The organism is Stenotrophomonas sp. 14P6.2.3, from assembly GCF_057799055.1.
Window position 1 is genome coordinate 1 of sequence record NZ_JBYOLA010000003.1, and the last position, 57671, is coordinate 57671.

Below are 57671 nucleotides of genomic sequence, written 5' to 3' on the forward strand. Positions count from 1 at the left end.
CTGAAGGCCGAGGCTGCCCCCGGGCGCACCCTGGCGGTGTACGCCGCGCTGCAGGACAAGGACGCCGTGGGCGTGGTGCAGGCCCTGCAGGACGTGGTGAGCGACTGGACCCTGGCCGGGCTGGATGGCCCGCGTGGGCAGAGCGCGGCGCAACTGCAGGTACGCCTGGCCGATACCGCCGCAGCCACTGCGGCGCTGGCCGATACGGTCGAACAGGCGCTGGCGCAGGTGCTGGCCCGTGCCGAACGCGGCGACCGGGTACTGGTGTTCGGCTCCTTCCATACCGCAGCCGCTGCGCTGCAATGGCTGCAGGCCCCTGCCTGACCGCCGTTCAGCCATTACCGACGCCGCCCGGTCGCGCACCCGTATAATCGACCGCAACGTCCAGCCTGCCGCCTGCCCTACGTGGATACGCCCCTGAAACAGCGTCTGATTGGTGCCATCGTCCTGGTGGCCTTGGCCGTCATCTTCCTGCCGATGCTCGTCAAGGGCCCGGCCCCGGACAGCGGTGTGGCCAATGTGCCGATCGCCGCGCCCGATGCGCCGGCCGATGGCCAGTTCGAAACCCGCGAACTGCCGCTGGTCGCGCCTGCCGGTGGCGCCACCGGGTTGCAGAGCGGCCAGGCTCGTCCCGTCGAGGAGGCCGCCGCGCCGGCTGCGCCGCCGACCGTGGACACCTCGCCAGCAGTCGCCGCCGGCAACTACGCGGTGACCTTCGGCGCCTACGGCAGCCAGGCCGATGCCGATGCGGTGGTCGCCTACCTGAAGCGCTCGCAGCTTCCGGGCTTCATCGAGACCGCATCGATCAACGGTCGCCCGGCCTGGCGCGTGCGCGTAGGACCGTATGCCGATCGTGCGCAGGCCGAAGCGGGCCGGCTGCAGGCGGTGAAGGTCCGTGCCGACGTGAAGGCAGAAGTCATCACCCTCGATGCCAAGCCCTCGACCAGTGCGCCGGTGGCCAGCACGCCTGCACCCGCGCCGAGCGCCAGTACGCCCGTCGCTGCGGCTACGCCGTCGGCGACCGGCAACCCGGTGCGCAGTGAAAGCCTGCCGCCGAGCACGCCGACCGCAGCAACCGCGCCGGCCACCAAGCCGGAACCGGCCAAGCCCGTGGCAAAGCCGGAACCGAAGCCCGAGCCCAAGCCGGAAGCGACTGCCAGCAAGCCGGCCACGCCGCCGACTGCGCCGGCCGCACCGGCTGCCAGCGGAGTGGGTTTTGCCGTGCAGCTTGGCGCATTCGGCCAGGCCAACGATGCCAACGCCCTGCGCGACAAGGTCCGCGCGGCAGGCTTCAGTGCCTTTGTCGAGCAGGTGCGCACCGAAAAGGGCAGCCTGCACCGGGTCCGCGTCGGGCCGGTCGCCAACCGCGCCGATGCCGAACAGTTGAAGGCGCAGGTCGCCGCCAAGGTCGGCGTGGCCGGTATGGTGCGACCGCACCCATGACCTGTACGCAGCCCCGTTGCCAGCGCCGCCGAAGGAGCGGGGCGCCATGATCGACGTGGTGCTGCTGATCGTGATCGCCGCCTCCACCCTGCTCGGGTTGCTGCGCGGCTTCGTCGGCATCGTCATCGGCACCGTATCGTGGCTGGTGGCTGCCTGGGCGGCTTTCGCCTTCGGCAATGACGCCGCACGCTGGTGGGCGGCACCGGCCGCGCCCGGCGGCGAGCATTTCATCGGCGGCTACCTCAGCGTCGGCATCGGCGTGATGGTCGTCGTTGCCGTGATCGGCATGGTCATCAAGGCCATCGTCCACCGCAACATGCTGGGCAGCCTTGACCGGCTGCTGGGTGGGATCCTCGGCGCCGTGCGTGGGGGTCTCATCGCGGCCGTGCTGCTGCTGCTGGCCGGCTTCACCCCGCTCACCGCCGAACCCTCCTGGCGCGGCTCGGCGCTGCGTCCGGTGCTGAACCCGGCCGTGGGCTGGATGAACAGCAAGCTGCCGCACTGGCAGGTGCCGGGGGCCGACCTGCTGCCCAAGGCCTTGCCGATGGACGCACTGTCCCCATCTGCGTTGATGGAGCTGGGCAAAAGCGCCGGCGCCGGAGTGGGCAAGCCGGGGGCGACAGGCGATAATGGCGTACTCGGTCAGATAGTGGCGGGCAGCGGATGGCTGCGGCCTGCGAAGGCGGAACAGGGCGAGGCATATGATCCGGCCGAAGTGCGCCCGGACGCCCCAGCACTACCGGGCAGCATCGAGCCGGGCGACCCGGCCAATGTCGACCGCAGACGCGGCGACAACTCTGGCCAGGTACGGCCACCTTCCTTGTAACTGGGCACAGCCCAGCGGAGACCTCGCATCATGTGTGGCATCGTCGGAATCGTCGGCAACCAGAACGTCGCCGGGCAGTTGTATGACGGCTTGACCGTCCTCCAGCATCGCGGCCAGGACGCGGCGGGCATCGCCACCGTCAACGGCAGCCGCCTGCGGGTGCAGAAGGCCACCGGCCTGGTCCGCGATGTCTTCGATGCACGCACCATGTCCACCCTGGAAGGCAGCGTCGGTATCGCCCATGTGCGCTACCCGACCGCGGGTTCCGAAGGCATGGACGAGGCGCAGCCGTTCTACGTCAATTCGCCGTACGGCATCGCGCTGGCCCACAACGGCAACCTGATCAACACCGAGGACCTGCGCCAGCAGGTGTTCGAGCAGGACCGCCGCAACGTCAATACCGATTCGGACAGCGAAGTGCTGTTGAACGTGTTCGCCTACGAACTGGAACAGCAGCGCCAGCTCAGCCCGGAAGCCGCCATCCGCGCGGTGGCCGGCGTGCACCGTCGCTGCAAGGGCGGCTATGCAGTGGTCAGCGTGGTGCTGGGCCTGGGCCTGGTCGCTTTCCGCGATCCGCATGGCATCCGCCCGCTGGTGCTGGGCAAGCGCAGCCACGCCGAGGGTGACGAGTACATCGTTGCCTCCGAGTCGGCTGCGCTGGACGTGCTGGGCTTCCAGCGCGTGCGTGACGTGCAGCCGGGCGAAGCGCTGGTGATCACCGCGCGCGGTGAACTGTTCTCGGAAATCTGCGCCGAGCCGGCCGAACACACCCCGTGCATCTTCGAGTACGTGTACTTCGCACGCCCCGATTCGATGATCGACAACGTGTCGGTGCACAAGGCGCGCATGCGCATGGGCATCAAGCTGGGCGAGAAGATCCTGCGCCTGCGCCCGGACCACGACATCGACACCATCATCCCGATCCCGGACACCTCGCGCGATGCTGCGCTGGAGATCTCCAACGTGCTCGGGGTGAAGTACCGCGAAGGCTTCATCAAGAACCGTTACATCGGCCGCACGTTCATCATGCCGGGCCAGGGCGAGCGGGTGAAGTCGGTGCGCCGCAAGCTCAACCCGATCCACCTGGAGTTCCGCAACCGCGTGGTGCTGCTGGTGGACGACTCGATCGTGCGCGGCACCACCAGCCAGCAGATCGTGCAGATGGCGCGAGATGCCGGCGCGCGCAAGGTCTACCTGGCCAGCGCCGCACCGCCGGTGCGTTACCCGAACATCTACGGCATCGACATGCCGGCCGCTGAAGAACTGGTCGCGCACAACCGCAGCATCGAGGAAATCGAAGCCCACCTGGGCTGCGACTGGCTGATCTACCAGGACATCGAAGACATGGAAGCGGCGGTGAGCGAAGGCAATCCGGCGCTGCGCAACTTCGATTCGTCGTGCTTCAACGGGCATTACCCGACGGGCATCGAACCGGGCTACTTCGAGCGCATCCAGCAGCTGCGTTCGGACGACGCCAAGCACAAGCGCCGCGCCTGAGGTCCAGGCGGTGATCGACGTGCCTGACGTCGGTGGCAATCTGCTGCGCGCCGCGCAGCAGTGCCTGGCCGAAGCCGATCCCCTGCGCAAGGTCGCACTGACCCAAGCCTACGCCGCTGCGTTCCGCGCCGGCCGGTTGAACGTACCGGCCGATGCGCCGCCAGCCGAACCGATCCGCATGCCGGGCCGACCGCCGCAGCTGCTGATGGTGCATCCGCGTGAAGTGCCCCGGCGCGGCCTGGGCGGTGTGGAGGGGCGCGCGGCGTTCATCCATGCCATCGCCCATATCGAGCTCAATGCGATCGACCTGGCCTGGGACGCGGTATACCGCTTCCGCGGTCTGCCGGCAGCGTTCCATGCCGACTGGGTGAGCTGCGCCGACGACGAATCGCGCCACTTCATGCTGCTGCGCGAGCGCCTGCTGGCACATGGCCATGAGTACGCCGATTTCCCTGCGCACAACGGCCTGTGGGAAATGTGCGAGAAGACTGCACACGATGGCCTGGCACGCATGGCGCTGGTGCCGCGCGTGCTGGAAGCGCGTGGGCTGGACGTGACGCCTGGCATGATCGACAAGCTGCGCAATGTCGGCGACGGTGAAACCGCTGATGTGCTGGAAGTGATCCTGCGCGAGGAGGTTGCACACGTTGCCGCTGGGTCGCGCTGGTTCCGCTGGTGCTGCGAGCGCGCCGGCGTCGAACCGCGCGCACGTTTCAAGGAACTGCTGGTCGAGTATGCCGGTGGCTACCTGCACGGGCCGTTCAATATGGAAGCGCGCCTGCTGGCCGGTTTCGATAGCGACGAGTTGGCCAACCTGGTCGAGCAGGCCGGCTGAAAGAAAAGGGGACGGAGGGGATTAAGTCGTTTGTGCCACAAACGACTTAATCCCCTCCGTCCCCTTTTTGGTTCTCATGCGTTCGGCAACACCACGCGCCTGCCATCCACCGTCGGCCGGTTGATGTAGAACAACCCCGGCCCAGGGCGATACGGCAGCTCGCTGACACCGGCATCGGCGGTGTAGGTCAGGGCGGTATCGCCCAGCGCATCGAAATTCCAGTGTGCGGACTGCATCAGGTAACGGCGGCGCAACAACGCTTCCTGCGTCGGGGTCAGCGACTGGCCGGCGATCAGGCGGCGCGCGATCGGCTGCAGTGCACCAGGCAGCTCCCAACCCGCCACCTCGGCGGCGTCGGCGGTCCAGGTCACACCGGCATCGACAGCGTGCTTCTGCATCACCTGCAGCGCAACCAGCTGATAGCGCCAATCGATGCGCCGGTGCAGCACCACCGCAGCGGTGACGTACAGCACCGGTGACATCAGCACGCTGCGGCTGCCGGCGCGTCGTTGCTGCTGCCACTGGTGCCAGACATCGACCCACACTTCCCTCGGGTTCAACCCCAGCTGCTGCCGCCAGCGCTCGGCGTCGGCCTGTGCTTCCGCGTAGGCGGTCGTCGCCTGCAGCAGGGCCAGTGGCGGTGTCTGGTAGTCCTCCACGCCGGGCCGGCGCAGCTGCTGCCGTCGGGGCCGGCTGAGCAGCTTGGGCCCTTCCTCCACCTGGTCGTAGCCTCCACCGATGTTGGCGTGCACACCGGGCAGTGCGATTTCGGGATGGGTCGGTGCCACCGTGGTCAACGCATAGTGCTGGCGATGCTCATCGCGCGCGCTGAGCTGCAACACAGCCTCGGCGATGCCGGCGGGCAGGGCGATGCGGGGGTGTTCGTCGGCGCGGCCGCCGTTGACGGCGACCACCGTGTCGAACAGGCCGACGAAGCGCAGTGCCGGCCGCGGCAGGGCGAAATCGGCGCTGCACGAAAGCCCCGCGTGCAGCAGAAGCTGCTGCCAGCGCGCGGCATCCCACCCGCGCAGGTGGTTGGCCACATCGCGCGCGGAGGCCGCGCCGCGTGAGTAGCCGAACAGATCAAGCTGCACGCTGTGCAGCGGCGCGCGCCACTGCCCGGCAAGTGACGACAGTGCGGCCGGCAGCAACACCTGCAATGCACGCTGCACCTTCGCCTGCACGCCACTGGCGCCAATCCCGAAGGCCAGGCCGATCAGGTCGTCTTCGGCATCGTCGCGGGTGCCGACACCTTCAACATAGATCGCCAGCGAAGGTGCGCTGCCCGGTGTGCGTCGGCTGTCCGGATACAGCTGGTGCAGGCGCGCGATGTTGGTGGCGCCGTTGTCGTAGCTGCTGGTCAGCCGGCTCTGGTAGGTCGAATCGTCATCGGCGCGGAGCAGGGCAGGGCGCGGTCGCGGCACCTGCCGGTGACCCTGCGCCAGGTTGTGCGCATTGTTGCGGGTGCCGTCGAAGAACAGGCCGATCCGCAGCAGGCCCGGATCAGCCGTCATGTCACTGCTGTGCTGTCCTGGTGCCATGTGCATTTCCCGTCGTGGCCACGTCACGGTAGCGCGAAAGCTTTGTGTTGGCGAAGTGTATTGACGCTTTTGACCTCACTGAACGCAGATGCGGTCGATCACAGATCGCGATTTCCATTCCCGTCATCTATTGAATTCACACGCCCTGCGCAGGCCTGATGGCCGAACCCGGCTCCCCGGGTCGTGCTGCATCAACGCTGTCTACTTCACTCCAAGGAGCGACAAGATGATGTCCAGATCGATAGGTAAAGCGACAGGTGGTCTGTTGTTGGGATTGTCGGTAGCGGCGGCCGCGAGTGCGGCGCCGTTGTTCGAGCCGGTCACCGTGCTCAGCCGTGCATCGGCCAGCAGTGAGCCGGCACTGGGGCGATTGCTGGCCACCCCGTCCACCGCCGCCGTACAGGAAGTGCGAGTCGATGCCGCCGCCACCGCGCAGCCACAGCTGGAATTCGAGCTGCTCGGGCAGAAGGTGCAGGCCGTTCGCAGCAAGGTCGAGGCGCTGCCGGATGGCGGCAGCGTCTGGTACGGCCAGCTGCGCTCGCCGTCCGATCGCCTGCAGGCGGCCACGTCCAATGGCCAGGATGATCCGGGCAACTCGCTGATCCTGGTGCGCTCGGGCAATACCCTCACCGGTTCGATCCGCAAGGACGGCAAACTGTATCGTCTGCGTCCGCTCGGCAACCGCCACGTGCTGGTCGAGGTGGATGAGTCGCGGATGCCCGCCGATCATCCGGCTGACTACAACCAGTTGCCGAAGATCGCCATGCCGGCAAATGATCGCTTAGGCACTGCACAGGCCTCGTCGGGAAGCCCGGCGACCATCCGCGTGCTGGTGGTGGCGACCAACGCTGCAGTGAGCGCCTACGGTGGCAACATGCAGTCGCTGGTGCAGTTGGCCGTTGCCGAATCCAACCAGGGGTATACCAACAGCAACGTGGGCCTGACCCTGCAGCTGGCCGGTTATGAAACCACCAGCTACACCGAGTCCGGCAATTTCACCACCGACCTGTCGCGTTTCCGTGGCACCAGCGACGGCTACATGGACAGCATCCACACCAGTCGCAACAGCACCGCGGCCGACGTAGGCGTTCTGCTGATCAACAACACCAGCTATTGCGGGCTGGCCTCGGGCATCGGTTCCACCGCATCGACCGCGTTTGCCGCGGTGTACTGGGATTGCGCCACGGGCTACTACTCGTTCGCCCATGAAATCGGCCACCTGCAGAGCGCACGGCACGATATCGCCAGTGATCCGAGCACGTCACCGTATGCCTATGGTCATGGCTATCGCTATGAGCCGGCCAGCGGATCGCGCTGGCGCACGATCATGGCCTACGACTGCTCGGCCGGCTGCCCGCGTCTGAACTACTGGTCCAATCCGAACATCAGCTACAACGGCGTGCCGATGGGCATCGCCAGCAGTGCCGACAACCAGCGCGTGCTGGTCAATACCAAGGCCACCATCGCGGCCTTCCGCTGAGGCCAAGCGCCGACCAGGGTCGGCGTCTACCAGGGCGGGTACACCTGCTCTGGTAGATGCCAACCTTGGTTGGCACCCTGCGACCCATCAGACGCGCGCGAGCGTATCCAGGGTCCAGCCGTTGGCATCCACGCGCAGCACCGAGCCCTGTTCGTACCAGTCCCCCAGCACGATGCGGGTGCAGCTGCGTCCGCCGGCCTGCAGGGTGTGGATCGCCGGGCGATGGGTATGGCCATGGATCATCGTGTCCACGCCGTGGCGCGCGTAAGTGGCTTCCACTTCGGCCGGGGCCACGTCGGTGACGGTTTCGAACTGCGCACGGTCGCCCTGCTTCATTTCCGACTGGCGCGCCTGGCTGGCATCACGCGCTTTCTGCGCGAAGGCGATGCGCGCCTCCAGCGGCTGTGACAGGAACTGCGCCTGGAAGACGGGGTCGCGGGTCTGGGCGCGGAACTGCTGGTAGGGAATGTCATCGGTGCACAGCAGGTCGCCGTGCTGCAGCAGCACCGGGCGGCCGTACAGCTCGATCATGCACGGGTCCGGCAGGATGCGCAGGCCGGCGCGGCGGGCGTAGTCTTCGCCGAGCAGGAAATCACGGTTGCCGCGGATGAAGAACACCGGCACGCCGCTGTCGGACAGTACCTTCAGTGCATCGGCTACCGCATCGGCTGCGGCCGAGGGGGTGTCATCGCCGATCCAGGCTTCGAACAGATCGCCGAGGATGTACAGCGCGTCGGCGCCGGGCGCCTCCTCGCGCAGGAAGCGCAGGAACAGGTCGGTGATGGCCGGACGGCTGGGGTCCAGATGCAGATCGGAGATGAACAGCGTGGTCATGCGGATATTCTAGGGCATCGCTTCGCCGGTAGCGCAGGGCCCTGCGCAGTCGCCGGGCATCACACCGGCAACGGCAGCCAGGCCAGGCTGGCCGAGGCCAGCAGTGCAGCGATGCCGGTGGCCGCCAGAACGTCGCTCGGGTAGTGCAGGCCCAGTACTACGCGCGACAGGCCCACGCCGAAGGTGAACGGCACCAGCAGCGGTGCCAGCCAGGGGTAGTAGGCCAGCGCGACGATGGTGAACGACACCGCGTGCAGGGTATGCCCGGACGGGAAACTGAACTCATCCAGCGGCGCCACCCAGGCACGGATACGCAGGTCGGCCGCGTACGGTCGTGGTCGCCGGGTCCAGCGTTTCAGCCCCTTGTACAGCAACAGTGCGGCCAGGCCGGTGGCGGCCATGTGCACCGATGCACGCAGGCCATCGAAGCCATCAATGAGCACCAGCGCGCCCATCAACATGTACCAGAACACGCCATCGCCGAGCCGGCTGATGATCGAGAACACGCGCCGCACGCGGCGACGTCGGCAGTAGTGGTTGGCGCGGCGACACAAGCGAGCTTCGCGACCGGCCAGCAGCTCAAGCGGCGTGGTGCGCATGTCCGCTCCTCCGCGCGCTGGCCAGTTCCGCCAACAGGCTTTCAAACTCCGCCACCACCTGCTGCGGGTGCAGCCGCTTCATCGCCCGTGCCGCGTTGCCACCCAACTCGCGGCGCAGGGCGTCATCGGCAGCCAGTTGAACTGCTGCCTGCACGAACTGCTCGTCGTCATCCACTGCCGCACCGTTCTCGCCGTTGCGCAGGTACTCGCGGGCTGCGCCGTAGTCGAAAGCGACCGTGGCCAGGCCGCTTGCCATGCTTTCCAGGGTCACGTTGCCGAATGTCTCGCTGCGGCTGGGGAACAGGAACAGGTCGCCACTGGCGAAATGGCGGGCGAGGGCATCGCCACGCTGGATGCCGCAGAAGATGAAATCGGGATTCTCATGGGCCAGTTTTTCGCGCGCCGGGCCATCGCCGACCCAGATGAAGCGTGCTTTCGGGCGCACCTGCTGCAGCTTGCGGAAGGCTTTCACCGCCAGGCCGAGATTCTTTTCGGCGGCGATGCGGCCGACGTAGATCGCTGCCAGCCCCGTACCATCGATGCCCCATTCTTCGCGCAGCGCCGGGTCGCGGCGTGCGGGGTCGAACTGCTGGTTGTCGACCGCGCGCGCGAGCAGGCGCACACGCTCGAAACCCTGTTCGGTGAGAAATTCCTGCAGTTCGCGGGTGGGCACCAGGGTCGCATCGGCCTGGTTGTGGAAGCGGCGCATCCAGCGCATTGCCGCCGACTGCAGCCACGCCACGCCGTAGTCGGGCAGGTATTCGTCGAAGCGGGTGTGGAACCCGGTAGCCACCGGAATGCCCAGGCGGCGCGCGGTGCGCAGTGCCGACCAGCCCAATGGGCCCTCGGTCGCCACGTAGATCGCGTCCGGGCGCTGCTGCCGCCAGTGCCGGCCCAGCCGGATCGGTGCGGGCAGGCCGAAGCGCAGGCCGGGATAGCGCGGCAAGGCCGCGCCCGGAACCAGCAGGGTGCCCGGTACCGCCTCCAGCGCTTCACTGGCCTGTCGCGGGCGGATCAGGTCGACCTCGTGGCCGGCGGCGCGCAATCCCTGCTCCAGGCCCTGCACGGTCAGTGCGACGCCGTTGATCTCCGGCGGGTAGGTTTCGGTGACGATGGCATAGCGCATGGCGGGCCTCCGGTTTTACGCATGCTCAGGCTTGGCGATGTAGCGGACATGACCGCTTTGCGACAGCGCGATGACGGCCGGGCAAGGCGATGCCTGCGTAATTCAGGGGCACAAAAAAACCACGGCCCCGAAGGGCCGTGGTCGTGGTGTTGCGCCAGCGTGTGGATCAGAAGCGCTGCTGGTACTTCATGTACATGAAACGACCGATGTCGTAGCCACCGTAGTAGGAGAACGACGAATTCGGCTTGCTGTACATCACCGGGCCTTCCTTGCCGAACACGTTGTTGGCGCCAACCGACACGGTGGCATCCCACGGCAGGTTGTAACGGAACTGCACGTCGTGGAAGGTGACCGCGCCACGCTGGTTGTAATCGCGGGTGCCCTTGATCCACGGTGCCATGAATTCCGGATCGGAGCACTCATCCGCGTAGCGGGTGGCGTTGAGGCAACGCTCCTTCACGCCGGAGTAGTAACGCGCGGTCCAGCTGACGCCGAAGTCACCGATATCCCAACCCAGCACCAGGTTCGAACGCACCCGGAATGCCAGGCTGGTGCTGGTGCCGATGGTGTTGGCCACGCCGTTGATCGGGGTAGGCACCACGCCGGCATCGTTGGTCGAACGGTACACGTTCTTGCTGACGTAGGTGCTGGTCCAGCCAGCGCTCAGCTTGCCGTAGCTGGTATCCACGCGGTAGCTGACGTCCAGGTCGTAGCCTTCGGTCTCTGCGAAGCCTGCGTTACGGTTGCCGAACTTCAGGCCGGTGACGATGCCGGTGGCGGCATCACGGGTGAAGCGGCTGCAACGCGCTTCGATACCCTGCTCGTAGCAGTCGGTGAGGATCTGGTTCGGGCTGTCATCGACAATGGTGTTGTCGATGCGGATCTTCCACCAGTCCAGCGCAACGTTGAGGTTGCTTACGAAGGTCGGGCTCCACACCAGGCCCAGCGTCTTGCTGGTCGAGGTTTCCGGGGTCAGCTGCGGGTTGGAACCGGATACGAACGGCGTCGGCGTTGCGTCCTGTGCGGTGGTCACCGGCGTATTGCCCTGGCGCAGCTGACGGAAGTTGCCGGCATCGGCGATGTCGCGTGCGCAACGTCCGCGGACTTCAGCACTGTTCTTGGAAGCGCCGAACACGGTGTCGCAGGGATCGCTGAACTGCGCGAAGGTTTCCGAACCGCCACCGTACAGGTCACTGATGGTCGGTGCACGGAAACCTTCGGCCCAGGTGCCGCGGACCAGCAGCTGGTCGATCGGCTTCCACTTGAAGCCGAACTTGCTGTTGAGGGTGTTGCCGAAGGTGTTGTACTCGGAGAAACGCGTTGCGGCGCTGAAGCTCAGTTCCTTGGCACCCGGCAGGTCGGCCAGCACCGGCACGTTCAACTCCAGGTACGCTTCCTTCACCGTGTAGCTGCCACCGGTCGGGCCAGCGGCCAGGTTGGTGGTGGCACCGGTCTGGGCCAGCGCGTCAGGCGTGTACTTGCCATCTTCCTTGCGGCTTTCGACGCCGAAGGCAAAGCCCAGGTCGCCAGCCGGCAGGGTCATGATGCTGCCCGACAGATTGGCGAACGCATTCTTGGTGGTGGTGCGGCCGGTGGTTTTTTCTGACGGGAACAGCCAGGACAGCAGCTCTTCGTTGCCGGTCAGGCCGTTCGGGTCGTTCTTGCCAAACGGCACCAGCGGGTTCCACGGCTTGCAGCCATCGATGACCGCGCCCTGGCGGCCGCACATCACCTTGCCGGTGGCCGGGTCGAGGAACGACGGGCCCACGGCATCACGCACGCGCTTCTTGTGCAGGTTGCCGGTGGCGGTGGCGGTCAGCTCGTTGCGGTTGTACTGGTAGCCCACGTCCCAGTCGAAGTAGCGCTCGCCGATCTCGAAGGCACCATCCAGCGACACCACCGCACGATAGGTCTTCAGTTCGCTGGTGCTCACGCGCGGCACTTCCCAGGTGCGGCGGTTCCAGGACACTGCGGTCGGGTTGGCGTAACCGTGCTGGCTGCCGAACGGGTTGAAGTAGCTGTCCCTGGACATCTGGCCAGTGGCGTTCGGGTCATTGGGAATGGACACCGAGCTGGACTGGGTCGGGTAGCCGGCGATCTGGCGCTCGGAAGAACGCTTGTTGTAGCCGAACTCCGTGCGCAGGTTGATGTCATCGGTCAGCTTGAAGCGGCCATCGAAGTACACCGAATCACGCTTGATCGGGTACATGACGTGCATCTGGTCGTTGGCATTGCTGACGTCACCGGTGAACGGCGTCGCATCGGTCAGGTGGTAATTGGCCGGGTTGGTCGGGTCGGCACCACGGTTGAGCGAGTAGCCGCAGCCCAGGCGGGTATCGGTACAGCCCGGGCGGCCCTTCAGGCCGGTGATCTGGCCGTACTGGCTCAGCGTGGTCCAGTTGGAGGGGTCATTGGGGTTGTGGTCGCTGGTACCGTACTTGCTGAACCAACGGTCACGTGCCCACACGCTCTTTTCTTCGGAGTGTTCCAGCGCCAGCGTCAGCGACACGCGGTCGTTGCTCCAGCCACCCACCACGTCGAAGCGGTCGCGCGCGCCGTCACCTTCGCTGTACTGGCCGTGGTAGACGTTGGCGGTCACGCCGTTGACGTTGGAACGGGTGATGATGTTGACCACGCCGGCCATCGCATCGGAACCGTAGATGGCCGAAGCGCCATCCTTCAGCACTTCGATACGCTCCACCGCCGACACCGGCAGCGAGGACACGTCCTGCAGGCCCGAGGTGCTGATGCCCAGGCGCTTGCCGTTGACCAGCACCAGGGTGCGCTGCGCCCCCAGGTTGCGCATGTCGATGTAGGTGCCGCCGGTGTTTTCGCCCGAGCTCAGCGCGTTTGCGCGGCTGATCGCCGGGCTGCCCATCGCCGTCACGTTCTGCAGGATGTCGGCAACGGAGCTGAAGCCCTGGCGTTCGATATCGGTACGGCTCAGGGCCAGCACCGGCTGCGCCGTTTCAACGTCCACCTGGCGGATGCGCGAACCGGTGATCTCGATGCGGTCCAGGTTGGTCGGCGATGCGGTGCTGCTGCTCTGGGCGAACGCCGGCAGCGCAGCCAGCGTCGCAGTGGTTGCCAGGGCGTAGCGGATGGCCTGCCCCAGTGCGGTGGTGCGTGAAGTCATGACGAGCTCTCTCTCTCGGGTCGTGCAAAGGACGCCAAAACGGGCGTCGAAGGAATCGGCAGGTCCAAGACCGAGCCGATGACCCGATAGTAGTCTCGTTGGTTAATGCTCTGTAAAGAGCGCATGTCGGTTTGTGTCGTTACGCATCACCTGTTTTCACCAAACGTGAACAAAAGCAGGGGTTTACGTGAAGGCTCGGCACGCGCAAGCGCCGCCAGCTGCTGCGTTGCAGCAGGAATTGGCGGTCGATTGCGCGAACTGTAACGAAATGTAATCGGGCGCCGACGGGTGATGCGTGGGCGCCCTCGGCGTCCTGCTCAGACCACGAACGGACGGAACTGGATGCCCAGCCCGGCGATGCCTTCGGTCTCGCCGATCAGGTCGGCGCGCAGCAGCGGCCGCGCATCGATGAAGGCCTGCGGCACGATCAGCGACAGGCGGCTGTCGTCGGCGGTCAGCTCCAGCACCGGCAGCGGTGCGTCTTCATGCGCGCGGTTGAGCAGTACCGCCAGGCGCAACAGGGCAACCAGGCGTCGTGCCGTCAGCAGCAGGCGTTCGGGGATGGCATCGAAGGCGGTCTTGCTGATGCCGCGGCGGTGATTGCGCACCAGCGTCGCCAGCATCTGCTGCTCCTGCCGCGAGAAGCCGGCGATGTCCGAGTTCTCCAGCACGTAGCTGCCATGCACGTGGTAACCGCTGTGGGCGATCATCAACCCCAGCTCATGCAGGCGTGCGGCCCAGCCGAGCATGCGTGCATCATCGGCATCCAGCTTCCAGCGTTCCTGCACCTGCTCCAGCAACGACAGTGCGGTGTCCTGCACGCGACCGGCCTGCACCGTATCGATGCCATAGCGATGGGTGAGGGCGGCCACCGATTCATCGCGCGGGTCGTTGTCACCGGCACGGCCGAGGATGTCATAGAGGATGCCCTCGCGCATCGCGGCCTTGCTGACCAGCAGCTTCTGCAGGCCCAGTGCCTGGAAGGCGGCCTCCAGCACCAGGATGCCGCCGGCGATGATCGGGCGGCGATCGCTGGACAGGCCGGGCAGCACGATGTCGTCGATCTTCTTGGCCTTCAGCAGCTCATCGCGGAGCTGCGGCAACGCCTCGGCCGTGATCGCGCCCTTGCTCAGCTTCATCGTCGCGCAGATTTCGCTGATGGCCTTGTGGGTGCCGGACGACCCCAGAGCCTCCTGCCAGCCCAGCGCGCGGTATTTGCTGGCGAAGGGCTGGAACTCCCGGCCGATCTCGGCCAGGGCATCCTTCCAGCGCTTCTTGCTGAGTTTGCCGCCCGGGAAAAAGCGACGGGTGCTGGCGATGCAGCCGGCCTGCAGGCTCTCGCGTTCCAGGGTCTGCATGCCCTTGCCGATGATGAACTCGGTCGAGCCGCCGCCGATGTCGATGACCAGGCGGTGCTGGTCGGGCTTGGGCGGTTGCGCATGGGCCACGCCCAGGTAGATCAGTCGCGCCTCTTCGCGGCCACTGACCACTTCGATGGCATGCCCGAGCGCGGTTTCGGCCGGCATCAGGAAGGCCTGCGGCGAACGCAGCTGGCGCACGGTATTGGTGGCCAGTGCACGCACGCGATGTGGCGGGACGTTGCGGATGCGCTGGCCGAACCGGGCCAGGCACTCCAGCGCGCGCTGCCGCGCTGCTGCGGAGAGTCCGCCCTTGCCGTCCAGGCCGTCGGCCATGCGCACGGTCTCGCGCAGGCGGTCGATCACCCGCAGCTGGCCAAGCGTGTAACGCGCGATGACCATGTGGAAACTATTGGAGCCAAGGTCGATGGCGGCCAGCAGGTCGCCATCCTGCAATGCGGGCGGAGTCGTGGTGGTATGCGGCATGGGCGAATGTTAGCCGAAGGGGCGGTGAACTCGTCACCGCGCGGCCTTCACATTTTGTGGTGGGGGGGCGGCGGCAGGGCTGCACCCTGCACCCGCAGAATCAACGTCAACGTCAAAAGCGGGGTATCCGTGGGATGGCGGGGTGGGTCCGGTTGCGGGGGACGCCGTGAACCCATCCTTTGGGGCTTGGCCGCGGCATCCATGCCGCGGACACCCCCGCAACCGGACCCACCCCGCCTTCGACAGATCTCCGCGATCGGTCGGAATGGCATTGCCTGCTCTTGGTAGGTGTCGACCTTGGTCGACGCGGTAGATCCACGCCATGCGTGGATGCATCCAAACGTGCCGACCAAGGTCAGCATCTACCGGATCAAAGACCCTGCATGTGTCGACCTTCGACAGATCGCCGCGGCTGTTGGTAGGTGTCGACCTTGGGCGACACGGTAGATCCACGCCATGCGTGGATGCATCCAAACGTGCCGACCAAGGTCGGCACCTACCAGGTCAGAGTCCCTGCATCAATGCCATCTGTGCCGAATGCGGGGCTTCGTCGTGGGCCGGGGCGCGCTTGTGGTAGATGCCCTCGGCATCCAGCTCCCAGGCGTTGAGGTTGTCGTCCAGGTAGTTCTGCAGCACTTCGCGATAGACCCGCTTGGCCAGTGCCGGGTCGAGGATCGGGAAGCAGGTTTCCACCCGGCGCAGCAGGTTGCGCTCCAGCCAGTCGGCGCTGGCGCAGTACAGCTCCGGTGCGCCGTCGTTGCCGAACCAGTAGACCCGGCTGTGTTCCAGGAAGCGGCCGACGATCGAGCGCACGCGGATGTTGTCCGACACGCCGGGTACGCCCGGGCGCAGGGTGCAGGCGCCACGGATGATCAGGTCGATCTGCACACCCGCCTGCGAGGCGGCGTACAGCGCACGGATCACCTGCGGCTCATTGAGGGCGTTCATCTTGGCGATGATCCGCGCCGGTCGCCCGGCGGCAGCAACGCGCGTCTCGCGCTCGATCCTCGCCAGGATCCCGGTATGCAGGGTGAAGGGCGACTGCAGCAGGCGCTTGAGCTTCATCTTCGAGGCCAGCCCGGACAGCTGCTGGAACAGCAGGTGCACGTCGTTGCCGATATCGGCATCGGCGGTGATCAGGCTCAGGTCGGTGTACGCGCGTGCGGTACCGCTGTGGTAGTTGCCGGTGCCCAGGTGCACGTAGCGGCGCAGCTTGCGGCCTTCGCGGCGCACGATCAACAGCATCTTGGCGTGGGTCTTGTAGCCGACCACGCCATACACCACCTGCACGCCGGCTTCCTGCAGCCGATCGGCCAGGCCCAGGTTGGCTTCTTCATCGAACCGCGCGCGCAGCTCGACTACCACGGTCACGTCCTTGCCGGCACGTGCGGCCTGGATCAGCGCATCGACGATCAACGAGTCCTTGCCGGTGCGGTACAGGGTCTGCTTGATCGCCAGCACGTTCGGATCGAGCGCGGCCTGGCGGATCAGGTCCAGCACCGCAGCGAACGCGTCAAAGGGGTGGTGCAGCAGCAGGTCCTTGCGTGCGGTGGTCTCGAAGATGCCGTCGCTGTCGCGCAGGGTGCGCGGGGTCATCGGCGGATACTTCAGGTCCGGCTGCGCGATCAGGTCGTACAGCTGGATGATGCGGTTGAGGTTGACCGGTCCATCGATGCGGTACACCGCGTTCTCGGTCAGGCCGAAGTTCTGCAGCAGGGTGCGGACGATGTCGCGCGGCATGTCGTGGGCGATTTCCAGGCGCACCGCAGGACGGTAGCCACGGTCCACCAGCTCGTCACGCAGCGCCAGCGCCAGGTTTTCCACTTCCTCCTCGTCCACCACCAGCTCGGAGTTGCGGGTGACACGGAACTGATAGGCGCCCAGCACTTCCAGGCCCGGGAACAACTCGTCCACGAAAGTGGACAGCACCGAGGACAGGAACACGAAGTTCTGCGGCCCGCCGAGTTTTTCCGGCAGCTGGATGATCCGCGGCAGCGAGCGCGGTGCGCGCACGATGGCCAGGTGGCCGCTGCGGCCGAACGCATCGGTGCCCTTCAGCACCACCACGATGTTCAGCGACTTGTTGAGGATCTTCGGGAACGGATGCACCGGATCCAGGCCCAGCGGCGACAGCACCGGCATGATCTCGTTGCGGAAGTAGGCACGCAGCCAGCGCTTCTGCCGGTGGGTCCAGGAGTTGCGGCCGAGCACGCCGATGCCGGCCTCCATCAGCGCCGGACGCAGCGTCTGGTTCCAGCAGCGGTACTGCTGGTCCACCAGCTCGGCGGCGCGCTCGTGGATGGCATTGAGAATGGCCTGCGGGCTCATGCCATCCGGTGCCGGCGGCAGGCCGAACTCCTGCGCATGACGGACCGCAGCGGCACGGATCTCGAAGAATTCATCCAGGTTGGTGCAGGAAATGCACATGAAGCGCAGGCGCTCCAGCAGCGGCACCTGCGGGTCCATCGCCTGCGCCAGCACGCGGAAGTTGAAATCCAGCTGCGACAGTTCGCGGTTGATGTACAGCGCCGGGTCGCGCAACGGATCGCTGTCCGTGCTCACGGGGAGGGGGAGGGATCCGAGGCTGCTCATGGCGTCATTCTTCGAAGGAGGTCAGGGGGGCGGATTCACGCGGTCGCACGTGGTCGGCATCGAAATGGCAGGCGAACACCGAGCCCTTGCCGACCTCGCTGTCGATTTCCAGGCGTGCGTGGTGCAGACCGAGGATGTGCTTGACGATCGACAAGCCCAGGCCGGTGCCGCCGCTTTCGCGTGAGCGGCTGCTGGAGACACGGTAGAAACGTTCGGTCAGGCGCGGCAGGTGGGTGGCAGGAATGCCGTAGCCGGTGTCACGCACCGCCAGCACCACGCCGTCGCCCTCGCGGCGGAACTCCACCGCGATGCGGCCACCGGCCGGGGTGTAGCGCACCGCGTTGGTGACCAGGTTGGAGAAGGCGCTGTGCAGTTCCTTGGTCGAACCCTGCAGGTCCACGCCGGCCAGGTCGTCGATGCTGATCTGGTGGCGGCCCTGGCTGTGCGCCTCGGCTTCGCGGCGCAGCGTGGCCAGCATGGGCTGCATGGCCACCGTCTCGGCTTCGCTGTGTTCCTGCGATTCCAGCCGCGACAGGGTCAACAGGTCCTCCACCAGCTGGGCCATGCGCTGGCTTTGCTTGCGCATCTCTTCCAGCATCGGTCCGGTTCCCGGGAAATCCTCCGGGTCCATCATGTCCAGGTAGCCGTGGACCACGGTGAGCGGGGTGCGCAGTTCGTGTGAAACGTTGGCCACGAAATCGCGGCGCACCTGTTCCAGGCGCAGCAGCTTGCTGACGTCGCGGGCGATCAGCAGCCAGTAGTCGGACGAATAGGGAATCAGGCGCAGGTTCAGGCGGATCGCAGGATCGACCGGCGAGGGCACGTCCAGGATCGGTTCGGCGTTGCGGCCACCGGCCAGCCAGTGGGCAAGCGGCATCGGCTGCAGGCGTTCGACCAGGGCTTCACCCAGATCGCCGGGATGGTGCAGGCCGAGCAGCGCCGTGGCCGCTTCGTTGAACCACTGTACGCGCTGGCTGTTGCGGTCCAGCACCACCACGGCGTCGGGCAGCGCGGCCGCTGCAGCGCGATAGCTGCGCAGCATGTCCAGCAGGCGCCGCTTGCGCACGCGCATCTCGACCTGGTTGCGGTACAGCAGGCGGTCCAGCTCGTTCCAGACGCCGGTGCCTTCGGCGGCGGTGTCCCAGCGCTGGCGCGCGGTCAGCCGGCGCAGCACGCGGCGCAGCCGCCAGTAATGCCAGACCAGCGTCGCCAGTGCCGCCAGCGCGATGCACAGCCACAGGTGGCCAGTGAACCATCCGACCAGACCGGCCAACAGCAACACGATGGCCACGGTGGCCAGTGTCTTCAACCAGGCAGAGCGGATGTGGCGGGGCATTGCGGTCTCGTCGTGGGTTGCGGCGGTTCACGCAGGTGAACCGAGGGTTATAGCAGAGTTGCCGACGCCGGCACCGTGGGGTGCACGGCGCCGGCACGACGAGGCTCAGGTTGCGGTGGAGAAGCGGTAACCGGCACCGCGCACGGTCTGCACCATGTTCTCGGCGTTGAACGGTTCCAGCGTCTTGCGCAGTCGTCGGATGTGCACGTCGATGGTGCGTTCTTCCACATACACGCTGCCGCCCCACACGTGGTCCAGCAGCTGCGCACGGGTGTACACGCGCTCAGGATGGGTCATGAAGAAGTGCAGCAGGCGGTATTCGGTCGGGCCGATCGGCACCGGCTGGTCGTTGGCGAACACGCGATGGGCGGCGCCGTCGATGCGGATCGAGCCCACGGCCACGCTGCCGTCCTCGTCATCGTCGCGGGCGCGGCGCATGACCGCGCGGATCCGGGCCAGCAGTTCGCGCGCCGAGAACGGCTTGACCACGTAGTCGTCCACACCGGCTTCGAGGCCGCCGACACGGTCGTTCTCTTCGCCGCGCGCGGTCAGCATGATGATCGGCACTTCGCGGGTCAGGGTTTCCTTGCGCCAGCGCCGTGCCAGGTCCAGGCCGCTGGTGCCGGGGAGCATCCAGTCCAGCAGGATCAGGTCGGGGACGCGGTCGGCGATGGCGGTCTGGGCCTCGCGGGCGTCACCGGCGTGGACAGGTTCGTAATCGCCCTTGCGAAGGGCGAAGGCGACCATTTCGCGGATCGCGGGCTCGTCATCGACGATCAGGATGCGTTTCTGCACGAGGGCACCGTAGGGCTCAGTTACTGGAGTGGTGCCAGTAGACTACGGTTTGATGACATGTTTGTGACTGCCTGGCCGGCATCTGGCATTGCTGCCATCTGCCGGTCATGCCGTGCTCAGCGGCGGTCCAGGTCCGGGTCCTGTACACCCTGCCGGCGCAGCTCGAGTACGGTGGGGGTGATCGACTCGATTCGCGCATCCACCCGGGCCCGGCCGACGTAGTCCAGGGCGGGGTTGCGCTTGAGTGCCTGCAGCTGCATCAGGGCCTGTTCGGGGCGCCCGCCCAGGAACGCTGCCTCGGCATAGGCCTCGCTGGCGCGGACACTGTCACCGGCCAGTTCACTGGCGCGGGCGTAGCGCTGCTGGAAGACCGGATCGTTACCGCTTTGCGACAGCAGCGGACGCAGCATCGCCTGCGCGCGCTGACCCGCGGCCTGGCCGCCTTGCTCGTTCAGGATCTCGGCATAGGTCAGGGCCACCGGCCGGCTGTTGGGGTGCTCATGCAGCAGCTGCTCGAAGCGCGCATTGGCCTGGGTGGATTGGCCGGTGCGCGATTCCGCCTCGGCCAGGGCCAGGGCGACCCAGAGGCTGTCCGGGTGGGTCTTCAGCAGGTCGGTCAACGTCTGCCGGGCCTCGCTGGCGCCGCTGCGGCCGCCGCGCATGCTGGCCAGTGCCTGGCCGTAACGCTGGGCGTCGTCCAGGCCGTCCTTCTGCCGCCGCGCAAGATCGGCGTACTCGCGCTGCAGTTCGGCCGGGCTGTCGGCGCTGAGTACGCGCAGGCGCTCGCGGGCCCAGTTGAAATCACCACTGGCGCCGCGGCTGAGCTGGCCGATCGGCACCCGCAGCACGCTGCCGGGCAACAGCGGGTTGATGCCGCGCAGCAGCGGATCGCCCAGGGTCGGGTCGGCCGGATCCACCCGTTCCCTGCGCTCGCCGCTGGGCGTGCGCGTGGTCAGCAGCACCGTGTCCTTCTTCATCTGTTCGGCGCGGGCCTTGGCCTCGCTGATGCGGGTGGTGTTGACCGGATGGGTGCGCAGGAAGTCCGGAACGCTGTAACCGCCATCATTGCCGCGCATCGCCGAGGACATGCGCTCGAAGAAGCCGGCCATCGCATCCACATCGTAGCCGCTGCGCGACAGCGTGCGGATGCCCAGCCGGTCGGCCTCGGATTCATTGGAGCGGGTGTAGTCGATCTGCCGTTGCTGCATCAGGCCCATGCCCGAGCTGATCGCCGCCATGGTGGCGTTGCCCGAGGAGGAACTGTTGCTGGCCTGGGCGGCAACCACCGCCGCCAGCATGCCCAGCAGGATCGGAATCTGGTCGCGCTGGGCGCGCTCCACCCCGCGCAGCACGTGCTGCTGGGTGACGTGGGCGATTTCGTGCGACAGCACCGCCGCCACCTCGTCCTCGCGCTCGGCCGTCAGCACCAGGCCGGCATTGACGCCGATGTAACCGCCGAGGGTGGCGAAGGCATTGATCTGGCGGTCCTTCATCACGAAGAACGTGTAGGGCTGACGCGGCTGGTCGCTGTTGGAACCGAGGCGGGTGCCCATGGTCTGCAGCCAGTCGTTGACCAGCGGATCGTCCAGCAGGTAGCCGTAGTTGCGCAGCTCGCGCAGCATCATCGCGCCGTACTCGGCCTGGCGGGCCGGGGTCAGCAGTTCGCCCGCCGAGGAACCGATGTCCGGCAGCTTCTCCTGGGCCTGCGCCAGCGGGGCAGCCAGGGCCAGGGTGAGGGCAGCGGTGAGCAGCAGGGGTCGCAAGCGGTCGATTCTCGGGCAGAGTCTGCCCAGCGTGGCAGGGCAGGGGGCAACCATTCGTTAATCAATCCACAGTGTTGCGGGCGTGGCGTGGAAATTCCAGCGCACCGGTACCATATATGGACCGTCGATCCATCGTGGAGTTTCCCGTGACAGCCCAGTCCGCCGGCGCTACCCCCGCCATCACCATCTATTCCACCGCCGTCTGCCCTTACTGCGTGGCCGCCAAGAACTTCCTCAAGAGCAAGGGCCAGCAATGGACCGAGGTCCGCATCGACCTGGATCCGGTCGAGCGCGAGAAGATGATGGCCAAGACCCGCCGTACCAGCGTCCCGCAGATCTTCGTGGGCGACGTCCACGTTGGCGGCTACGACGACATGATGGCCCTGCATCGTGAAGGCAAGCTCGAGCCGCTGCTGGCCGGGCAGGGCCAGGCATGAGCGCGGCCGACGACGGCAGCAAGGACCGGATCGCCGAGTTCACCGATTTCCGCAAGCGCATGAATGAACGCATTCTGGGCGAGCCGAACCAGGTGGTGCGCCGCTTCTTCGCGCTGGACACGCAGACCTACCAGGCCGGTGCGCTGGACGTGAAGACCAAGGAGCTGCTGGGCCTGGTGGCCTCGATGGTGCTGCGCTGCGACGACTGCATCAGCTACCACGTGGCCCAGTGCAAGGACGCCGGGGTGACCCGTGAAGAGTTCTTCGAAACCTTCTCGGTGGGCCTGGTGGTTGGTGGCTCGATCGTGATCCCGCACCTGCGCCGGGCCGTGGACTTTCTCGACCAGCTGGAAGGCGGCGGCGCCGCCCCGGCCGCGCACGAGCACTGAGCCCGACGAGCGCCGGGAACCGGGACCTTGCGCCCTTCCCGGTGGTGCCGGCCAGCGGCCGGCACTACCGCCCGCGCGCAGGGGCCTTCCCCGCGATCTCCCTGACCAGGAGCCCCCTTGTTGTTCAAGGGGGCGCGCCGGTAGGCGCGGGGATAAGGTGGAATGCGCGGGCAAGCCGCAGAGCGGTTTGCAGGGGCGCGCCGACAGGCGGGGGTAGAGGTGGAATGCGCGGGCAATTCTGCCTGAGCCGGGACTGGGACCATGGTCTATTTGGGACCTCGGCCCCGGCTCAGGCATAATTGCGGGTGAAACTTCCTTTGCGCCGGCGTTTCCGGGCACGTCCGGACGGCGTTTTTCCCCCTGTTCGGAACATCGATCAATGACGCAGAAAATTACGGTCATCCGCGGCGACGGCATTGGCCCGGAAATCATGGACGCCACCCTGTTCGTGCTCGACCAGCTCAAGACTGGCCTGGAGTACGAAGACGCCGACGCCGGCCTGGTGGCTCTGGAGAAGCACGGCGATCTGATGCCGGCGGTGACCCTGGAATCGATCGCGCGCAACAAGGTCGCGCTGAAGAGCCCGCTGACCACGCCGGTCGGTGGTGGCTTCACCTCGATCAACGTCAGCCTGCGCCGTCACTTCGACCTGTACGCCAACGTGCGTCCGGCCCACACCTTCCCGAACACCAAGTCGCGTTTCGACAACGTCGACCTGATCACCGTTCGTGAGAACACCGAAGGTGCGTACCTGGCCGAAGGCCAGGAAGTGTCGGCCGACGGCGAGACCGCTTTCTCCGGCACCCGCATCACCCGCAAGGGCTCCGAGCGCATCGTGCGTTACGCCTTCGAGCTGGCCCGCAGCACCGGCCGCAAGAAGGTCACCGCCGTGCACAAGGCCAACATCATCAAGTCGACCTCGGGCCTGTTCCTGGCCGTGGCACGCGAAGTGGCGGCCAAGTACCCGGACATCGAGTTCCAGGAAATGATCGTCGACAACTGCTGCATGCAGCTGGTGATGCGTCCGGAACAGTTCGACATCATCGTCACCACCAACCTGTTCGGCGACATCATTTCCGACCTGTGTGCCGGTCTGGTCGGCGGCCTGGGCCTGGCCCCGGGTGCCAACATCGGCGAGAACGCGGCGATCTTCGAAGCCGTGCACGGCACCGCGCCGGACATCGCCGGCCAGGGCAAGGCCAATCCCTGCGCCCTGCTGCTGGCAGCGGCACAGATGCTGGACCATGTCGGCCAGCCGGAAAATGCCGAGCGCCTGCGCAAGGCCATCGTGGCCACGCTGGAAGCCAAGGATTCGCTGACCGGCGACCTCGGCGGCACCGGCAACACGATGGGCTTCGCCAAGGCGATCGCCAGCCGCCTGTAAGCAGCGGCTCGACCTCGGTCGGATCCACAGCGGGGCGCCTTCGGGCGCCCCGTTGCGTTTCACCACCTCCACAAAAACTGATCTGTGCACGTTTCGCACAGATCGTGTGCTCGGATGCGGCTGGTTCGTGCGTTCAACGCTCCTCATCCTGTGCCGACTTTCCCTCGCACAGGAGCTTGACCATGAACCTCGCTGCTTTCGGCCTGGCCAGCCTGATCGGCATGGCCGCCACCACCCCGGCGGCCGCCGCCGGGTCGTCCCATCCCACCATCCGACATATGGCCGGCGCCCCGGCTGCCACCTCGCTCGACGCAGCGAAGACGGCCGTGCTGGTGATCGACTTCCAGAACGAGTATTTCGATGCCAGCGCCTCAGCCGGTTTCGCCGGTGGTCGCATGGTCATTCCCGATGGCGTGGCGGCCCTGCGGCAGACGCGGCGCGTGGTCGACTTCGCTGATGCCAACGGCATCCGCGTGATCCATGTGCAGCACGTGCTGCCGGCTGGCGCGCCGCTGTTCGCCGAGGGCAGCGTCAACGCGGCGTTCCACCGTGACATGCGGCCGCGCAAGGGCGAGACCGTGGTGCAGAAGGACAACGTCAGCGTGTTCGCCGGTGCCTCGGCAGCGGTGCTGGACAAGGCGCTGAAGGACGCCGGTATCGACACCCTGATCGTCACCGGCCTGCAGACCCATGCCTGCGTTGCCGGTGCTGCACGTGATGCCGCTGCGGCGCCGCGCGGCTATCGGGTGATCGTGGCCTCCGATGCCTCTGCCAGCCGTGATCTGGATCTGGCCAATGGCGGGAGCATCGGCCATCGCGCATTGCATGAAGCGTCGCTGGCGCAGATCGAGGATGCCTTTGGCGATGTCATGAGCACCTCGGCGATCCTGGCCCTGCCGGTGCGCAAGGCCGGCGGCGACGCTTGATAAGCTGGCGGGGTCCGCAGCCAGCGGGCCCCGCCGACTGGAGTCACCTCCCGATGGATCATTTCGCCGCCCTGCGAGCTTTGCGCGCGATCGTCGATGCAGGCAGTTTCACTGCCGCCGCCGAGCGGCTGGATACTACTCATTCGGCGATGTCGCGGCAGTTGCGTCAACTTGAAGAGCACCTGCAGGTGCGGCTGCTGGATCGCAACAGCCGGCGGTTGTCGCTGACCGAGGCCGGGCGCGACTACTACCGCGAGGCGGTGGCGCTGCTTGACCGGCTGGAGGCTGCCGATGACCGCGCGCGGGCCGGCCAGGCCCAGCCCAGCGGGCGCGTGCGGGTCAGCGTGCCGCAGGTGGTCGCCAGCCAGGAATTGCCGCATTGGCTGCCTGGCTTCCTGGCGCGCTATCCGCAGGTGGCGCTGGAACTGTCGGCCGACGATCAGCTGGTCGATGTGGTCGGCGGTGGCTTCGATCTGGCCCTGCGCATCGCACCATCCTTGCCAGACAGCCAACTGGTCGCCCGTGAACTGGCGCGATGCCCGCGCATCCTGGTTGCGGCTCCGGCCTACCTCGCCCGGCATGGGCTGCCTCGACAGGTGGCCGATCTGCAGAACCACACGTTGTTGGCATTCAACCCGGTTGCTGCGATCACGCCGTGGCAGCTGCACGGGCCGCGCGCTGCCATCGTCAGCGTGGAAGCCGGTCAACGACTACGCGTGGACGCCACGCCGGCACTGTATGCGGCCGTGCTGGCCGGCATGGGCATCAGTCTGTTCACCGCGCTCACCGTGCAGGAAGACCTGCGCGCTGGCCGGTTGATCCGCGTGCTGCCCAGCTGGCACGGTGGCACGCGCTGCTATTTCGCGCTGTATCCCCATGCGCGTGCGCTGGCGCCGAAGGTGCGCGCGCTGGTCGATCATCTTGCCGCGCATTACGCTGCAGCGTCGGGTGCGGCAGGGTAGTCGCACGGCAGCGGTGAGGAGTGGGGATGGAGTCGGTGTATCTGCTGGTCGCGCTGGGTGCGATCGTCGCGGGGTTCGTACAGGGCCTGTCGGGTTTCGCGTTCGGCATGGTCGCGATGTCGTTCTGGGCGTGGGGGCTGGATCCCCGGCTTGCGGCGACGCTGTCGGTGTTCGGCGCGCTGGTCGGCCAGTTGCTGGCGGTGTTCACCGTGCGCCGTGGCTTCAACCTGCGCCTGCTGCTGCCGTTCGTGCTCGGCGGGTTGGCGGGCATTCCGCTGGGCGTGCTGGTGCTGCCACAGCTGGACATGGTCTGGTTCAAGGCGCTGCTGGGAGGATTCCTCGCGCTGTGGTGCCCGGTGATGCTGATGGCGCGTTCGTTGCCACCGGTCACCGTGGGTGGTCGGGTTGGCGACGCATTGGCCGGCATGGCTGGCGGCGTGCTCAGTGGCATCGGCGGCTTCGCCGGGCCGGTGCCGACGCTGTGGAGCACGCTGCGTGGCTTCGGCAAGGACGAGCAGCGCGCGGTCATCCAGAACTTCAACCTGGCGATGCTGGCGGTGACCATGGCCACCTATGTCGGTACCGGCATGGTGACCCGGCAGATGCTGCCGTACTTCGCCATCGTCGCGCCGGCGATGCTGGTGCCAACGCTGCTGGGGGCGAGGCTGTATGTCGGTATCAGTGAAGCGCGTTTCCGGCAGATCGTGCTGGGGCTGTTGACGGCCTCCGGCGTTGCCATGCTGGCCTCGTCGTTGCCGTTGCTGCTGTCCCGTGGGGCGGCGGGATGAGGCCTCAGGCGGGCCGCAGCATGCGGAAGCGTTGCTCGGCAGTGATCCGGAAATAGTCGGCCGGTCCGCCGCCGCGCAGGATGGTGTCGCTTGCTGCAGTGTCGTAGATGCCGTCGACGAGCAACCGCGTATCGATATGCACGGCGACCACTTCTCCCAGTACCAGCCAGCCATTGGTGTCGTTACCGGCCGCATCACGCAGGCGCACGATCTGCGTGCAGCGGCACTCCATGCTTACCGGGCTCTGCGCCACGCGCGGCGGTGCAACCTGCTCCGATGGCAGTGGTGTCAGCCCCGCCAATGCGAACTCGTCCACTTCGGGCGCGACTGCGCGGCAGCTTTCGTTCATTGCCTGGGCCAGATCGAATGTGGCGAGGTTCCAGACAAACTCGCCGGTGGCTTCGATGTTGCGCAGCGAATCCTTGCGCCCCTGGCTGCTGAAACCAATGATCGGCGGCGTGTAGTTGAAGGCGTTGAAGAAGCTGTAGGGCGCCAGGTTCACATTGCTGTCGGCGTCACGACTGGAGATCCAGCCAATGGGGCGCGGGCCGATGATGGCGTTGAACGGATCATGTGGCAGGCGATGGCCGTCGGCCGGGCGATAGCTGTGGAAGCGGGGAGGGAGGGTGTCTGCCATGGGTGTGTTTCCGGGGGAGTCGAGCGTGCTCGACGCTACAAAAAAGGCCGCGATCCCGACGGATCGCGGCCTTGTCGTTTACGGCATGACCAGGATCAGCGTTGCTGGATCTTCGACAGCAGGCGCAGGAACTCCACATACAGCCAGACCAGGGTCACCATCAGGCCGAATGCGCCATACCATTCCATGTACTTCGGTGCGCGCTGGGCTGCGCCGGTTTCGATGAAATCGAAGTCCAGCACAAGGTTCAGCGCAGCAACCACCACCACGAACAGGCTGAAGGCGATGCCCCAGCCGCTTGAGGAATGGATCAGCGGCACCTGGATGTTGAAGAACGACAACACGAACGAAGCCAGGTACAGCAGGGCGATGCCGCCTGTGGCAGCGACCACGCCGAGCTTGAAGTTCTCGGTGGCCTTGATCACGCCGCTGCGGTAGGCAATCAGCAATGCGAACAGGGTGCCGAAGGTCAGCAGCACCGCCTGGAAAACGATGCCCGGGAAGCGCAGTTCGAACAGCGCGGAAATCGCACCCAGGAACAGGCCTTCCACCAGCGCATACATCGGCGCGGTGACCGGCGACCACTCCTTCTTGAAGATGGTGATCAGGGCCAGCACCAGGCCGCCGATCGCGCCGCCCATGGCGTACATCTTGGCGCCGGCCATCACCTGGCCATAGTCGTCCACGCTCTGGTTCCAGGCGAAGGCGGCGGTCAGCACGGTCAACAGCAGCAGGAGGCCGGTCTTGTTGACGGTGCCGTTGATGGTCATGGCCTGGTCGGGGCTGGTCACCACCGAGCCACTGGCCAGATCGAGGAAGGTCGACTCGGAAAGAGCCGGGTTGCCGCTGCGCATGCGAGGTCTCCGTGCGAAAAGGGGGGCGATTCGGCCATCCGGCCGATGGCTGCGAGCATAGCCGATGGCTGCGTAAGCTGTGGTCATGGCGGGGTGGGGCAGGGATTGCGCGTTGACAGTTCGCACGACGCTTGGCCACAATGGCCAGCTCCCCGGGTCCACGCCCGAGGGGATTGCAACACCGGGGTATAGCGCAGTCTGGTAGCGCGCCTGCTTTGGGAGCAGGATGTCGGGGGTTCGAATCCCTCTACCCCGACCAATCCACGTCACGTCGGATTGGACGCCGTTCCGGTTCGGGCGCCCGTAGCTCAACTGGATAGAGCACCGGCCTTCTAAGCCGGCGGTTACAGGTTCGATTCCTGTCGGGCGCGCCATTGGTGCGGCACCGGAACGTAGCTGGCGGATGTGAAGAAGTGCTTGCAAAACCCTGGCGACTCCACCAGAATGTCGGACTCGCTTCGGCGGACCGGAACTTCGGTGACAGTCCTCGGGCAACGTATCAAGCGTCAACGTCGGCAGTATCGACGGTGAAGCGAAAGTTTCAGTGGTGGCTGTAGCTCAGTTGGTTAGAGTACCGGATTGTGATTCCGGTGGTCGGGGGTTCGAATCCCCTCAGCCACCCCACTGATTCAACCGCGTCGGCAGCGCCGAAACGGTATTGCAATAAACAGAGTGCACGCTACAATGTGCGTCTGAGTTTCAAGGGCTGTTAGCTCAGTTGGTAGAGCAGTTGACTCTTAATCAATAGGTCCAAGGTTCGAATCCTTGACAGCCCACCAAGACAGAAGCCATCGGGTCCGCCCGGTGGCTTTTTTCTTCAGATGTAACCCTTCGCGATGGATCGCCGGTTGCAGTGCTTGTTTCAACCAGGTTGAAGAAAGTACTTGCAACGCCCTCGCGGATCGGGTCATAATTCGCCCCCGATTTCGGGCTGTTAGCTCAGTTGGTAGAGCAGTTGACTCTTAATCAATAGGTCCAAGGTTCGAATCCTTGACAGCCCACCAGACGAAAGCCACTTGGTCCGCCAAGTGGCTTTTTTCTTTATGTTTCCGCTGGCGTGGAGCCGGCTGGAGGATAGCCCCCTTGAGTCAAGGGGGCGCGGCGAAGCCGGGGGATGTGGGTGTTGGAGAGAGGGGCCCGCGCGATGCGCAGCAGCGCGTGGGGCGGCAGCGCGAATGCGCAGCCGCGTCCCCAAGGTTCGAATCCTTGACAGCCCACCAGACGAAAGCCACTTGGTCCGCCAAGTGGCTTTTTTCTTGCCTTCGACACCACTGGTAGGTCCGCGCCCTGCGTGGATGAAGGCTGTACGAAACGCGCAATCCACGCATGGCGTGGATCTACTGAAGCACGGCTGAAATCAGCGTCAAATGCGTCATCGGCATGTTCAATGCTGTGAGCTGCTTCTCACCGGTTGCCATCGGCATCGCTCCCAATGGGTGTTCCGCGCCGAAGGCGCATGCATGAGGAATGCTTTGATGGCCATTAACAGGACTGTGGGTCTGATGCTGTCCGGCCTGACGGTGATCGTGCTGTCAGGTTGCAGGGCGGACGACGCCGCCACTGCCGGGGCAGCGCCGGATCACGCGCGGACGGTGGAGCGCGCTGCGGATGTCGAGCATGTGCCCGCGCAACCGGTCGACACGGCGATGGCAATGCGTCCGGCCCAGGCAACGGGGGAGGGGGTGCCTGCGGAGACGGTTGAAATGAAGCGCCCTGAAGACGGCGCGACGCTTGAGGCCCGCCAGCGCGATGCTGCGGTGGGCAGCGACGGTGCGGCGTCCGGGCAGGTGCAGCCCGCGCATTGATCCGGTGGCCCGGGTCGGCACCCGCCGCCCGGGCCGCTTTCTCCATCAAATTGCGTATTCAGTTTTGTGGAAGCCTTCCGCTTTCCGCCCCCGCCTGCAACAATGAACGCCTGAGCCGGCCACGCGAAAGTGGCGGAATTGGTAGACGCCCTGGATTTAGGTTCCAGTGCCGCAAGGCGTGGGGGTTCGAGTCCCCCCTTTCGCACCAGGCCGGCCCGTCCCCCGCCCAGTCGGGCATTCCGCGTCAACCCCTGCGCCCCGCCATGCTGGCGGCGCCGCCCGAATTGGGCGAAACTAAAGGGCTGCGGCAAGCAGGCGCGTCATCGACGTCGTGTCCTTACAACCGTTTCATCCATCATCGAGCCGGGGGCCAGGGCGCCACCGGTGGCAGGAGTCAACATGCAAGCTTCGATCGAAACCATCGGCAACCTGGAACGCCGCCTGAGCTTCTCGCTGCCGGAAGACCGTCTGCAGAGCCACATCAACGGCCGCCTGGGCGAAATCGCCCGCACCACCCGCATCAAGGGTTTCCGTCCGGGCAAAGTGCCTGCCAAGGTGATCGAGCAGCGCTTCGGTGCGCAGGTCCGTGGCGAGGCGCTGGACGGCCTGCTGCGCGAAACCTTCGACGCCGCCGTGCGCGAGCACGACCTGCGCATCGTCGGCAGCCCGCGCATCGACAAGGGTGACGAGGGCGAGTTCTCCTTCGTGGCCACCGTCGAAGTGGTGCCGGACTTCGGTGACATCGACGTCAGCAAGCTGACCGTCGTGCGCCACACCGCCGAGATCACCGATGCCGACATCGACCAGATGATCGAGAACCTGCAGACCCAGCGTCGCAGCTGGTCGCCGGTCACCCGTGCCGCGCAGGACGGCGACCTGGTCGCACTGGAAACCTGGTCGCAGGCCGGTGACGAGCGCCTGCCGGCGGAAGGCACCGAGAAGGGCAGCATCGTGCTCGGTCAGGGCATGATGTTCGAGACCATCGAGCAGGGCCTGGTCGGCCTGGCCAAGGACGAAGAGAAGACCCTGGACGTCGAGTTCCCGGCTGACTGGCGCGTGCCGGCGCTGGCGGGCAAGACCGTGCAGGTCACCGTCAAGGTCACCGACGTCTCCGAGCCGGTCGTGCCGGCGGTCGATGAAGCCTTCATCAAGAGCTTCGGCGTGAAGGGCGGCGACGTCGAGCAGTTCCGCAGCGACATCCGTGCCAACCTCGAGCGCGAGCTGAAGGGCGCGCTGATGAACCGCCTGCGTCGTGAAGTCGGCGAGCAGCTGATCGCGGCCTACGCTTCGGTGGAAATGCCGCCGCGCCTGGTCGAGAACGAAGCCCGCGCCATGCTGGCCCAGCAGGTCGAGCAGATCCGCCGCAGCGGCCGCAACCCGGGCGAGATCCCGGCCGACGCCCACGAAGGCTTCAAGGACGCTGCTGCCAAGCGCGTGCTGGTCGGCCTGGTGGTCGGCGAAGTGGCCCGCAGCAACGACCTGCGCCTGGAGCCGAAGCGTCTGAATGAAACGATGCGTCTGATCGCTTCGACCTACGAAGAGCCGGAGCAGGTCATTGAGATGTACCGCAACGACCCCCAGCTGATGTCTGGCCTGCAGAACCGCGTGATGGAAGAGCAGGTGATCGACTGGATCGCCGAGCGCGCCCAGCACACTGAAGAAAAGCTGTCGTTCCAGGACGCGATCCGCCAGTAATCCCTGGCGGATTGCCGGATACCCCGCGCCAGCCCTGGCGCGGGGGTGTTTCCCCCCAAGATAGGTACCTCACGAAATGGACAACCGAACCAAAGCCCTGAACATGGTTCCCATGGTGGTCGAGCAGACCAGCCGCGGCGAGCGTGCCTACGACATCTATTCGCGCCTGTTGAAGGAGCGCCTGATCTTCCTGGTTGGCCCGATCGACGATCACATGGCCAACGTGGTGGTGGCGCAGCTGCTGTTCCTGGAAGCGGAAAACCCGGAAAAGGACATCAGCATCTACATCAACTCGCCGGGTGGCGTGGTCACCGCCGGTATGGCGATCTACGACACCATGCAGTACATCAAGCCGGACGTGAGCACCATCTGCGTCGGCCAGGCCGCCTCGATGGGCGCGCTGCTGCTGGCTTCCGGTGCGGCGGGCAAGCGCTATGCGCTGCCGAACTCGCGGGTGATGATCCACCAGCCGCTGGGCGGCTTCCAGGGCCAGGCCACCGACATCGACATCCACGCACGCGAGATCCTGACCCTGCGCGCGCGCCTGAACGAAGTGCTGGCCAAGCACACCGGGCAGTCGCTGGAGACCATCGCGCGTGATACCGAGCGCGACAACTTCAAGAGCGCGGTCGATGCGGTCGCCTACGGCCTGGTTGACCAGGTCCTGGAGCGTCGTCCGGAAGAGTCGATCCAGGCCGGCTGACCGGCACTCACGGGGCCATGGCAGGCCCCGTTCCTGCAGGGTCGGGTGGACTGATGTCCCTCCGGCCCTGTGTTATTCTCGAATCGAACCCCCGTTCAGCGGGTGGCGTAACTGGGTAAGCGAAGCATGAGCGAAGACCGCCAAGGTCGTTCCACGGACACCGGCAAGATCCTCTACTGCTCTTTCTGCGGCAAGAGCCAGCATGAAGTGCGCAAGCTGATTGCCGGTCCGAGCGTGTTCATCTGTGATGAGTGCGTGGAGCTGTGCAACGACATCATCCGTGAAGAGCTTGAGGAAAAGGCGCAGTCGGCACGCAGTTCGCTGCCCAAGCCGCGCGAGATCCTCGAGGTGCTCGACCAGTACGTGATCGGCCAGAACCGCGCGAAGCGGACGTTGGCCGTGGCCGTGTACAACCACTACAAGCGCATCGAGAGCCGCCAGAAGAACGACGAAGTCGAGCTGGCGAAGTCGAACATCCTGCTGGTCGGTCCGACCGGTTCGGGCAAGACCCTGCTGGCCGAGACCCTGGCCCGCCTGCTCAACGTGCCGTTCACCATGGCCGACGCCACCACGCTGACCGAAGCCGGTTACGTGGGCGAGGACGTGGAGAACATCATCCAGAAGCTGCTGCAGAAGTGCGACTACGACGTCGAGAAGGCACAGCAGGGCATCGTCTACATCGATGAAATCGACAAGATCTCGCGCAAGAGCGAGAACCCGTCGATCACCCGCGATGTGTCCGGCGAAGGCGTGCAGCAGGCCCTGTTGAAGCTGATCGAAGGCACCGTGGCCAGCGTTCCGCCGCAGGGTGGCCGCAAGCACCCGCAGCAGGAATTCCTGCAGGTGGACACCAAGAACATCCTGTTCATCTGCGGCGGCGCGTTCGCTGGTCTGGACAAGGTGATCCAGCAGCGTTCCAACGACTCCGGCGGCATTGGCTTCGGTGCCAAGGTGAAGAGCAGCGAGCGCAAGCAGGAAGTGGGCAAGGTGCTGGCCGAAGTCGAGCCGGAAGACCTGATCAAGTTCGGCCTGATTCCCGAGTTCGTGGGCCGCCTGCCGGTGGTCGCGACCCTGGAGGAGCTGGACGAGCCGGCCCTGATCCGCATCCTGACCGAGCCGAAGAACGCCATCACCAAGCAGTTCAAGAAGCTGTTCGAGATGGAAAACGTGGAACTGGAGTTCCGTCCGGACGCGTTGTCGGCCATCGCCAAGAAGGCGCTCAAGCGCAAGACCGGTGCCCGTGGCCTGCGTACCATCGTCGAATCGGTCCTGCTGGACACCATGTACGACCTGCCGTCGCAGGAAAACGTCAGCAAGGTTGTCGTGGATGAATCGGTGATCGAGCACAAGTCCGAGCCGTACCTGATCTACCAGACCCCGCCGGCCCCTGAACAGAAGGCCGCTGGCGCCGAATGATTCTTTCAACTTGTTGAATAGAAAGAATTTTCTCGGAACGTCTTGCATCTGAAAGCCGATGGCCCCATAACGGGGCCATCGGCTTTTTTTGTCTCCGGAAGATGCCCTCCCGGAGACGGTTTTCCCCTTCCCTGGAGCCCCCATGGCCCGTTCCCCAAGTGAGACCCTCGACCTGCCGGTCCTGCCGCTGCGCGACGTAGTGGTATTCCCGCACATGGTCATCCCGCTGTTCGTCGGCCGCGACAAGTCCATGCATGCGCTGGAACAGGCAATGGAAGCGGACAAGCGCATCCTGCTGCTGGCGCAGAAGTCGGCCGAGACCGATGACCCGCAGGCCGCCGACCTCTACCAGGTCGGCACCCTGGCGCAGGTGCTGCAGCTGCTGAAGCTGCCCGACGGCACCATCAAGGTGCTGGTCGAAGGCCTGTCACGCGTGCAGGTGACCAGCGTCAGCGAGCGCGATGGATCGCTGCACGGCCAGGCCGTCGAAATCGACGCCACCGATGCACGCGAGCCGCGCGAGATCGAGGCCATCGCCCGCTCGCTGATGTCGCTGTTCGAGCAGTACGTCAAGACCAACCGCAAGCTGCCGCCGGAGCTGCTGCAGACCCTGGCCGGCATCGATGAGCCGACCCGCCTGGCCGACACCATCGCCGCGCATATCAGCGTGCGGTTGTCGGACAAGCAGCGCCTGCTGGAAACGCTGGCCGTGGGCGAACGCCTGGAGATGCTGGTCGGTCTGGTCGACGGCGAGATCGACGTGCAGCAGATGGAAAAGCGCATCCGCGGCCGCGTGAAGTCGCAGATGGAAAAGAGCCAGCGCGAGTACTACCTCAACGAACAGATGAAGGCCATCCAGAAGGAGCTGGGCGACCTTGACGACGCGCCGGGCGAACTGGAAGAGCTGGCGCGCAAGATTGCCGAAGCGGGCATGCCCAAGCCGGTGGAAACCAAGGCGCGCAACGAGCTCAACAAGCTCAAGCAGATGTCGCCGATGTCCGCCGAAGCAGCGGTCGTGCGCAACTACCTGGAGTGGCTGCTGGGCGTGCCGTGGAAGAAGCGCAGCAAGGTGCGCAAGGACCTCAAGGCCGCGCAGGACACCCTCGATGCCGATCACTACGGCCTGGAGAAGGTCAAGGAACGCATCCTTGAATACCTGGCGGTGCAGTCGCGTGTGAAGCAGATGAAGGGCCCGATCCTGTGCCTGGTCGGACCGCCGGGCGTGGGCAAGACCTCGCTGGGCCAGTCCATCGCCAAGGCCACCAACCGCAAGTTCGTGCGCATGTCGCTGGGCGGCGTGCGCGACGAAGCCGAGATCCGTGGCCACCGTCGTACCTATGTCGGTTCGATGCCGGGCCGCATCGTGCAGAACCTCAACAAGGTTGGCAGCAAGAACCCGCTGTTCGTGCTGGACGAGATCGACAAGATGTCGATGGACTTCCGCGGCGATCCGTCTTCGGCGCTGCTGGAAGTGCTCGACCCCGAGCAGAACAACGCATTCAACGACCACTACCTGGAAGTGGACCTGGACCTGTCCGAAGTGATGTTCGTGGCCACCTCGAACTCGCTCAACATTCCGGGTCCGCTGCTGGACCGCATGGAAGTGATCCGCATCCCCGGTTACACCGAGGATGAGAAGCTCAACATCGCCACCCGTTACCTGGCTCCCAAGCAGATCAAGGCCAATGGCCTGAAGCCGGAAGAGCTGGAGATCGGCAGCGATGCGATCCAGGACATCGTGCGCTACTACACGCGCGAATCCGGCGTGCGCAACCTGGAACGCGAAATCGCCAAGATCTGCCGCAAGGTGGTGAAGGAGATCGCGCTGGGTGGACCGCAGCCGGTGGCGAAGGCGAAGAAGGGCGCGCGCAAGTCCAAGGCGCTGGTGAGCGTGTCCAGCAAGAACCTGGACAAGTACCTGGGCGTGCGTCGCTTCGACTTCGGCCGCGCCGAAGAAGAGAACGAGATCGGCCTGGTCACCGGCCTGGCGTGGACCGAAGTCGGTGGCGATCTGCTGCAGATCGAATCGACGCTGGTACCGGGCAAGGGCCAGCTGATCCTGACCGGCCAGCTCGGCAACGTGATGAAGGAATCGGCGTCGGCGGCGTTGTCGGTGGTGCGTTCGCGTGCCGAACGCTTCGGCATCGATGCGGACTTCCTGCAGAAGCACGACGTGCATCTGCATGTGCCCGATGGTGCGACACCGAAGGATGGCCCCAGCGCCGGTGCGGCAATGGTGACCTCGCTGGTGTCGATGCTGACCAAGGTGGCTGTGCGCGCCGATGTGGCGATGACCGGCGAAATCACCCTGCGTGGTCGCGTCACTGCGATCGGCGGCTTGAAGGAGAAGTTGCTGGCTGCCCTGCGCGGCGGAATCCGCACGGTGATCATCCCTGATGAGAACCGCAAGGATCTTGCCGACATTCCGGCCAACGTCACCCGCGATCTGGAGATCGTGCCGGTGAAGTACATCGACGAAGTGCTCGATCTGGCGCTGGAACGTCCGCTGGCACCCAAGAAGACGCGCAAGAGTGCGCAGCGCGTCACGGTGCGCAGCAAGGCCAAACCGAGTGGAAACGCGCGCGTCAAGCATTGATGCGTCCTGTCGAAATGCTTGAAACCCGCGTCGTTGCTGGCTTTCCAGCTTGCGTGGGGGTAGGGCCGCTGGTATAAAAGCAGCACTCGCGAATGAGTGATCGCAGTCAGCGCTCACTGAATTCGGCGAACCGTTTCCACATGGCAACCGCATGCAGACGTCGTGCGGTTGCTTCCCTGTCGAATACGCGGAACCCACCGCCAAAGGAGTTGTAAAGAATGAACAAGACCGAATTGATCGATGCCGTTGCTGAAGCTGCCGACCTGACCAAGGCCGAGTCCAGCCGCGCTGTCGATGCCGTCGTTGCTGCCGTCACCAAGGCGCTGAAGGACGGCGATGCGGTCACCCTGGTTGGCTTCGGTACCTTCCAGGTCCGCGACCGTGCTGCCCGCACCGGCCGCAACCCGAAGACCGGCGACACCATCAAGATCGCTGCTTCGAAGAATCCGTCGTTCAAGGCTGGTAAGGCCCTGAAGGATGCTGTAAACTAAGCGGCTCGCTGGGGTGCTTAGCTCAGCGGTAGAGCGTCTCCTTTACACGGAGAGGGTCGGGGGTTCGAAACCCTCAGCACCCACCACAGCACCGCGGTAAGTTTGAAATGTGGAGCGGTAGTTCAGCTGGTTAGAATGCTGGCCTGTCACGCCGGAGGTCGCGGGTTCGAGTCCCGTCCGCTCCGCCATTTTCAACGAGGCCCCCGGCCGAAAAGCTGGGGGCCTTGTTTTCTCTCCAACCACCCGGTTGCAGAGAAAACAAAGAGGTCTGCAATACGGAGCGGTAGTTCAGCTGGTTAGAATGCTGGCCTGTCACGCCGGAGGTCGCGGGTTCGAGTCCCGTCCGCTCCGCCATTGCAAAACTCTTAAATCCTCGTGAAAAAACTTTGAAAAAAGTGTTCAGCGGGGTAGGTTTTCAGGAAGTCTTCGGATATACTGAGCGCCTGCAAAGTTTCAAGCGCGGAGCGGTAGTTCAGCTGGTTAGAATGCTGGCCTGTCACGCCGGAGGTCGCGGGTTCGAGTCCCGTCCGCTCCGCCAACTCTAAGAGCCCTCGACGCAAGTCGGGGGCTTTTTCTTTGCGTCGTTTTCATCGTTTGATGCGCGCGATCGTGTCGATCGCCTGGCCAGGATGGCGCCAGGCCCCGTCGGCACTGCTTTTGGTCCACGCCGCGAAGCGGGTTACACTGCCGGGCTCGCCAATCAAGCCTTGTGATTCCTCACCATGCTGCAGAAACTCCGCGACAAGACCTCAGGCTGGATCGTTACCGTGATCCTGGGGCTGCTGATGATTCCGTTCCTGTTCGTGATCGACAACAGCTACCTCGGTGGCGTCGGCGCACAGAACGTAGCCAAGGTTTCGGCACCGCCGACCTGGTGGCGCTCGGCACCGTCCTGGTGGCCGGTGCGCATGATGTGGCAGCACCATGAGATCAGCGCACAGGATTTCCGCACCCGTTTCGAGCAGGAACGCATGCGCGAACGCCAGCAGCAGGGCGAGAACTTCGACCCGCGCGCGTTCGAAAGCACCGAGAACAAGCTGGCGGTACTCGACCAGTTGATCGACGAGCAGGTCGTGCGCCTGGTCGGTGAGCAGGCCGGTGTCGTGATTGGCGACGGCGCTGTGCGCGAATACATCACCACCATTCCGGGCTTCCTGGGCGCCGACGGCAAGTTCAGCGAGAGCAATTACCGTCTGGCCCTGGCCGGTGGCAATCCGCCGCGCACGCCGACCCAGTTCCAGGAACTGGTACGTGAGAGCCTGCAGCAGTCGGTGATCCCGTCGGGCCTGCAGAACTCCGGCTTTGTCACCCAGGCCGAGACCGAGCGTCTGTTGAAGCTGCTGGGCGAAACCCGCGATGTGGAACTGGCCGCGCTGCCGGAAGTTCCGGTTGATACCGCGCCGGTGACCGACGCGCAGATCAAGCAGTGGTACGACAGCCATGGCAAGGATTTCCGCCAGGCCGAATCGGTGTCGCTGGAATATGTCGAGCTCAATGGTGCGAACCTGCCGGCGCCGACCGCGGCCGACGAGGCGACCCTGCGCAAGCGCTATGAAGACGAGAAGGCCAAGTTCACCACGCCGGAACAGCGCCAGGCGGCGCATATCCTGATCACCGGCGACGGTGCTGAAGCCAAGGCCGCCAAGTTGGCTGTCGAAGCAAAGGCGGCAGGTGCCGACTTTGCCGCGCTGGCCAAGGCGAACTCGGAAGATCCCGGTTCCAAGGCGCAGGGCGGTGACCTGGGTTGGGTGGAACGCGGCGCGATGGTCAAGCCGTTTGAAGACGCACTGTTTGGCGCCAAGGCCGGTGAAGTGATCGGCCCGGTCAAGACCGACTTCGGCTTCCACATCATCAAGGTCGCTGCGGTTCGTGGCGGCCAGGGCAAGTCGTTTGAAGAAGTGCGTGACACCCTGGCAGCCGAGCAGCTGAAGGCCGACGGTGAGCGTGGCTTCAACGATCTGGCAGGCCGCCTGGTCGATGCCATCAACAAGAGCCCGAGCGACCTGGCCGCAGCCGCCAAGGACGTCGGCCTGCCGATGCAGACGCTGGGCCCGATCACGCGCACCACCGCCACCGGCATTGCCGCTGATCCGGCCGTGCTGCGTGCTGCCTTCTCCGACGTCCTGGTGCAGGACGGTACCGCCAGCGATCCGATCGCCCTGGGTGGCAGCAGCAACCACAGCGTGGTGATCCGTGTTGCCGCGCATACCCCGGAGCAGGCGATGCCGCTGGACAAGGCACGTGAGCAGGTGATCGCCGCGATCCGTGCGGACCGTCAGCGCCAGGCCGGTGACAAGGCCGCTGATGCCCTGCTGGCCAAGCTGAAGGCGGGCGCGACCCTGCAGTCGCTGGCTGCCAGCGAGAAGCTGCAGCTGAGCCCGATGCCGGGCCTGCCGCGCAGCCAGCCGGTGCCGACCCCGGAGATCAACCGCGCGATCTTCAGCGCCCCGCTGCCTGCCGAAGGCAAGCCGAGCTACGGCAAGATCGACGTCAACGGCCATGCACTGGTCTTCGCGGTGAACAAGGTCAACCCGGGCGACATCAAGGAAGTGACCGCCGAACAGCAGAAGCAGTTGAAGGACCAGCTGAGCCAGATCGACGGCATGGCTGCTGCCAAGGCGTACATCGACGCGATGCGCAAGAGCTTCCTGGTGCAGACCACCGAAGCGAACCTGTAAGCCTCTGGCGAGCAGGAACGAAAAGGCCCGGCATTGCCGGGCCTTTTTTTGTTGTCGCAACCACGATCAAACCGTGACCTGCGCGATGAGTGCCGACCAAGGTCGGCCGCTACCAGAAGCGAAGCGACCTGCTCCTGCCCCTGCTCTTCATCTTCTGATCCGTGGGTGCCGCCAGAATTTGTCCGCGGCCGGGCAGGTGGGCTGCGCAGGGGCGTGAGCCGCATGGATGCGGCGACCGAGCTTACAGGGATGTACTTGCAGCGGCCCCTGCGCAGCCCGCCTGCCCGGCCGCATACGAGCGATCCGGGCACCTGCGAGGGGCTCCGCCGTTGGCCGTGAACCGCGCGGCAGCGCCGCGCCGACCTCAGTCTTCGACGCGCAGAACCGCGCCTGGCTTCAGCACGCTGCTGCCGCTCAAGCCGTTCAGCGACAACAGTGCCTTCACCGGCATGCCGTAGCGACGGGCGATGGTCCAGGCCGATTCGCCGTTGCGCACGGTGTGGCGGCGGTTGCGCGGGCGATCAGCAGCCGACGCGACCACCTTTGCCACCTGCGGGCTCGGCGCCGCGCTGGCGGTGCTGGCCAGTGCGGTGGCAACGGCCGTGCTGGCGATGTCGGCAACGTTCGCGTTGGACGCTGAGACCGGGGCCAGCACGCGGGCCGTGCCCGTCGGGCGGTTGCCGGCGGCCAGTGCCGGATTCAAGCGGGCGATCTTCGCCGGGTCCAGGGCGCGCTGGGCGGCCCACTGCTGGACGCTGGTGCCCGCCGGCAGGGTGTGGTCCTTCAGCACCGGGACGGTGCGGTCCAGCGAGGCCATCACGCCCGGCTGGTCTTCCACGTCTTCCAGCACGCAGGCCAAGGCATGCAGCTTCTCGACGTAGGCGTGGGTGACCGGCGACAGACCGGGCAGGCCGGCCGGCTTGGCGTTCTGCGCGTTCATGCCGGCCTTGCGCATGGACTGCAGCACGCGGTACTCGCCGGCGTTGTAGGCCATGGTGGCCAGGCGCCAGTCGCCACCGAACATGCCATGCAGGGTCTTCAGGTAGCGCACGGCGGCCTGGGTGGACTCCACTGCAGACAGCCGGCCGTCGTAGTTGTTGCTCATCGGCACGCGATGGTTGCGGGCAGTAGTGGCGATGAACTGCCACAGGCCGGTCGGGCCGCTGCCGTTGCGGGCATTGGGCCGGTAGCCGCTTTCGACGAAGGGAATCAGGGCGAATTCGGTGGGCAGGTTGGCTTTGCGCAGCTCTTCGACCACATAGCCGAACAGCACCAGCGCGTCATCATCCTGGTTGGCCAGCCGCGAAGGGGCGTGGGCGAACTGCTTCTGCCAGCGCGGGCTGGTGGCCTCGGCGTCACAGGTGGGTTCGGCCAGGCCGTCGCGGAAGCTGGAGAAGATCTCCTGGCCGTTGCGGACCGATGCGGCCGGCAGCGTTGACGGATCCAGCGGCAGGGCCGAGGCGGCGGTCAGGTTCTGGCTGATGCCGGCGCCCAGCGATTGTGCGCCGGCAGTTCCGGCCAACCCCAGGACAAGGCCCAGGGCCAGCGGCAGACTTCGGCGACTCATGCGCGGAAGCCGTCTTTCCAGTGCCGGAGACCGGCCATGACGTCGACGTCGTCCACGACCTCGCGCCCCAGGTGCGCCGACACGGCCGCGCGGATGGGCGCAGTGTGGGTACGCAGGAACGGATTACAGGCAATTTCATCGGCCAGGGATACTGGCAGGGTGGAACGGTCATCGCGGCGCATGGCCAAAGCCTCCTCTTGGCGCTGCAACAAGGCAGCGTTGGCGGGGTCGACATGCCGCGCGAAGACGGCATTTGACACGGTGTACTCGTGAGCGCAACACAGCAGCAGTTGCGCGGGCAGGGCACCCAGCTTGCGCATCGATGCCAGCAGCTGGGACGGCGTACCTTCGAACAGGCGTCCACAGCCCAGGCTGAACAACGAATCTCCGCTGAAAAGCTGTTCAGCGGTGTGAAACGCGATGTGGCTGCGGGTGTGCCCGGGGACGGATAGTACGTGGAACATCTGGCCCAGTGCCTGAACACGTTCACCTTCGCCGACCCGCTCGGTGGCCATCGGGATGCGCTCTTCGACCGGTGCGACCACGCGCACGCCAGGGAAACGCGCCTGCAGCGCCGGCACGCCACCGATGTGATCGTCGTGATGATGGGTGAGCAGGATGGTGTCCACGCGCACGCCTTGGGCAGCCAGCGCCAGTACCGGCGCAGCGTCGCCGGGATCGACGACCACGGCAGCACCGTCGTCGGCGATCAGCATCCAGATGTAATTGTCCGCAAATGCGGGCAGGGCAGTCAGTCGCATAGAATTGGACCATGCCCGCGCTGCAGAGCACCCGTCAAGCGAGCCAGGCCCCGTGGTTCGACAGCGAACCGGCGGAGGCCTTGCGCGTGCTCGAACGGCAACTGCTGCTGCCGCAGCTGTCGCTGCTGCCGGCCCGGCCCTGGTTGTGGATCGCCCCCAGCGCCGCTTGGCTGGCAGATGCGCAGCTGGGCGGGCGCGGCCTGCGCCTGCATCGCCAGGGCAGTGGTTACGCCGGCGATACCCGCTGCGCACTGCCGTTGCCGCTGCCCAACGAGAGCGTCAACGCCATCGTGCTGCAGCATGTGACCGTCGGTGATGCTGACCATCTGCTGGACGAATGCGAACGCGTGTTGATGCCCGGCGGCCATCTGTGGCTGACCAGCCTCAATCCGTTCAGCCCGTTCCGCACCCGATGGCGCCAGCACGGGCTGGCGGTGCGCACGCCGCAGCGGATCCGCCAGCTGCTTGAGCGCCATGGGCTGGAATGCGAGGACACGCGCTACCTGGGGCCGATGTGGCAGGGGGCCGGCAGCCGCCGTCGCGGCGGCTGGGCCCCCCTGCGCGCGGCCTGCCTGTTCCACGCTGAAAAACGCACGCTGGCCCTGCCCGGGCCGACCCCGTTGCCCGTGCGCTGGCACGGCACCGTTGCTACCTGATCTGGAGTTGTATTGAAAACCATCGAAATCCACACCGACGGTTCCTGCCTCGGCAATCCCGGCCCCGGCGGCTGGGCGGCGCTGCTGCGCTACAAAGGGCATGAGCGCGAACTGAGCGGTGGTGAAGCGCATACCACCAACAATCGGATGGAGCTGATGGCGGCCATTTCCGGCCTGGAATCGCTGACCGAACCCTGCGAGATCGTCCTCTACACCGATTCGCAGTACGTACGGCAGGGCCTGACCCAGTGGCTGCCGGGCTGGATCCGCAAGAACTGGAAGACCGCCGGCGGTGATCCGGTGAAGAACCGTGAACTGTGGGAGCGCCTGCAGGCCGCCACGCTGCGGCACCAGATCGATTGGCGCTGGGTGAAAGGACACTCCGGCGACCCGGACAATGAACGCGTGGATACCCTGGCCCGCAACGCCGCGATCCAGATCCGCGACGGCAGCCCGGTAAACTGAGCCCATGCGTCAGATCATCCTTGATACCGAAACCACCGGCCTGGAGTGGAAGAAGGGCAACCGCGTCGTCGAAATCGGCTGCGTCGAGTTGTTCAAGCGCCGCCCGACCGGCAACACCTATCACCAGTACCTGAAGCCCGACTGCGAATTCGAACAGGGCGCGCAGGAAGTGACCGGCCTGACCCTGGAATTCCTGGCAGACAAGCCGGAGTTTGCGCAGGTCGTGGAGGAGTTCCTGGCCTTCATCGATGGCGCCGAGCTGATCATCCACAACGCCGCGTTCGATCTGGGCTTCCTCGACAACGAGCTGTCCCTGCTCGGCGAGCAGTACGGGAAGATCACCGATCGCTGCACGGTGATCGATACCCTGGCGCTGGCGCGCGAGCGTTTCCCGGGGCAGCGCAACTCGCTGGATGCGCTGTGCAAGCGGCTGGGCGTGGACAACTCGCACCGCGCCCTGCATGGCGGTCTGCTGGATGCGCAGATCCTGGGCGATGTGTACATCGCACTGACCTCGGGCCAGGAGGAGATCGGCTTCGGGCTGGGCGATGATGATGCCGGTGGCGCTGCGGCGCTGCAGGCGTTCGATGCATCCAAGCTGCTGCCGCGCCCGCGCGTGGTGGCTACGCCGTCGGAACAGGAAGCGCATGCGGCGCGTCTGGAGCGGCTGCGCAAGAAGGCCGGCCACGCGTTGTGGGACGGCCCGAAGGTGGAAGAGGCTGCGAGCGCGTAGGCGACCGCGGCAGCTACGCATGGCGGGGGTGACAGGTGCGAAATGCAGCCACGCATGGCGTGGCTCTACTGTAGATCCACGCCATGCGTGGATGGCGCTGGTCAGTGGCAGCGCACCAGGATCACGGTGATGTTGTCCGATGACGCGCCAGCGCAGTCGCGCTGCCGCCCCACAATTTGCGTTGCAAATCGTGGGCCCCGTCTCACCAGCATCCATACCCCCGCCGCTTCGCGGCCGCCCCCTGACTCAGGGGGCTTCCCTCCAGCCGGCTTCAGTGGCAGCGCACCAGGATCACGGTGATGTTGTCCGAGCCGCCGCCGTCGAGGGCGGTGGCGACCAGGCTGTCCACGCATTCCTGCGCGCTGGCATCGTCGAAGGCGAGGGTGCGGGCGATGCCGCGGTCATCCACTTCCTCGGTCAGGCCATCACTGCACAGCAGCAACTGCATGCCCGGGCGCAGCTCGCCGCTGGTGGTTGCCACGTTCAGGTGTGCCGGGTCGGTGACGCCCAGTGCCTGGGTGACCACGTTGCGGTGCGGATGGGCGCGCGCCTGCTCGGCGGTCAGGTTGCCCTGCGCGACCAGTTCCTGCACCACGCTGTGGTCCTGGCTGAGCTGGGCAAGCTGGCCATCGCGCCACAGATAGGCGCGGCTGTCGCCGACCCAGGCCACTTCGTAGCGGTTGCCCTGCACCCGTGCAGCGACCACGGTGGTGCCCATCGGCAGGCTGTCGTTGCGCCGGCGCGAGGCACGGATGATCTCTTCGTCGGCCGTGCGGATCGCCTGCGCCAACGGCGCGCCACGGCGGATCTCGCGGACGATGGTCTCGCGCGCCAGTGCGCTGGCCACTTCGCCGCAGGCGTGCCCGCCCATGCCGTCGGCCACCAGCCACAGGGCCAGCTCGCCGTCACCGTAATAGGTGTCCTCGTTGAGCTCGCGGCGCAGGCCGGGGTGGGTGAGATGTCCGAATTCGATCATGGTGGCTGCTGGGGACGGGGTAATGCCGGGGAGAACGGCATCATCACGGCCAAGCGGACATCCGGCAAGCCATGCAGTCAGGAAAATTTCACTTCGCGGGCCACAATGACTTGTCGTCAGCCGCGCTTCCTCGTATGATGCGCGTCCCCGGTTCGCCGGGGAACATCTGGAGAGGTGGCAGAGCGGTTGAATGTACCTGACTCGAAATCAGGCAGGCGTTTATAGCGCCTCGGGGGTTCGAATCCCCCCCTCTCCGCCAGATAAAAAGAAAAGGGCTGCCGAAAGGCAGCCCTTTTCTTTTTATCTGGCGCGGGGATGCGACGGCGCTGCGCGCGTCGCCCCAAACGTTGCGGTGCAACGTTCGGGCCCCTCCCTTTGCCGGCCTCTCCCCGCCCCTGTCGGGGCAGCCCCTCAACAGAGGGCCTTGTTCCTCCAGACAGATCAGTAGATCCACGCCATGCGTGGATGCCTCTGCCCGCCGTGCGCTGCGGGTTACCATGTGCGCATCATTTGCTGGAGCGCCCCCATGACCGCTGAAATCCTCGTCCCCGTTTCATTCGGCGAGCTGCTGGACAAGATCTCGATCCTGCAGATCAAGTCCGAGCGCATCAGTGACGAAGGCAAGCTGGCCAACGTACGCAAGGAGCTGTCCGCGCTGGAAACCACCTGGATGGCGCACCCGGCGGCAGTGAAGGACATTGCCAAGCTGCGTGCCGAGCTGAAGGCGGTCAACGAGCAGCTGTGGGAGATCGAGGACGACATCCGCCTGAAGGACAAGGCGCAGGCCTTCGATCAGGAGTTCATCGACCTGGCGCGCAGCGTGTACCTGCGCAACGACGAACGCGCGCGGATCAAGAAGGCGATCAACCTGGCGCTGGGCTCGGCCTATGTGGAAGAGAAGTCCTACCAGGACTACACGCAGCGCGCGTAATCCCAGGCAGCCCGATGCAATGGATCCATCGGGCTGCGGGACAGTGCGGACCAGGGCCCGCACCCACCAGGCCCCGCTCAGCCGTTCGGTCCGCCACTTACCCCAGGTGGTCGGCCACGTAGCGCTCGAACGCAGCAATGCCGTCCTCGACGGTGATCAGTTCCATCACGTCGTCGAATTCGATCTTGGTGCCCCACTTGAGGTCGGCGGCCTGCTTGCCCAGGTACTTGCGCGCTGCGTCGTCGTAGCGGTCCGCGCAGTAGCGGCGGTCCGAGTACGGGCCGCTGCGGTTCGGGTTGCTGGCCGCATGCAGGCCCAGCACTTTGGTGCCCATCGCGTTGGCGATGTGCATCGGGCCCGAGTCCGGCGTCATCACCAGGTTGGCGCGGGCCAGCAATGCCGGCAACTGCTTCAGCGTGTCCTTGCCGACCAGATCCAGCGCCGGAACATCCAGCTGGGCCAGGATGGCGTCGGCCATGCTGCGCTCCAGTTCGCTGCGACCACCGCACAGCACGATCCGCCAGCCGCGCGTGACGGCATGGTTGGCGACCTCGGCATAGCGGTCGGCGTACCAGTTGCGGCGCACGTGGCTGGAGCAGGGCGAGATCATCAGCACCGGCCGGCCATCGTCCTGCCATTGCGCAGCGGCCCAGTCATAGGCGGCCTGCGGCACGGCCAGATCCCAGCTGACGTCGGTCTGGCGCAGGCCCAGCGGCTCGCAGAAGCTGCCGATGGCATCGAGCACATGGATGCCCGGGCGATCAGCGATGCGTTCGTTGATGAAGAGGCCGTGCAGGTCCTTGGAGCGGCTGCGGTCGTAGCCGATGCGGCGCTCGGCGGGAATGAAGGCCGACAGCACGTTCGCGCGGAACGCCACCTGCATCTGCAGCAGCGCCTCGAAACGCCCGGGCGGCAGCTGCTTGCGCAGTTCCTTCACCCCGGCCATGCCGGTCTTCTTGTCGTAGGCATGGAAGGTGACGCCCGGCAGGCCATCAAGCAGCTTCTGCCCGACCTTGTCGATGATCCAGTGGATCGGCGTGTCCGGGCGCGCGGCCTGCAGGGTGCGCACCAGCGGCACTACGTGGGTCACATCGCCAAGAGCGGACAGGCGCAGAAGACACAAGGAGGAGGACGCTGATGCCATGTGTTGTTAGACTCAAAGGAATGGTCGCATTCGACGCCAATGAAGCGCTGACGCCATGCCGCGAGGGTCGCGGCATCGGGGCCATTCTGTTCGACCGCGAGCGGCTGCGGCAAGCCGACATCGGTCTGTTCTCGCCACAGCACTGGGCCGGCAAGGCGCGGCCGGTGGGTGAGGGCGGCCGCGGCAGTGCCTGGTTCGTGGATGCGCCGTTCGGTCCCAGCGTGCTGCGGCACTACCTGCGCGGGGGGCTGGCGGCCCGGATCAGCCACGACCAGTACATCTGGCGGGGGGCGGACCGGACCCGCAGTTTTGCCGAATTCCGGCTGATGCGCGCACTGCGCGAGAAGAAACTGCCGGTGCCCAGGCCGATTGCCGCCTTCTACATGCGTGAGGGCCTGCGCTACCGCGCCGCGATCCTGATGGAACGGATCGAGGGGGTACGCTCGCTGGCCGACCGCGCACTGGTGGCCGGGCGCGGTGCGCCGTGGGAGGAAACCGGGCGGATGATCGCGCGCTTCCACCGTGCCGGCCTGGACCATGCCGATCTCAATGCGCACAACATCCTGTTCGACGGCAACGGCCATGGCTGGCTGATCGACTTCGATCGCGGGGTCATCCGCATCCCGGCCACGGCCTGGCGCGAACGCAATCTCAAGCGCCTGCTGCGCTCGCTGATCAAGCTGCGCGGCGAGCGCAGCGTGGAAGACGTGGAAAAAGACTACGCGCGCCTGCGTCGCGCCTATGACATGGCCTGGAACCGGGGCACCTGATGGACTGGTCGTTGCGTTTCCTCGGCGTCGGCAATGCGTCGGCGGTCGAGCTGGGTTCGCCGATGTCGGTGATCGAGCGTGATGGCCGGCCGTGGCTGACCATCGACTGTGGTGGTGAAGGCCTGACCGCGTTCAAGGCGCACTACGGGCATATGCCGCAGGCGCTGTTCGTCACCCATGTACACCTGGACCACGTGGCGGGTTTCGAACGGTTGTTCGTGGACACCTTCTTCAGCGCGCAGCGGCGCGGCAAGGTGCGCCTGTACGTGCCGGCCACGGTGGTGCCGCTGCTGCACAAGCGCATCGGCGATTACCCGAACGTGCTGGCCGAGGGCGGCGCCAACTTCTGGGATGCCTTCCAGCTGATCGTGGTGGGCGATGCGTTCTGGCACGAGGGCGTGCGCCTGGAAGTGTTCCCGGTGCGCCACCACTGGCCGGAGACGGCCTATGGCCTGCGCCTGCAGGGCGCGCTGACCTGGAGCGGCGATACCCGGCCGATTCCGGAAATGCTGGCGCGCTTTGCCAATGACAATGAGCTGATCGCCCACGACTGCGGGTTGCACGGCAATCCTTCGCATACCGGGGTGGATGACCTGGAGCGTGAGTACAGTGCCGAGCTGCAGGCACGGATGATGCTGTACCACTACGCCAGCGTGGCCGATGGCCAGGCTCTGGCCGCGCGCGGGCACCGGGTGGCACAGCCCGGCCAGTGCGTTGTGCTGGCCCCGCCGACCGCCCCGCACGTACTGGCGCAGGATCCGCCGTGAGCAGCGCTGGCCACGCCGCAACGCCGGCGTTGGCTGCCGAGCTGGAGCGACTGGAACGTGCACTGCATTGCCCGCAGGTGCGCGCAGATCATCCGCGTCTGGCGGCATTGCTGGATGAGGATTTCAGCGAGATCGGCAGCTCCGGCCAGTGCTACGGCCGTGAGACCGCGCTGGAAGAGATCCCGCTGGAGCGTGCGCAGGTGGTGATCGAGTCGGACCAGTACGCCGTGTGGATGCTGGCAGAGGGGCTGGCCCAGGTGCGTTACCGCAGTCGCTATCACGTCGATGGCCAACCGCAGCGCTGGGTGCTGCGCAGCTCGCTGTGGCGTCTGCATCCAACGGGCTGGCGGGTGGCGTTCCATCAGGGGACGCCGGAGGCGCGGTAGCGCCGGGCCATGCCCGGCGAAGCGCGCCAACCAAGGTTGGCATCCATCAGGGGCGGGGTATCGCCTGAAAAGGCGGTGGCCCCGCCGGCTGACCTCGGCGCCCGCGTCGATCGATACCGTTGCTGCCTTCCGGCCCTGGCGGAGTTTTCGACCTAGCGTCGCGAGGGGCCGACGGGGCCACCATAGAGACGTTGGCCGCCCGGAGGCGGCCGATTCACGGAGCAGGGGAAGCAGCGCGTCGTGCGCCGGAGACCACAGCCGGACTGCGCATCAGTTGACCGATGGCAGACGCGCATTCTAGCGCAGGCATGGGTGCTGACGCCAGCTTCACGCGCTGAATCCGATGTAACCCGTTGCCTGCGGCATCGGCCCAGGGCTGCCGCCGTTGCTAGAATCCGGCCGCAGGAGGAACGACCTCCCCCACATCGGGATTCAATGACCAGGACGGCCTGGCCCTACCAAAGGAGGGCTGTCATGGCCTGGATCTATCTGTTGTTTGCCGGCCTGCTGGAAATCGTCTGGGCCGTGTCGATGAAGCAGTCTGAAGGCTTCACCAAACTCACCCCCACCGTCATCACCATCGTCGGCATGATCGCCAGCTTCTGGCTGCTGGCCATCGCCATGCGCAGCCTGCCGCTGGGCACCGCTTATACGATCTGGACCGGCATCGGCGCGGTCGGCGCCTTCGTGGTCGGGATCGTGTTCCTGGGCGAGCAGGTCAGCCCGATGCGGATTGGCGCAGCGGTGCTTATCGTCGCCGGCCTGGTGCTGATGAAACTCTCCAGCAGCTGAGGCTGGTAAATGGTGCGACGGGGATAAGGATATTCCCGTTTGGCCGGAACAAGAGAATATGCATATTCGGCAAAGTCGTGACGACTGCCGTGATTATTTGACGGCCATCATGAAAATAACGTGCCGGATTCACGTGGTGCTGGCGGTGGCGGCCGCACAGTGCGCCCATTCGTCAAGCGAAACCGGGGAGTTTTCGCGATGACGGACGTGCAGGGGCACGCAGCTCCTGCAGTGCTCTGACGTGAAAGTGTGATTGTTTTCCAAGGTTGATACCGCAGGTCTTGTTCCCAAGGTGGGGCAGGGCGGGACGACATCACCTCAAAAAAACCTGCCTGCTGTGCCACCGGTCATTTCATGGAGATTTACCGATGAACCGCATTTACCGTCTGGTTTTCAATCGTGCCCTCGGCGTAATGCAGGTTGCTTCGGAGGTCGCCCAGAATCCCGGCGGAAGTGCCGCCACCTCGGCAAGGTTGCCGCGATTGCGGACGCACCAGTTGGCGGTGGCCTTAGCCGCCACGCTGGCCAGTGGTTCGGCGTTCGCGGCGTGCAACACGGTGGGCGCAGTCGTTACCTGCGACCCCGGCACTACGGTCAACAACTACACCAACGCTACCTCCGGCATCACGCTGAACGTCCTGGCGGGGGCCACGCTGCGCACGCCCCCGATTATCGGTGGTGGCAACGCGGCGACGTTGAGCGGCGACAACGTGACGGTCAACAACAGTGGCACGATCGATCCGAGCTCGATCATCCTCGCCTCGCCCGGCCTGGTCGTCGGCAATGGTTCGGCCAACAACAGCGCGATCTCCGTCAACAACAATACCGGCGGGCAGATCAAGGGTGTCGTCAATCTCGCAACGTTGCTGGGCTTCGGTGGGCAGGCCCTGGTGGCGCAGAACGTCAACGGCACCACCACCATCAATAACGCCGGCCTGATCAGCACGTCGTTGATCGGCGTTGGCAGTGTGTCCGACGCGACCACGGTGGTGACCTATGGTGGCGCGGCAGCCAATGTGACCAACAGCGGCACCATCGACGGGCGCGTCGGCCTGGGCGCCTCTGGCGGCAATACATTCCTCAATGCGGGTACTGTCAACGGCAGCGTGCACCTGGGTGATTCGACCGGCGGCAATACCTTCACGGCCGTTGCCGGTTCCAGCGTCTCCGCAAGCGGCGGCGTTGCGGGCGCGGGTACGCTGACCGGCATCACCGGCGTAAAGGTTGCGGCAGCAGGCACGGTCAACGCAGGTGCCGGTACCGGTGCGGCCAACAACACGCTGGTACTGCAGGACAACGCCGGCAACAACGGTCCGGTATCCAGCATCGGCTGGAGCAACTATCTGGGCTTCCAGAAGCTGACCGTCAACAGCGGCACCTGGAATCTGCAGGGACCGTGGTCGGGAACAGGGGCTATCACCCTCGGCGGTGGCCAGGTGAACTTCGACAGCAACACGTCGTTCGGTTCCGGGCTGTTCACCGTCAACGGCGGCGCGATCGCCGCCAGTGGTGCGGGCCTGTCGCTGGGCAACAACTTCGCCCTGAATGCCGGGCTGACTCTGGGTGGTACCCAAGGCTTCGGTTTGAGTGGCGTGCTGTCCGGGGCCGGTGGCCTCACCGTGACCAATGCCGGTGTGGTGAGCCTGGGCGGCGCGAATCTGTTCTCCGGCGGCGTCAACCTCAACGCCGGTAGCTTGCTGCTGGGCAATGCGGGCGCACTGGGCAGCGGCAACCTGACGGTAGGCGGTACCGCATCGCTGGATACCAGCGGTGCCTTCAACCTCGCCAACAACATCGTCGTCAACGGTGGTGGCAATCTGAATCTGCTGGGCAGCAATGCGCTTTCCCTGAACGGATCGCTGTCGGGTGCGGGCAACCTGATCAAGAGCGGTGCGGGCACGCTGACCTTGGGGGGCGCGAATTCGCTGACCGGTGGTTTCTCGATCACCGGGGGGGCGCTGGCGCTCGGTGCGGGCGGCAATCTGTCGTCCACCGGTGCGTTGACGCTGGCCACCGGTACGACGCTGGACCTCACCGTTGCAGCCAACCAGACCGTGGGTTCGCTGGCAGGGCTCGGCGGCACGGTGAACCTGGGCACCCGCACATTGACCCTCGGCGGGCTTGGCAATACCTCCTTCGCTGGCAACTTCACCGGCACCACGGGCGGCTTGATCAAGGTGGGTACCGGCGTGCAGACCCTGTTGGGCAGCAACGCGCTTACCGGCGGCGTGGCCCTCAACGGCGGCGGGCTGCTGCTGGGCAACAGCAACGCGTTGGGCACAGGTACGTTGAGCGTCGGTGCTGAAGTCACCCTGGATGGCACAACCGCGCTTTCGTTGGGCAACGACGTCTCGCTTGGCACCGGAGGTTCGCTGGCGCTGCTGGGCGGGCAGCCGTTGGTATTCAACGGTGTGATTTCCGGCGGCGGCAGCCTGGTCAAGAACGGCGCCGCACTGCTCACGTTGAATGGCGCCAACACATTCGGCGGCGGTGTGGTCGTCAATGGCGGCAACCTGCTGCTGGGCAACAACACGGCACTGGGTACCGGCCTGCTGGACATCAACAATGCCGCCACGCTGGATGCAAGCGCGGCGTTGAACCTGACCAACAACATCAACCTTGCCACGGGTGGTTCGCTGAACGTGCTGGGCGGCCAGCCGCTGACGCTGGGCGGCGTCCTGGGTGGCAATGGCGGCCTGATAAAGAGCGGCGCTTCGACCCTGACGCTGACCGGCGCCAATACCTTCACCGGCGGCCTGAACGTTGCTGCCGGTACGGTGGCGCTGGGCAGCGGCGGCGGCCTGGCCGCGACCGGTGCGGTCAGCCTGTCGGGGGCCGGGGCGGCGCTGGATCTTTCCCTGGGGGGCAATCAGACCATCGGTGCACTGTCCGGCGTGGCAGGTAGCACCGTGGCCCTGGGTGCCAACACGCTCGCCTTTGGCAGCGCGACCAACCAGACCTTTGCCGGTGTGATCAGTGGCGTCGGCGGAGGCCTGGTAAAGAACGGCAGTGGCGTACAGACATTGACCGGTGCAAACACCTTTACCGGCGGCGTCGCACTCAATGCCGGCGGGCTGCTGCTGGGCAACAGCGGCGCGCTGGGAACCGGTGCGCTAAGCATCACCGGTGCTGCGACGCTGGACGGCACTACCGCGCTCAACCTGGGCAATCTCGTCAACCTTGGTGCGGAGCTGACGTTGGGGGGCAGCAACAACATCACCTTGGCCGGCGACATCTCCGGCGTCGGCAGCCTGACCAAGAACGGCGCCTCGCTGCTGACCTTGAACGGCGCCAATGGCTTCAGCGGAGGTCTGAACCTCAATGCCGGCAGCGTGGTGCTGGGCAGCAGTGCAGCGGCAGGGACCGGCGCGCTGAACATCGGTGGCAACGTGTCGCTGGACGGATCGACCGCGCTGAACCTGACCAACAACGTTGCATTGGCTACCGGTGCGATCCTCACGCTCCCCGGCAGCCAGAACGTCACCCTGGGCGGCGTGGTGTCCGGCGACGGTGGCCTGGTGAAGAACGGCGCCACGGTGTTGACGCTCAATGGTGCCAATACTTTCGGTGGCGGCCTGAGCCTGGCCGGCGGCGGCCTGCTGCTGGGCAACAGTGGAGCGCTGGGAACCGGCGCGCTGAACGTTGCTGCGAACGCCAGCCTGGATGGCATCGTTGCGCTTGATCTGACCAATGCGGTCAACCTTGGCGCAGGCTCGGCACTGACGCTGATCGGCAGCAACGCACTGACGCTCGGTGGTGTAGTGTCCGGTACCGGCGGTCTGGTCAAGAACGGCGCCGGTACATTGACTCTCGGCAACGCCAACGGCTTCAGTGGTGGCCTGGCGTTGAACGGTGGCAACCTGCAGCTGGGCAATGCCGGCGCTCTGGGAACGGGCGCGCTCAGCGTCGGCGGCAATGCAACGCTGGATACTGCAGCAGCCTACACCGTAGGCAACGCGATCAACCTGGCTTCGGGTACCACGCTTGCCCTGCAGGGCAGCAATGCGCTGACGCTCGGCGGTGTGGTGGCCGGCAATGGTGCACTGGTCAAGAACGGTCCGGCCTCGTTGACCCTGACCAATGCGAACACCTACGTCGGCGGTACCACGATCAACGCTGGAACCCTGGCACTTGGCGCAGGCGGCAGCCTGGCTGTCGGTGGTGACGTCACCCTCGGCGGTGCTGGCGCGGGCTTCGACATATCGGCGGCAACCGGCAGCCAGACCATTGGTGCGCTGAATGGCGTGCTCGATTCGACGGTCGCGCTGGGCGGAAATTCACTGACCTTCGGCACCGCCACCAATGCGGTGTTCGGCGGCGTGATCAGCGGAGGCGGTGGTCTGGTCAAGGTGGGCGCAGGGGTGCAGACCCTGTCCGGCGTCAACACCTTCGGCGGCGGCGTCAGCCTCAATGCCGGTGGGCTGGTGATCGGCAATGACGCGGCGCTGGGCAGCGGTGCGCTGACCGTGGGTGGTGCGGCAACGCTCGACACCAGCCTGGCAGCGACGCTGGTCAACAACATCACACTCAACGCCGGTTTGACGGTGCTGGGCAGCAACGCGCTGACGCTCAACGGGGTGATCTCCGGCGCCGGTGGCCTGACCAAGAACGGTGCTGCCACGCTCACCCTCAATGGCGTGAACACCTATACCGGCGGCACCAATGTCAATGCCGGCACGCTGGCACTGGGGGCAGGTGCAAGCCTGGCCGCCAGCGGCATCGTCAACCTGGCCACCGGCGCTACGCTGGATCTCTCTGCGGGCAGCGGCAACCAGACCTTCGGCACCCTGACCGGCAATGGCATGGTCAACCTGGGCGCGAACTCGATCACTGTCGGCGGACCGACCAACGGTGTCTTCAGCGGCTCCATCGCCGGTACCGGTGGCCTGATCAAGGAGGGTACCGGCACTGAAACACTGACCGGTGCCAACACCTTCACCGGTGGCACGCTGATCAATGCGGGCACGCTGGCGATCGGTGCCGGTGGCAGCCTGGCGGCAACAGGCGCGGTTACGCTTTCCGCGCCGGGTACCGGCTTCGACATCTCGGCCGCTGGCAACCAGGCGATCGGCGCGCTCAACGGCGTCGCCGGCAGCACCGTGGCGCTGGGTGGCAACACGTTGACCTTCGGCGGCACCGACAACGGCACCTTCGATGGCCTGATCGGTGGGACCGGTGGGCTGGTCAAGAACGGTACGGGCATCCAGACGCTGGGCGGTGCCAACACCTTCGGTGGCGGCGTGGCACTCAATGGCGGTGGCCTGGTGGTCGGCAACAATGGCGCGCTGGGTACCGGCGCGCTGACCGTGGGCGCCAACGCGTCGCTGGACAGCAGCATCGCCGCGAACCTCGGCAACGACATCGGCCTGCTGGCGGGCGCTACGCTCAACCTGCTCGGCAGCAATGCATTGACGCTGGGCGGGGCGATCTCCGGCGACGGTGGCCTGATCAAGAACGGCGCGGCAACGGTCACCCTGACCGGCAGCAATACCTTCACCGGCGGTACGGTCATCAACAGCGGCACGCTGGCGATCGGCGCGGGCGGAAGCCTGTCACCGACCGGTGCGGTGAACCTGGCCGGTACCGGCACATTCGATATCTCTGCCGGTGGCAACCAGGGCATCGGTTCGCTGGCGGGCGTGGCCGGCAGCACGGTGTCGCTGGGCGGCAACAGCCTGACCCTGGGAGGCACCACCGACGCGACCTTCAACGGTGGCCTGACCGGCAGCGGTGGACTGGTCAAGAATGGCAGCGGCGTGCAGACGCTCAACGGTGCCAGCACCTTCGGTGGCGGCGTCACCCTCAATGCCGGCGGACTGGTGGTGGGCAGCAACACGGCGCTGGGTACGGGCACGCTGACTGTGGGCGGCGCTTCCACGCTCGATTCCAGCAGCGCGGTGACCTTGGCCAACAACATGGTGCTCAACGCTGGCCTGACTGTACTGGGCAGCAACGATCTCACGCTCAACGGCGACCTGTCGGGCACCGGCAGCCTGACCAAGGACGGCGTGGCTACTCTCACGTTGAACGGCACCAACACCTATACCGGCGGGACCAACATCAATGCGGGTACGCTCGCGCTTGGTGCCGGTGCCAGCCTCAACGCAGGCGGCATCGTCAATCTCGCCACGGGTGCCACCTTCGATCTTTCAGCGGGCAGTGGCACGCAGGTATTCGGCACGCTGATCGGCAACGGTACGGTCAACCTTGGCGCGAACACGCTGACCATCGGCGATGCCACCAATGGTGTGTTCAGTGGTTCGATCGGCGGTACCGGTGGCCTGATCAAGGCCGGCACGGGTACCGAAACGCTGACCGGCGCCAACACCTTCACTGGCGGCACCACCATCAACGCCGGCACGCTGGCGATCGGTGCCGGTGGCAGCCTGGCGGCAACAGGCGCGGTGAACCTGGCCAACGCCGGTACCGGTTTTGATATCTCCAGCGGTGGCAACCAGGCCATCGGTACGTTGTCCGGCGCTGCCGGCAGCACGATCAGCCTTGGCGGCAACACACTGACCACCAACGCAGCGGGCAACAGCACGTTTGCCGGCGACATCAGCGGCACCGGTGGCCTGGTCAAGAACGGTGCGGGCGTGCTCGGCCTGACCGGCAGCAACACCTTCGGTGGGGGAGTGGCGCTCAATGCCGGTGGCCTGTCGCTGGGCAGCAATGGTGCCTTGGGTACCGGCGCGCTGACCGTGGGCGGCGATGCCACGCTGGATGGCAGTGTGCCGCTGACCCTGGGCAACAACGTGCAGCTGGCAAGCGGCACGCTGACCCTGCTGGGCGGCACGCCGCTGACGCTGGACGGCGACATCGCCGGCAGTGGCAGCCTGCTCAAGGATGGCGCAGCGACGGTGACCTTGGGCGGTGCCAGCAGCTACACCGGTACCACGACGATCAACAGCGGCACCCTGGCAGTCGCCGCCGGTGGCAGCCTGTCCTCGGCCAGCACGGTGAATCTGGCCGGCGCCGGGACACTGGACATCAGTGCGGCCGGCAACCAGAGCATCGGTGGCCTGGCCGGTGTTGCCAGCGGCAACGTGGTGCTGGGCGGTTCCACGCTGACCACCGGCGGCAGCAATGCCAGCACCACCTTCGGCGGCACCATCGGTGGAAGCGGTGGGCTGGTGCAGACCGGCACCGGCACGTTGACCCTGACCGGCAACAACACCTACACCGGTGGCACCACCATCAACGGGGGCAGCACGTTGCAGATCGGCAATGGCGGCGCGACCGGTGCGATCGTTGGCGACGTGACCAACAACGGCGCGCTGGTGGTCAACCTGTCGGCCAACACGACACTCGGTGGGACTCTCAGCGGTAGCGGTGGCCTGACCCAGGCCGGCAGCGGCACGCTGACCCTGACCGGCAACAACACCTATACCGGCGGCACCACCATCAACAGCGGTGGCACCCTGCAGGTGGGCAACGGTGGTGCCACGGGGGCGATCATCGGCGACGTCGGCAACAACGGCAGCCTGGTGTTCAACGTCGGTGGCAACACCACGCTCGGTGGCGTGGTCAGTGGCAGCGGCGGGTTGACCCAGGCCGGAGCCGGCACGCTGACCTTGACCGGCAACAACACCTACACCGGCGGTACCACCATCAACACCGGCGCTACGCTGCAGGTCGGCAATGGCGGTGCCAGCGGTGCGATCGCCGGCAACGTCAACAACAACGGCAGCCTGGTGTTGAACGTCGGCGGCAACACCACGCTTGGCGGCGTGGTCAGTGGCAGCGGCGGGTTGACCCAGGCGGGCAGCGGCACGCTGACCCTTACCGGCAACAACACCTATACCGGCGGCACCACGATCAACGCTGGTGGCACCGTGCAGATCGGCAACGGCGGCGCCGGCGGCGCGATCACCGGCAACATCACCAACAACGGTGGCCTGGTGGTCAACACAGGCGGCACCACGACACTGGGTGGCAGCATCAGTGGCACGGGCAGCATCGTGCAGGCCGGCCCGGGCCCGCTCAACCTGGGCGGCAACAGTGGCGGATTCACCGGTACCGGCCAGGTCACCGGCGGTGGCCTGAATGTCACCGGCACCATCGGTGGCCAATGGACCATCGGCAGCGGCACCACGTTGTCGGGTACCGGCACCATCGGTGGTAGCGCTGGCGGCGTGACCGTGAGCAATGGCGGCGTGCTGTCGCCGGGCAACGGCCCAGGCAATGGCAGCAGTGGCGGCAACGGTGCGGGCACGATCACCGTGGGTGGCAACCTGACTCTGGCACCGGGCAGCACGCTGTCGGTCGACCTGGGCGCTACCGGCAGTGACGTGGTGCAGGTGGGCGGCAGCGCG

At 65.9% G+C, this 57671-nt stretch carries 44 protein-coding genes, 11 tRNA genes and 1 other RNA gene (1 of these 56 running past the window's edge); 39 read left to right on the forward strand and 17 right to left on the reverse strand.

Annotated features, from left to right (window positions below; all coding sequences use genetic code 11):
* From AC27VL_RS03430 to AC27VL_RS03450, 5 genes are all read left to right on the forward strand, one after another.
* Positions 1–324: glutamate ligase domain-containing protein (locus tag AC27VL_RS03430; RefSeq protein ID WP_488765546.1), on the forward strand; the 324-nt coding region annotated here is incomplete at its 5' end.
* A gap of 81 nt (positions 325–405) precedes the next feature.
* A complete protein-coding gene (locus AC27VL_RS03435) occupies positions 406–1443 on the forward strand; it encodes an SPOR domain-containing protein (protein WP_229979290.1) in 1038 nt (345 codons plus the stop codon).
* 46 nt (positions 1444–1489) lie between these two features.
* Positions 1490–2269 (forward strand): CvpA family protein, encoded by a 780-nt coding sequence (locus AC27VL_RS03440; protein WP_100551663.1) that lies wholly within the window; start codon positions 1490–1492, stop codon positions 2267–2269.
* 30 nt (positions 2270–2299) lie between these two features.
* On the forward strand, positions 2300–3766 hold the full coding sequence (gene purF, locus AC27VL_RS03445; protein WP_025878104.1) for an amidophosphoribosyltransferase: 1467 nt from the start codon (positions 2300–2302) through the stop codon (positions 3764–3766).
* A gap of 10 nt (positions 3767–3776) precedes the next feature.
* A complete protein-coding gene (locus tag AC27VL_RS03450; protein WP_488765547.1) occupies positions 3777–4601 on the forward strand; it encodes a ferritin-like domain-containing protein in 825 nt (274 codons plus the stop codon).
* A 74-nt stretch (positions 4602–4675) separates the two neighbouring features.
* Here AC27VL_RS03450 and AC27VL_RS03455 read toward each other — a convergent pair whose 3' ends face one another.
* The gene (locus AC27VL_RS03455) at positions 4676–6148 is read right to left on the reverse strand and encodes a T6SS phospholipase effector Tle1-like catalytic domain-containing protein (protein ID WP_488765548.1); all 1473 of its coding nucleotides are present in this window, start codon (positions 6146–6148) and stop codon (positions 4676–4678) included.
* Between the two features lie 220 nt (positions 6149–6368).
* On the opposite strand from AC27VL_RS03455, the gene AC27VL_RS03460 reads away from it, so the two are divergent.
* A complete protein-coding gene (locus tag AC27VL_RS03460; protein WP_488765550.1) occupies positions 6369–7622 on the forward strand; it encodes a zinc-dependent metalloprotease in 1254 nt (417 codons plus the stop codon).
* Positions 7623–7709: 87 nt separating this feature from the next.
* Here AC27VL_RS03460 and lpxH read toward each other — a convergent pair whose 3' ends face one another.
* The 9 genes from lpxH to AC27VL_RS03505 all read right to left on the reverse strand — a co-directional run bounded on the left by lpxH (position 7710) and on the right by AC27VL_RS03505 (position 21647).
* Positions 7710–8456, reverse strand: a complete 747-nt coding sequence (gene lpxH, locus AC27VL_RS03465) for a UDP-2,3-diacylglucosamine diphosphatase (RefSeq protein ID WP_191078621.1) — start codon at positions 8454–8456, stop codon at positions 7710–7712.
* A 59-nt stretch (positions 8457–8515) separates the two neighbouring features.
* Entirely contained in the window at positions 8516–9055 is a 540-nt protein-coding gene (locus AC27VL_RS03470; RefSeq protein WP_180163719.1) for a phosphatase PAP2 family protein, read from the reverse strand.
* On the reverse strand, positions 9036–10181 hold the full coding sequence (locus AC27VL_RS03475) for a glycosyltransferase family 4 protein (RefSeq protein WP_488765552.1): 1146 nt from the start codon (positions 10179–10181) through the stop codon (positions 9036–9038). Before AC27VL_RS03475 ends, AC27VL_RS03470 begins: the two co-directional genes overlap by 20 nt.
* 166 nt (positions 10182–10347) lie before the next feature.
* Positions 10348–13317, reverse strand: coding sequence for a TonB-dependent receptor domain-containing protein (locus tag AC27VL_RS03480; protein WP_488765553.1), 2970 nt, complete (start codon positions 13315–13317; stop codon positions 10348–10350).
* A gap of 317 nt (positions 13318–13634) precedes the next feature.
* Positions 13635–15161 (reverse strand): exopolyphosphatase, encoded by a 1527-nt coding sequence (ppx, locus tag AC27VL_RS03485; RefSeq protein WP_100551669.1) that lies wholly within the window; start codon positions 15159–15161, stop codon positions 13635–13637.
* 504 nt (positions 15162–15665) lie between these two features.
* Positions 15666–17753, reverse strand: a complete 2088-nt coding sequence (gene ppk1, locus AC27VL_RS03490) for a polyphosphate kinase 1 (protein WP_488765554.1) — start codon at positions 17751–17753, stop codon at positions 15666–15668.
* Positions 17754–17757: 4 nt separating this feature from the next.
* Entirely contained in the window at positions 17758–19089 is a 1332-nt protein-coding gene (phoR, locus tag AC27VL_RS03495; RefSeq protein WP_089239075.1) for a phosphate regulon sensor histidine kinase PhoR, read from the reverse strand.
* A 105-nt stretch (positions 19090–19194) separates the two neighbouring features.
* Entirely contained in the window at positions 19195–19884 is a 690-nt protein-coding gene (phoB, locus tag AC27VL_RS03500; RefSeq protein ID WP_089239076.1) for a phosphate regulon transcriptional regulator PhoB, read from the reverse strand.
* A 116-nt stretch (positions 19885–20000) separates the two neighbouring features.
* On the reverse strand, positions 20001–21647 hold the full coding sequence (locus tag AC27VL_RS03505; RefSeq protein WP_457853220.1) for a M48 family metalloprotease: 1647 nt from the start codon (positions 21645–21647) through the stop codon (positions 20001–20003).
* Positions 21648–21793: 146 nt separating this feature from the next.
* On the opposite strand from AC27VL_RS03505, the gene grxC reads away from it, so the two are divergent.
* From grxC to AC27VL_RS03535, 6 genes are all read left to right on the forward strand, one after another.
* Positions 21794–22084 (forward strand): glutaredoxin 3, encoded by a 291-nt coding sequence (gene grxC / locus AC27VL_RS03510; protein WP_025878124.1) that lies wholly within the window; start codon positions 21794–21796, stop codon positions 22082–22084.
* A complete protein-coding gene (locus AC27VL_RS03515) occupies positions 22081–22473 on the forward strand; it encodes a carboxymuconolactone decarboxylase family protein (RefSeq protein WP_049458126.1) in 393 nt (130 codons plus the stop codon). Before grxC ends, AC27VL_RS03515 begins: the two co-directional genes overlap by 4 nt.
* A 379-nt stretch (positions 22474–22852) precedes the next feature.
* Positions 22853–23857, forward strand: coding sequence for an isocitrate dehydrogenase (locus AC27VL_RS03520; protein ID WP_089239080.1), 1005 nt, complete (start codon positions 22853–22855; stop codon positions 23855–23857).
* 182 nt (positions 23858–24039) lie between these two features.
* On the forward strand, positions 24040–24783 hold the full coding sequence (locus AC27VL_RS03525) for a cysteine hydrolase family protein (protein ID WP_100551671.1): 744 nt from the start codon (positions 24040–24042) through the stop codon (positions 24781–24783).
* 53 nt (positions 24784–24836) lie between these two features.
* Entirely contained in the window at positions 24837–25745 is a 909-nt protein-coding gene (locus AC27VL_RS03530; RefSeq protein ID WP_100551672.1) for a LysR family transcriptional regulator, read from the forward strand.
* A 26-nt stretch (positions 25746–25771) separates the two neighbouring features.
* The gene (locus tag AC27VL_RS03535; protein ID WP_100551673.1) at positions 25772–26533 is read left to right on the forward strand and encodes a sulfite exporter TauE/SafE family protein; all 762 of its coding nucleotides are present in this window, start codon (positions 25772–25774) and stop codon (positions 26531–26533) included.
* 4 nt (positions 26534–26537) lie between these two features.
* Here the strand turns inward: AC27VL_RS03535 and AC27VL_RS03540 are convergent, their stop codons facing one another.
* Entirely contained in the window at positions 26538–27170 is a 633-nt protein-coding gene (locus AC27VL_RS03540) for a flavin reductase family protein (RefSeq protein WP_100551674.1), read from the reverse strand.
* Between the two features lie 95 nt (positions 27171–27265).
* On the reverse strand, positions 27266–28024 hold the full coding sequence (locus tag AC27VL_RS03545) for a Bax inhibitor-1/YccA family protein (protein ID WP_346559893.1): 759 nt from the start codon (positions 28022–28024) through the stop codon (positions 27266–27268).
* Between the two features lie 182 nt (positions 28025–28206).
* Here AC27VL_RS03545 and AC27VL_RS03550 point away from each other — a divergent pair.
* The 17 genes from AC27VL_RS03550 (at position 28207) to AC27VL_RS03630 (ending at position 39408) form a co-directional block, all read left to right on the forward strand.
* Positions 28207–28283: transfer RNA gene (locus tag AC27VL_RS03550), tRNA-Pro, on the forward strand.
* A gap of 38 nt (positions 28284–28321) precedes the next feature.
* Positions 28322–28398: transfer RNA gene (locus AC27VL_RS03555), tRNA-Arg, on the forward strand.
* Between the two features lie 173 nt (positions 28399–28571).
* Positions 28572–28648: transfer RNA gene (locus AC27VL_RS03560), tRNA-His, on the forward strand.
* A 79-nt stretch (positions 28649–28727) separates the two neighbouring features.
* Positions 28728–28803 (forward strand) — tRNA-Lys (locus AC27VL_RS03565).
* Between the two features lie 149 nt (positions 28804–28952).
* Positions 28953–29028 (forward strand) — tRNA-Lys (locus AC27VL_RS03570).
* A gap of 471 nt (positions 29029–29499) precedes the next feature.
* A complete protein-coding gene (locus AC27VL_RS03575) occupies positions 29500–29829 on the forward strand; it encodes a hypothetical protein (protein WP_488765558.1) in 330 nt (109 codons plus the stop codon).
* A 123-nt stretch (positions 29830–29952) separates the two neighbouring features.
* Positions 29953–30037 (forward strand) — tRNA-Leu (locus AC27VL_RS03580).
* 191 nt (positions 30038–30228) lie between these two features.
* Positions 30229–31524 (forward strand): trigger factor, encoded by a 1296-nt coding sequence (gene tig / locus AC27VL_RS03585; RefSeq protein ID WP_099819176.1) that lies wholly within the window; start codon positions 30229–30231, stop codon positions 31522–31524.
* A 76-nt stretch (positions 31525–31600) separates the two neighbouring features.
* On the forward strand, positions 31601–32227 hold the full coding sequence (gene clpP / locus AC27VL_RS03590) for an ATP-dependent Clp endopeptidase proteolytic subunit ClpP (protein WP_025878142.1): 627 nt from the start codon (positions 31601–31603) through the stop codon (positions 32225–32227).
* Between the two features lie 126 nt (positions 32228–32353).
* Positions 32354–33643 carry an ATP-dependent Clp protease ATP-binding subunit ClpX gene (gene clpX / locus AC27VL_RS03595; protein ID WP_089239110.1) on the forward strand — a complete coding sequence of 430 codons (1290 nt, stop codon included), beginning with the start codon at positions 32354–32356 and terminating at the stop codon, positions 33641–33643.
* Positions 33644–33785: 142 nt separating this feature from the next.
* Positions 33786–36239: an endopeptidase La gene (lon, locus tag AC27VL_RS03600; protein ID WP_089239112.1), complete on the forward strand. Its 2454-nt coding sequence runs from the start codon at positions 33786–33788 to the stop codon at positions 36237–36239.
* 218 nt (positions 36240–36457) lie between these two features.
* Positions 36458–36730: an HU family DNA-binding protein gene (locus AC27VL_RS03605; protein ID WP_004146343.1), complete on the forward strand. Its 273-nt coding sequence runs from the start codon at positions 36458–36460 to the stop codon at positions 36728–36730.
* Between the two features lie 11 nt (positions 36731–36741).
* A tRNA-Val gene (locus tag AC27VL_RS03610) sits at positions 36742–36816 on the forward strand.
* Positions 36817–36841: 25 nt separating this feature from the next.
* Positions 36842–36918 (forward strand) — tRNA-Asp (locus tag AC27VL_RS03615).
* Positions 36919–37007: 89 nt separating this feature from the next.
* Positions 37008–37084: transfer RNA gene (locus tag AC27VL_RS03620), tRNA-Asp, on the forward strand.
* 107 nt (positions 37085–37191) lie between these two features.
* Positions 37192–37268, forward strand: a tRNA-Asp gene (locus AC27VL_RS03625).
* Between the two features lie 184 nt (positions 37269–37452).
* Positions 37453–39408, forward strand: coding sequence for a peptidyl-prolyl cis-trans isomerase (locus AC27VL_RS03630; protein WP_488765562.1), 1956 nt, complete (start codon positions 37453–37455; stop codon positions 39406–39408).
* Positions 39409–39772: 364 nt separating this feature from the next.
* Here AC27VL_RS03630 and AC27VL_RS03635 read toward each other — a convergent pair whose 3' ends face one another.
* Together AC27VL_RS03635 and gloB are read right to left on the reverse strand one after the other, a co-directional pair.
* On the reverse strand, positions 39773–40975 hold the full coding sequence (locus AC27VL_RS03635; protein WP_488765564.1) for a lytic transglycosylase domain-containing protein: 1203 nt from the start codon (positions 40973–40975) through the stop codon (positions 39773–39775).
* On the reverse strand, positions 40972–41736 hold the full coding sequence (gene gloB, locus AC27VL_RS03640) for a hydroxyacylglutathione hydrolase (protein ID WP_100551680.1): 765 nt from the start codon (positions 41734–41736) through the stop codon (positions 40972–40974). Before gloB ends, AC27VL_RS03635 begins: the two co-directional genes overlap by 4 nt.
* 11 nt (positions 41737–41747) lie before the next feature.
* On the opposite strand from gloB, the gene AC27VL_RS03645 reads away from it, so the two are divergent.
* From AC27VL_RS03645 to dnaQ, 3 genes are read left to right on the forward strand one after another with little or no spacing between them, the layout of a single operon-like run.
* Complete coding sequence (locus AC27VL_RS03645) at positions 41748–42392, forward strand: class I SAM-dependent methyltransferase (protein ID WP_100551681.1); 645 nt, start codon at positions 41748–41750, stop codon at positions 42390–42392.
* A gap of 12 nt (positions 42393–42404) precedes the next feature.
* Positions 42405–42857, forward strand: a complete 453-nt coding sequence (gene rnhA, locus AC27VL_RS03650) for a ribonuclease HI (protein WP_025878155.1) — start codon at positions 42405–42407, stop codon at positions 42855–42857.
* Positions 42858–42861: 4 nt separating this feature from the next.
* Positions 42862–43590 (forward strand): DNA polymerase III subunit epsilon, encoded by a 729-nt coding sequence (dnaQ, locus tag AC27VL_RS03655; RefSeq protein ID WP_025878156.1) that lies wholly within the window; start codon positions 42862–42864, stop codon positions 43588–43590.
* 271 nt (positions 43591–43861) lie between these two features.
* Here the strand turns inward: dnaQ and AC27VL_RS03660 are convergent, their stop codons facing one another.
* The gene (locus AC27VL_RS03660) at positions 43862–44566 is read right to left on the reverse strand and encodes a PP2C family protein-serine/threonine phosphatase (protein WP_099819184.1); all 705 of its coding nucleotides are present in this window, start codon (positions 44564–44566) and stop codon (positions 43862–43864) included.
* 168 nt (positions 44567–44734) lie between these two features.
* Here AC27VL_RS03660 and AC27VL_RS03665 point away from each other — a divergent pair.
* Positions 44735–44825, forward strand: a tRNA-Ser gene (locus tag AC27VL_RS03665).
* A 267-nt stretch (positions 44826–45092) separates the two neighbouring features.
* Positions 45093–45497, forward strand: a complete 405-nt coding sequence (locus AC27VL_RS03670; RefSeq protein WP_191078628.1) for a DUF6165 family protein — start codon at positions 45093–45095, stop codon at positions 45495–45497.
* Positions 45498–45594: 97 nt separating this feature from the next.
* On the opposite strand, the gene AC27VL_RS03675 is transcribed toward AC27VL_RS03670, so the two are convergent.
* Positions 45595–46641 carry a glycosyltransferase family 9 protein gene (locus AC27VL_RS03675; protein WP_099819185.1) on the reverse strand — a complete coding sequence of 349 codons (1047 nt, stop codon included), beginning with the start codon at positions 46639–46641 and terminating at the stop codon, positions 45595–45597.
* 20 nt (positions 46642–46661) lie between these two features.
* Between AC27VL_RS03675 and AC27VL_RS03680 the strand changes: the two genes are divergently transcribed.
* From AC27VL_RS03680 to AC27VL_RS03690, 3 genes are read left to right on the forward strand one after another with little or no spacing between them, the layout of a single operon-like run.
* Positions 46662–47411: a 3-deoxy-D-manno-octulosonic acid kinase gene (locus tag AC27VL_RS03680; protein WP_089239126.1), complete on the forward strand. Its 750-nt coding sequence runs from the start codon at positions 46662–46664 to the stop codon at positions 47409–47411.
* Complete coding sequence (locus AC27VL_RS03685) at positions 47411–48178, forward strand: MBL fold metallo-hydrolase (RefSeq protein WP_100551683.1); 768 nt, start codon at positions 47411–47413, stop codon at positions 48176–48178. Before AC27VL_RS03680 ends, AC27VL_RS03685 begins: the two co-directional genes overlap by 1 nt.
* Positions 48175–48564: a nuclear transport factor 2 family protein gene (locus tag AC27VL_RS03690; RefSeq protein ID WP_191078629.1), complete on the forward strand. Its 390-nt coding sequence runs from the start codon at positions 48175–48177 to the stop codon at positions 48562–48564. The genes AC27VL_RS03685 and AC27VL_RS03690 overlap by 4 nt, the downstream gene beginning before the upstream one ends.
* A 78-nt stretch (positions 48565–48642) precedes the next feature.
* Here the strand turns inward: AC27VL_RS03690 and ffs are convergent.
* Positions 48643–48739, reverse strand: an RNA gene (gene ffs, locus AC27VL_RS03695) — signal recognition particle sRNA small type.
* Positions 48740–49038: 299 nt separating this feature from the next.
* Here ffs and AC27VL_RS03700 point away from each other — a divergent pair.
* Both AC27VL_RS03700 and AC27VL_RS03705 read left to right on the forward strand, forming a co-directional pair.
* Positions 49039–49356: a DMT family transporter gene (locus AC27VL_RS03700; RefSeq protein ID WP_180163736.1), complete on the forward strand. Its 318-nt coding sequence runs from the start codon at positions 49039–49041 to the stop codon at positions 49354–49356.
* A 368-nt stretch (positions 49357–49724) separates the two neighbouring features.
* Positions 49725–57671, forward strand: partial view of an autotransporter-associated beta strand repeat-containing protein gene (locus AC27VL_RS03705; protein WP_488765568.1) — the 5' portion only. Its footprint extends 1284 nt past the window's final position; 7947 of the gene's 9231 nt are visible here — the first part of the coding sequence; its start codon is at positions 49725–49727; its stop codon lies off the right edge, out of view.

What these genes read in the sequence shown, in the direction of transcription:
- AC27VL_RS03440 (WP_100551663.1), top strand. Translation starts at nt 1,490, where the DNA reads ATGATCGACGTGGTGCTGCTGATCGTGATCGCCGCCTCCACCCTGCTC.
- purF (WP_025878104.1), top strand. Translation starts at nt 2,300, where the DNA reads ATGTGTGGCATCGTCGGAATCGTCGGCAACCAGAACGTCGCCGGGCAG.
- AC27VL_RS03455 (WP_488765548.1), bottom strand. Translation starts at nt 6,148, where the DNA reads ATGCACATGGCACCAGGACAGCACAGCAGTGACATGACGGCTGATCCG.
- AC27VL_RS03460 (WP_488765550.1), top strand. Translation starts at nt 6,369, where the DNA reads ATGATGTCCAGATCGATAGGTAAAGCGACAGGTGGTCTGTTGTTGGGA.
- lpxH (WP_191078621.1), bottom strand. Translation starts at nt 8,456, where the DNA reads ATGACCACGCTGTTCATCTCCGATCTGCATCTGGACCCCAGCCGTCCG.
- AC27VL_RS03470 (WP_180163719.1), bottom strand. Translation starts at nt 9,055, where the DNA reads ATGCGCACCACGCCGCTTGAGCTGCTGGCCGGTCGCGAAGCTCGCTTG.
- AC27VL_RS03475 (WP_488765552.1), bottom strand. Translation starts at nt 10,181, where the DNA reads ATGCGCTATGCCATCGTCACCGAAACCTACCCGCCGGAGATCAACGGC.
- AC27VL_RS03480 (WP_488765553.1), bottom strand. Translation starts at nt 13,317, where the DNA reads ATGACTTCACGCACCACCGCACTGGGGCAGGCCATCCGCTACGCCCTG.
- ppx (WP_100551669.1), bottom strand. Translation starts at nt 15,161, where the DNA reads ATGCCGCATACCACCACGACTCCGCCCGCATTGCAGGATGGCGACCTG.
- ppk1 (WP_488765554.1), bottom strand. Translation starts at nt 17,753, where the DNA reads ATGAGCAGCCTCGGATCCCTCCCCCTCCCCGTGAGCACGGACAGCGAT.
- phoR (WP_089239075.1), bottom strand. Translation starts at nt 19,089, where the DNA reads ATGCCCCGCCACATCCGCTCTGCCTGGTTGAAGACACTGGCCACCGTG.
- AC27VL_RS03515 (WP_049458126.1), top strand. Translation starts at nt 22,081, where the DNA reads ATGAGCGCGGCCGACGACGGCAGCAAGGACCGGATCGCCGAGTTCACC.
- AC27VL_RS03520 (WP_089239080.1), top strand. Translation starts at nt 22,853, where the DNA reads ATGACGCAGAAAATTACGGTCATCCGCGGCGACGGCATTGGCCCGGAA.
- AC27VL_RS03525 (WP_100551671.1), top strand. Translation starts at nt 24,040, where the DNA reads ATGAACCTCGCTGCTTTCGGCCTGGCCAGCCTGATCGGCATGGCCGCC.
- AC27VL_RS03530 (WP_100551672.1), top strand. Translation starts at nt 24,837, where the DNA reads ATGGATCATTTCGCCGCCCTGCGAGCTTTGCGCGCGATCGTCGATGCA.
- AC27VL_RS03535 (WP_100551673.1), top strand. Translation starts at nt 25,772, where the DNA reads ATGGAGTCGGTGTATCTGCTGGTCGCGCTGGGTGCGATCGTCGCGGGG.
- AC27VL_RS03540 (WP_100551674.1), bottom strand. Translation starts at nt 27,170, where the DNA reads ATGGCAGACACCCTCCCTCCCCGCTTCCACAGCTATCGCCCGGCCGAC.
- AC27VL_RS03545 (WP_346559893.1), bottom strand. Translation starts at nt 28,024, where the DNA reads ATGCGCAGCGGCAACCCGGCTCTTTCCGAGTCGACCTTCCTCGATCTG.
- AC27VL_RS03575 (WP_488765558.1), top strand. Translation starts at nt 29,500, where the DNA reads ATGGCCATTAACAGGACTGTGGGTCTGATGCTGTCCGGCCTGACGGTG.
- tig (WP_099819176.1), top strand. Translation starts at nt 30,229, where the DNA reads ATGCAAGCTTCGATCGAAACCATCGGCAACCTGGAACGCCGCCTGAGC.
- clpP (WP_025878142.1), top strand. Translation starts at nt 31,601, where the DNA reads ATGGACAACCGAACCAAAGCCCTGAACATGGTTCCCATGGTGGTCGAG.
- clpX (WP_089239110.1), top strand. Translation starts at nt 32,354, where the DNA reads ATGAGCGAAGACCGCCAAGGTCGTTCCACGGACACCGGCAAGATCCTC.
- lon (WP_089239112.1), top strand. Translation starts at nt 33,786, where the DNA reads ATGGCCCGTTCCCCAAGTGAGACCCTCGACCTGCCGGTCCTGCCGCTG.
- AC27VL_RS03605 (WP_004146343.1), top strand. Translation starts at nt 36,458, where the DNA reads ATGAACAAGACCGAATTGATCGATGCCGTTGCTGAAGCTGCCGACCTG.
- AC27VL_RS03630 (WP_488765562.1), top strand. Translation starts at nt 37,453, where the DNA reads ATGCTGCAGAAACTCCGCGACAAGACCTCAGGCTGGATCGTTACCGTG.
- AC27VL_RS03635 (WP_488765564.1), bottom strand. Translation starts at nt 40,975, where the DNA reads ATGAGTCGCCGAAGTCTGCCGCTGGCCCTGGGCCTTGTCCTGGGGTTG.
- gloB (WP_100551680.1), bottom strand. Translation starts at nt 41,736, where the DNA reads ATGCGACTGACTGCCCTGCCCGCATTTGCGGACAATTACATCTGGATG.
- AC27VL_RS03645 (WP_100551681.1), top strand. Translation starts at nt 41,748, where the DNA reads ATGCCCGCGCTGCAGAGCACCCGTCAAGCGAGCCAGGCCCCGTGGTTC.
- dnaQ (WP_025878156.1), top strand. Translation starts at nt 42,862, where the DNA reads ATGCGTCAGATCATCCTTGATACCGAAACCACCGGCCTGGAGTGGAAG.
- AC27VL_RS03660 (WP_099819184.1), bottom strand. Translation starts at nt 44,566, where the DNA reads ATGATCGAATTCGGACATCTCACCCACCCCGGCCTGCGCCGCGAGCTC.
- AC27VL_RS03670 (WP_191078628.1), top strand. Translation starts at nt 45,093, where the DNA reads ATGACCGCTGAAATCCTCGTCCCCGTTTCATTCGGCGAGCTGCTGGAC.
- AC27VL_RS03675 (WP_099819185.1), bottom strand. Translation starts at nt 46,641, where the DNA reads ATGGCATCAGCGTCCTCCTCCTTGTGTCTTCTGCGCCTGTCCGCTCTT.
- AC27VL_RS03680 (WP_089239126.1), top strand. Translation starts at nt 46,662, where the DNA reads ATGGTCGCATTCGACGCCAATGAAGCGCTGACGCCATGCCGCGAGGGT.
- AC27VL_RS03685 (WP_100551683.1), top strand. Translation starts at nt 47,411, where the DNA reads ATGGACTGGTCGTTGCGTTTCCTCGGCGTCGGCAATGCGTCGGCGGTC.
- AC27VL_RS03700 (WP_180163736.1), top strand. Translation starts at nt 49,039, where the DNA reads ATGGCCTGGATCTATCTGTTGTTTGCCGGCCTGCTGGAAATCGTCTGG.